Annotated in this window: 52 protein-coding genes (2 of these 52 cut by a window edge); 34 read left to right on the plus strand and 18 right to left on the minus strand. The window is 59.9% G+C overall.

Annotated elements, in window-relative coordinates; translation table 11 throughout:
- The 6 genes from C4J84_RS04245 to C4J84_RS04270 all read right to left on the minus strand — a co-directional run.
- Nucleotides 1-289: the 5' end (the start) of an OprD family outer membrane porin gene (locus C4J84_RS04245; protein WP_124434960.1), read on the minus strand. Its footprint begins 1106 nt before the window's first position; the window shows 289 of its 1395 coding nt (coding positions 1-289); it begins with the start codon at nt 287-289; its stop codon lies off the left edge, out of view.
- Between the two features lie 171 nt (nt 290-460).
- Nucleotides 461-2065: an ABC transporter substrate-binding protein gene (locus C4J84_RS04250; protein ID WP_124434961.1), complete on the minus strand. Its 1605-nt coding sequence runs from the start codon at nt 2063-2065 to the stop codon at nt 461-463.
- A 303-nt stretch (nt 2066-2368) separates the two neighbouring features.
- Nucleotides 2369-3997, minus strand: coding sequence for an ABC transporter substrate-binding protein (locus C4J84_RS04255; RefSeq protein ID WP_124365814.1), 1629 nt, complete (start codon nt 3995-3997; stop codon nt 2369-2371).
- Nucleotides 3998-4255: 258 nt separating this feature from the next.
- Complete coding sequence (locus tag C4J84_RS04260) at nt 4256-5857, minus strand: ABC transporter substrate-binding protein (RefSeq protein ID WP_124434962.1); 1602 nt, start codon at nt 5855-5857, stop codon at nt 4256-4258.
- Nucleotides 5858-6076: 219 nt separating this feature from the next.
- Nucleotides 6077-8473: a hypothetical protein gene (locus C4J84_RS04265; RefSeq protein WP_124434963.1), complete on the minus strand. Its 2397-nt coding sequence runs from the start codon at nt 8471-8473 to the stop codon at nt 6077-6079.
- Between the two features lie 348 nt (nt 8474-8821).
- Nucleotides 8822-9532, minus strand: coding sequence for an SIMPL domain-containing protein (locus C4J84_RS04270; protein WP_124428676.1), 711 nt, complete (start codon nt 9530-9532; stop codon nt 8822-8824).
- A 204-nt stretch (nt 9533-9736) separates the two neighbouring features.
- Between C4J84_RS04270 and C4J84_RS04275 the strand changes: the two genes are divergently transcribed.
- The 3 genes from C4J84_RS04275 (at nt 9737) to C4J84_RS04285 (ending at nt 13376) form a co-directional block, all read left to right on the plus strand.
- The gene (locus tag C4J84_RS04275) at nt 9737-10999 is read left to right on the plus strand and encodes an ATP-binding protein (protein ID WP_124434964.1); all 1263 of its coding nucleotides are present in this window, start codon (nt 9737-9739) and stop codon (nt 10997-10999) included.
- The gene (locus tag C4J84_RS04280; RefSeq protein ID WP_010565532.1) at nt 10992-11552 is read left to right on the plus strand and encodes a response regulator transcription factor; all 561 of its coding nucleotides are present in this window, start codon (nt 10992-10994) and stop codon (nt 11550-11552) included. Before C4J84_RS04275 ends, C4J84_RS04280 begins: the two co-directional genes overlap by 8 nt.
- A gap of 99 nt (nt 11553-11651) precedes the next feature.
- Complete coding sequence (locus C4J84_RS04285; RefSeq protein WP_124434965.1) at nt 11652-13376, plus strand: ABC transporter ATP-binding protein/permease; 1725 nt, start codon at nt 11652-11654, stop codon at nt 13374-13376.
- A gap of 193 nt (nt 13377-13569) precedes the next feature.
- Here C4J84_RS04285 and C4J84_RS04290 read toward each other — a convergent pair whose 3' ends face one another.
- A complete protein-coding gene (locus tag C4J84_RS04290) occupies nt 13570-14007 on the minus strand; it encodes a YhcB family protein (protein WP_124434966.1) in 438 nt (145 codons plus the stop codon).
- Between the two features lie 146 nt (nt 14008-14153).
- On the opposite strand from C4J84_RS04290, the gene C4J84_RS04295 reads away from it, so the two are divergent.
- The 3 genes from C4J84_RS04295 to zapE all read left to right on the plus strand — a co-directional run bounded on the left by C4J84_RS04295 (nt 14154) and on the right by zapE (nt 17337).
- Nucleotides 14154-14783 carry an alpha/beta hydrolase gene (locus C4J84_RS04295; protein ID WP_124361281.1) on the plus strand — a complete coding sequence of 210 codons (630 nt, stop codon included), beginning with the start codon at nt 14154-14156 and terminating at the stop codon, nt 14781-14783.
- A gap of 24 nt (nt 14784-14807) precedes the next feature.
- Nucleotides 14808-16163 carry a tryptophan--tRNA ligase gene (locus C4J84_RS04300; RefSeq protein ID WP_124434967.1) on the plus strand — a complete coding sequence of 452 codons (1356 nt, stop codon included), beginning with the start codon at nt 14808-14810 and terminating at the stop codon, nt 16161-16163.
- Between the two features lie 79 nt (nt 16164-16242).
- The gene (gene zapE, locus C4J84_RS04305; protein WP_124434968.1) at nt 16243-17337 is read left to right on the plus strand and encodes a cell division protein ZapE; all 1095 of its coding nucleotides are present in this window, start codon (nt 16243-16245) and stop codon (nt 17335-17337) included.
- Nucleotides 17338-17466: 129 nt separating this feature from the next.
- On the opposite strand, the gene C4J84_RS04310 is transcribed toward zapE, so the two are convergent.
- Entirely contained in the window at nt 17467-18387 is a 921-nt protein-coding gene (locus tag C4J84_RS04310) for a GlxA family transcriptional regulator (protein ID WP_177412769.1), read from the minus strand.
- Between the two features lie 220 nt (nt 18388-18607).
- Here C4J84_RS04310 and C4J84_RS04315 point away from each other — a divergent pair, with 220 nt between their 5' ends.
- Nucleotides 18608-19744, plus strand: coding sequence for an acyl-CoA dehydrogenase family protein (locus C4J84_RS04315; protein WP_124434969.1), 1137 nt, complete (start codon nt 18608-18610; stop codon nt 19742-19744).
- Nucleotides 19745-19860: 116 nt separating this feature from the next.
- On the opposite strand, the gene C4J84_RS04320 is transcribed toward C4J84_RS04315, so the two are convergent.
- Entirely contained in the window at nt 19861-20901 is a 1041-nt protein-coding gene (locus tag C4J84_RS04320) for an NADP(H)-dependent aldo-keto reductase (protein ID WP_124365822.1), read from the minus strand.
- A gap of 250 nt (nt 20902-21151) precedes the next feature.
- Between C4J84_RS04320 and rplM the strand changes: the two genes are divergently transcribed.
- The 8 genes from rplM (at nt 21152) to C4J84_RS04360 (ending at nt 26947) form a co-directional block, all read left to right on the plus strand.
- Entirely contained in the window at nt 21152-21580 is a 429-nt protein-coding gene (gene rplM / locus C4J84_RS04325) for a 50S ribosomal protein L13 (protein ID WP_003171742.1), read from the plus strand.
- Between the two features lie 14 nt (nt 21581-21594).
- The gene (gene rpsI, locus C4J84_RS04330) at nt 21595-21987 is read left to right on the plus strand and encodes a 30S ribosomal protein S9 (RefSeq protein ID WP_003216038.1); all 393 of its coding nucleotides are present in this window, start codon (nt 21595-21597) and stop codon (nt 21985-21987) included.
- Between the two features lie 266 nt (nt 21988-22253).
- Nucleotides 22254-22847 (plus strand): ubiquinol-cytochrome c reductase iron-sulfur subunit, encoded by a 594-nt coding sequence (gene petA, locus C4J84_RS04335; RefSeq protein WP_034118089.1) that lies wholly within the window; start codon nt 22254-22256, stop codon nt 22845-22847.
- Nucleotides 22847-24058 carry a cytochrome bc complex cytochrome b subunit gene (locus C4J84_RS04340; RefSeq protein WP_003171746.1) on the plus strand — a complete coding sequence of 404 codons (1212 nt, stop codon included), beginning with the start codon at nt 22847-22849 and terminating at the stop codon, nt 24056-24058. The genes petA and C4J84_RS04340 overlap by 1 nt, the downstream gene beginning before the upstream one ends.
- Nucleotides 24058-24837, plus strand: a complete 780-nt coding sequence (locus C4J84_RS04345; protein ID WP_124369650.1) for a cytochrome c1 — start codon at nt 24058-24060, stop codon at nt 24835-24837. Before C4J84_RS04340 ends, C4J84_RS04345 begins: the two co-directional genes overlap by 1 nt.
- Before the next feature lie 147 nt (nt 24838-24984).
- Nucleotides 24985-25602, plus strand: a complete 618-nt coding sequence (locus C4J84_RS04350; RefSeq protein WP_124361287.1) for a glutathione S-transferase N-terminal domain-containing protein — start codon at nt 24985-24987, stop codon at nt 25600-25602.
- 17 nt (nt 25603-25619) lie between these two features.
- The gene (locus C4J84_RS04355) at nt 25620-26039 is read left to right on the plus strand and encodes a ClpXP protease specificity-enhancing factor (protein WP_124403078.1); all 420 of its coding nucleotides are present in this window, start codon (nt 25620-25622) and stop codon (nt 26037-26039) included.
- Between the two features lie 158 nt (nt 26040-26197).
- Nucleotides 26198-26947 (plus strand): FadR/GntR family transcriptional regulator, encoded by a 750-nt coding sequence (locus C4J84_RS04360; protein WP_124434970.1) that lies wholly within the window; start codon nt 26198-26200, stop codon nt 26945-26947.
- A 10-nt stretch (nt 26948-26957) separates the two neighbouring features.
- Here C4J84_RS04360 and C4J84_RS04365 read toward each other — a convergent pair whose 3' ends face one another.
- On the minus strand, nt 26958-27146 hold the full coding sequence (locus C4J84_RS04365; RefSeq protein ID WP_124369651.1) for a hypothetical protein: 189 nt from the start codon (nt 27144-27146) through the stop codon (nt 26958-26960).
- Between the two features lie 580 nt (nt 27147-27726).
- On the opposite strand from C4J84_RS04365, the gene kdgD reads away from it, so the two are divergent.
- The 5 genes from kdgD (at nt 27727) to C4J84_RS04390 (ending at nt 34384) form a co-directional block, all read left to right on the plus strand.
- A complete protein-coding gene (kdgD, locus tag C4J84_RS04370; RefSeq protein WP_057724545.1) occupies nt 27727-28638 on the plus strand; it encodes a 5-dehydro-4-deoxyglucarate dehydratase in 912 nt (303 codons plus the stop codon).
- 54 nt (nt 28639-28692) lie between these two features.
- The gene (locus C4J84_RS04375; protein ID WP_124369652.1) at nt 28693-30138 is read left to right on the plus strand and encodes an aldehyde dehydrogenase family protein; all 1446 of its coding nucleotides are present in this window, start codon (nt 28693-28695) and stop codon (nt 30136-30138) included.
- Nucleotides 30139-30322: 184 nt separating this feature from the next.
- On the plus strand, nt 30323-31687 hold the full coding sequence (locus C4J84_RS04380; protein ID WP_124403081.1) for an MFS transporter: 1365 nt from the start codon (nt 30323-30325) through the stop codon (nt 31685-31687).
- Nucleotides 31688-31697: 10 nt separating this feature from the next.
- Nucleotides 31698-33251, plus strand: coding sequence for a galactarate dehydratase (gene garD / locus C4J84_RS04385; protein ID WP_124434971.1), 1554 nt, complete (start codon nt 31698-31700; stop codon nt 33249-33251).
- Between the two features lie 191 nt (nt 33252-33442).
- The gene (locus tag C4J84_RS04390; protein WP_124369654.1) at nt 33443-34384 is read left to right on the plus strand and encodes an AEC family transporter; all 942 of its coding nucleotides are present in this window, start codon (nt 33443-33445) and stop codon (nt 34382-34384) included.
- Between the two features lie 16 nt (nt 34385-34400).
- On the opposite strand, the gene C4J84_RS04395 is transcribed toward C4J84_RS04390, so the two are convergent.
- The 5 genes from C4J84_RS04395 to gatC all read right to left on the minus strand — a co-directional run bounded on the left by C4J84_RS04395 (nt 34401) and on the right by gatC (nt 39247).
- The gene (locus C4J84_RS04395; protein ID WP_164487792.1) at nt 34401-35456 is read right to left on the minus strand and encodes a calcium/sodium antiporter; all 1056 of its coding nucleotides are present in this window, start codon (nt 35454-35456) and stop codon (nt 34401-34403) included.
- 50 nt (nt 35457-35506) lie between these two features.
- On the minus strand, nt 35507-35878 hold the full coding sequence (locus C4J84_RS04400; protein ID WP_124369655.1) for a septal ring lytic transglycosylase RlpA family protein: 372 nt from the start codon (nt 35876-35878) through the stop codon (nt 35507-35509).
- 157 nt (nt 35879-36035) lie between these two features.
- On the minus strand, nt 36036-37481 hold the full coding sequence (gene gatB / locus C4J84_RS04405) for an Asp-tRNA(Asn)/Glu-tRNA(Gln) amidotransferase subunit GatB (RefSeq protein ID WP_124369656.1): 1446 nt from the start codon (nt 37479-37481) through the stop codon (nt 36036-36038).
- A 10-nt stretch (nt 37482-37491) separates the two neighbouring features.
- The gene (gene gatA / locus C4J84_RS04410) at nt 37492-38943 is read right to left on the minus strand and encodes an Asp-tRNA(Asn)/Glu-tRNA(Gln) amidotransferase subunit GatA (RefSeq protein WP_124369657.1); all 1452 of its coding nucleotides are present in this window, start codon (nt 38941-38943) and stop codon (nt 37492-37494) included.
- Nucleotides 38944-38959: 16 nt separating this feature from the next.
- Complete coding sequence (gene gatC, locus C4J84_RS04415) at nt 38960-39247, minus strand: Asp-tRNA(Asn)/Glu-tRNA(Gln) amidotransferase subunit GatC (protein ID WP_005784804.1); 288 nt, start codon at nt 39245-39247, stop codon at nt 38960-38962.
- Nucleotides 39248-39457: 210 nt separating this feature from the next.
- Here gatC and mreB point away from each other — a divergent pair, with 210 nt between their 5' ends.
- The 8 genes from mreB to tldD all read left to right on the plus strand — a co-directional run bounded on the left by mreB (nt 39458) and on the right by tldD (nt 50641).
- Nucleotides 39458-40495, plus strand: coding sequence for a rod shape-determining protein MreB (mreB, locus tag C4J84_RS04420; RefSeq protein WP_002555108.1), 1038 nt, complete (start codon nt 39458-39460; stop codon nt 40493-40495).
- Nucleotides 40496-40634: 139 nt separating this feature from the next.
- Complete coding sequence (mreC, locus tag C4J84_RS04425) at nt 40635-41729, plus strand: rod shape-determining protein MreC (RefSeq protein ID WP_124434972.1); 1095 nt, start codon at nt 40635-40637, stop codon at nt 41727-41729.
- On the plus strand, nt 41729-42217 hold the full coding sequence (gene mreD, locus C4J84_RS04430) for a rod shape-determining protein MreD (RefSeq protein ID WP_124361299.1): 489 nt from the start codon (nt 41729-41731) through the stop codon (nt 42215-42217). The genes mreC and mreD overlap by 1 nt, the downstream gene beginning before the upstream one ends.
- A 50-nt stretch (nt 42218-42267) precedes the next feature.
- Nucleotides 42268-42864 carry a nucleoside triphosphate pyrophosphatase gene (locus C4J84_RS04435; RefSeq protein WP_124406285.1) on the plus strand — a complete coding sequence of 199 codons (597 nt, stop codon included), beginning with the start codon at nt 42268-42270 and terminating at the stop codon, nt 42862-42864.
- Nucleotides 42865-42935: 71 nt separating this feature from the next.
- Nucleotides 42936-44393: a ribonuclease G gene (rng, locus tag C4J84_RS04440; RefSeq protein ID WP_124434973.1), complete on the plus strand. Its 1458-nt coding sequence runs from the start codon at nt 42936-42938 to the stop codon at nt 44391-44393.
- Nucleotides 44394-44469: 76 nt separating this feature from the next.
- Entirely contained in the window at nt 44470-48285 is a 3816-nt protein-coding gene (locus C4J84_RS04445; RefSeq protein ID WP_124434974.1) for a YhdP family protein, read from the plus strand.
- A 48-nt stretch (nt 48286-48333) separates the two neighbouring features.
- On the plus strand, nt 48334-49182 hold the full coding sequence (locus tag C4J84_RS04450; protein WP_124369661.1) for a carbon-nitrogen hydrolase family protein: 849 nt from the start codon (nt 48334-48336) through the stop codon (nt 49180-49182).
- 16 nt (nt 49183-49198) lie between these two features.
- Entirely contained in the window at nt 49199-50641 is a 1443-nt protein-coding gene (tldD, locus tag C4J84_RS04455) for a metalloprotease TldD (protein WP_124361304.1), read from the plus strand.
- A 45-nt stretch (nt 50642-50686) separates the two neighbouring features.
- On the opposite strand, the gene yjgA is transcribed toward tldD, so the two are convergent.
- The gene (gene yjgA, locus C4J84_RS04460) at nt 50687-51208 is read right to left on the minus strand and encodes a ribosome biogenesis factor YjgA (protein WP_124361305.1); all 522 of its coding nucleotides are present in this window, start codon (nt 51206-51208) and stop codon (nt 50687-50689) included.
- A gap of 108 nt (nt 51209-51316) precedes the next feature.
- Between yjgA and pmbA the strand changes: the two genes are divergently transcribed.
- From pmbA to C4J84_RS04490, 6 genes are all read left to right on the plus strand, one after another.
- Nucleotides 51317-52663, plus strand: a complete 1347-nt coding sequence (pmbA, locus tag C4J84_RS04465; protein ID WP_124434975.1) for a metalloprotease PmbA — start codon at nt 51317-51319, stop codon at nt 52661-52663.
- A gap of 147 nt (nt 52664-52810) precedes the next feature.
- The gene (locus C4J84_RS04470; protein WP_124403089.1) at nt 52811-53206 is read left to right on the plus strand and encodes a FagA protein; all 396 of its coding nucleotides are present in this window, start codon (nt 52811-52813) and stop codon (nt 53204-53206) included.
- Nucleotides 53199-54575 (plus strand): lyase family protein, encoded by a 1377-nt coding sequence (locus C4J84_RS04475; RefSeq protein WP_124434976.1) that lies wholly within the window; start codon nt 53199-53201, stop codon nt 54573-54575. The genes C4J84_RS04470 and C4J84_RS04475 overlap by 8 nt, the downstream gene beginning before the upstream one ends.
- Before the next feature lie 27 nt (nt 54576-54602).
- Nucleotides 54603-55031, plus strand: a complete 429-nt coding sequence (locus tag C4J84_RS04480; protein WP_124434977.1) for a hypothetical protein — start codon at nt 54603-54605, stop codon at nt 55029-55031.
- Nucleotide 55032: 1 nt separating this feature from the next.
- Nucleotides 55033-55644 carry a superoxide dismutase gene (locus tag C4J84_RS04485; protein ID WP_124369664.1) on the plus strand — a complete coding sequence of 204 codons (612 nt, stop codon included), beginning with the start codon at nt 55033-55035 and terminating at the stop codon, nt 55642-55644.
- A 32-nt stretch (nt 55645-55676) separates the two neighbouring features.
- Entirely contained in the window at nt 55677-56576 is a 900-nt protein-coding gene (locus C4J84_RS04490) for a ZIP family metal transporter (protein ID WP_124434978.1), read from the plus strand.
- A gap of 25 nt (nt 56577-56601) precedes the next feature.
- Here the strand turns inward: C4J84_RS04490 and C4J84_RS04495 are convergent, their stop codons facing one another.
- Nucleotides 56602-56874, minus strand: coding sequence for an HPr family phosphocarrier protein (locus tag C4J84_RS04495; RefSeq protein WP_124365841.1), 273 nt, complete (start codon nt 56872-56874; stop codon nt 56602-56604).
- A 16-nt stretch (nt 56875-56890) separates the two neighbouring features.
- Nucleotides 56891-57671, minus strand: partial view of an RNase adapter RapZ gene (gene rapZ, locus C4J84_RS04500; RefSeq protein ID WP_124361313.1) — the 3' portion only. The gene runs 77 nt beyond the window's last position; the window shows 781 of its 858 coding nt (coding positions 78-858); its start codon lies beyond the right edge, outside the window; it ends in the stop codon at nt 56891-56893.

Consider the following 57671-nt stretch of genomic DNA (forward strand, 5'->3'; position numbering starts at 1 on the left):
TGGCGTTGAGGATGGTGCCCTGTACCCAGTTGGTACGGTTACGGTCGGTCAGGGTCTGACCATGCTTCTGGTAAGCGAAGGTGCCCCCACGGTATTTGCTTTCATGGGAGTACCAGTTACGCGTGGTACCGCCCAGGCTGAAATCTTCGATAAAGCCTTTGGCTTCGCTTTGCGCGCTGGTGCCGGCCAGGGTGGTAGGAACGAAGTCCTGGCTCTGCGTTTCAGCGTAGGCGGTGGCCGTGATACTGCTGATGGCCAAGGCCAGAAGCGCTTTGCTGCTCAGTTTCATGGGTGAAGCTCCTTTGGTTCTCTTTTTTATGCCGGTCTTTTTAGGTGAACCGGCTATTGGGTGTGTAACTCGTTCAAGCTATTGCAAACGTTTGGCGTAGGAAAAATCCCAACAAAAGGCTGCACGTTTGCCGAAGGGCCGCTTGGCCCTTCGCCATCCGGTTATTTTTTCTTATGGGGTGATACTGACGCCCGAGAACACGTTGCGGCCGAAGGGGCTCACCTTGAAGCCTTCGACTTTGGCGCTCAACGGCTGGTTGACCGTCGAGTGGGCGACTGGCGTAATCGGCACCTGCTGCTTGAGCAGTTGCTGCGCCTGTTTGTACAGAACAGTCCTTTGTTCGCGGTCGGTCACGACCTTGGCTTGCTTGATCAGCTTGTCGTACGCCGGGTCACACCACATGGAGTAGTTGTTCCCGCCGATGGCGTCGCAGCTGTAGAGGGTACCCAGCCAGTTGTCCGGGTCACCGTTGTCACCGGTCCAGCCGATCAGGCTGACATCGTGCTCGCCGTTCTTGGTGCGCTTGATGTATTCGCCCCATTCGTAGCTGACGATTTTCACTTTCAGGCCGATCTTGGCCCAATCGTTCTGCAGCATTTCCGCCATCAGCTTGGCGTTGGGGTTGTACGGACGTTGCACCGGCATCGCCCACAGGGTGATCTCAGTGCCTTCCTTCACGCCGGCGGCCTTGAGCAGTTCCTTGGCTTTTTCCGGGTTGTAGGCGGCGTCCTTGATGCTGTCGTCGTAGGACCACTGGGTCGGCGGCATGGCGTTGACCGCCAGTTGCCCGGCGCCCTGGTACACCGCGTTGAGGATGCTCTGCTTGTTCACCGCCATGTCCAGCGCCTGGCGCACTTCGAGCTGGTCGAAGGGTTTGTGGCGCACGTTGTAGGCGATGTAGCCAAGGTTGAAGCCGGGCTTGGTCAGCAGTTGCAGGCTCGGGTCGGCCTTGAGCGCGTCGACGTCAGCGGGACGCGGGTGCAGGGTGACCTGGCATTCGCCGGCCTTGAGCTTCTGCACACGCACCGAGGCGTCGGTATTGATGGCGAAGATCAACTGGTCGAGCTTGACCTTGCTGGGGTCCCAATACTGTTTGTTGGCCACATAGCGAATCTGCGAGTCTTTCTGATAACGCTGGAACACGAACGGGCCAGTGCCGATGGGCTTCTGGTTGATATCGCTGGGTTTGCCTTCCTTGAGCAATTGCTCGGCATACTCGGCCGAGAGGATTGCGGCGAAGCTCATGGCGATGTTTTGCACGAACGCGGCATCCACCGTATTCAGGGTGATCACCACGGTGTGCGGGTCGGTTTTTTCAACCTTGGCAATGTTCTTGTTCAGGCTCATGCCGTTGAAGTACGGAAACTCGGTAGGGTAGGCCTTGCGGAACGGGTGGTCGGGGTCAAGCATGCGGTTGAACGTGAACAGCACGTCGTCGGCATTGAAGTCGCGCGTCGGCTTGAACTCCTTGTTGCTGTGGAACTTCACCCCTTCGCGCAGATGAAAGGTGTAGGTCAGCCCGTCTTCGGAAATATCCCACTTGGTTGCCAGCCCAGGCACTACATCAGTCGCACCTTTTTCGAACTCGACCAGGCGGTTGTATAACGGCTCAGCGGCATCGTTGTCGGTGGCGGTGGTGTATTGCGCCGTGTCAAAGCCCGCCGGGCTGCCCTCGGAGCAGAACACCAGGCTCTTCTTTTCGGCGGCCTGAGCCGTGGTGGCCACAGCCAGCAGGCTGGCGGCAAACATTGCGGATAGAACGGTGGTATGGCGCATGACGATTCCAATCCTTGTGTGTAGTTATCAACAGCGAGCAATCCCTCAGGCCTGTAGCCAAGGGGACATCACTGGTCCCACATGCGGTAAGTGCCTTTCCCAAATTGGTACCTCTGTAGTCCTACGACGTTATGGGTCGCGGACTTCACAGTAAATGCGCCAAATCGGATTGACCCTGTAGGCAACGGAGGCACGAAGCGCAGTTCATTGCTGTAAGGCGGCAACGCTTGCGGGTGTGGTCTGTTTCCTACGGGCCTGGCAGATGTAATAACGGCGACGTTATGAGCGTCGCCGTATCGATCCTTACTTGCCGCTTACGCTGACGCCATAGAAGGAGTTCAAGCCAAACGGGCTGATCTTGAAGTCCTGCACGGTGTTGCGCATGGGTTGATACACCGTCGAGTGCGCGATAGGTGTGTAAGGCAGTTCACGTTTAAGCAGTTGTTGCGCCTGTTTGTACAGTTCGGTGCGCTTGGCAACGTCTGTGGTCGCCTTGGCCTGGCTGATCAGGGCGTCGTAGTCTTTGTTGACGAATTTGGAGAAGTTGTTGCCGTTCAATGCCGGGGATGAAAACAGCGTGCCCAGCCAGTTGTCCGGGTCACCATTGTCACCGCTCCAGCCAATGATCATGGCCTGGTTCTCACCACCTTTGGAACGCTTGATGTACTCGCCCCACTCGTAGCTGACGATGTTGACCTTCAGGCCGATCTGTTTCCAGTCGCTCTGCAGCATCTCGGCCATCAGCTTGGCGTTCGGGTTGTACGGACGCTGTACTGGCATGGCCCACAGGGTGATCTCGGTGCCTTCCTTGATGCCGGCTTCCTTGAGCAGTTCCCTGGCTTTTGCCGGGTCGTACTTGGCATCCTTGATAGTGGTGTCATACGACCACTGGGTTGGCGGCATGGCGTTGACGGCCAGTTGGCCAGCGCCCTGGTACACGGAGTCGATGATCTGCTGCTTGTTCACCGCCATGTCCAGCGCCTGGCGAACCCGCAGGTCAGCCAATGGGTTCGGCGTGGTCTGGCCTTTAAGCACAGGCATCACGTTGTAGGCGATGTAACCCAGGTTGAAACCGGCCTGGTGCGGCATCTTCATGTCCTTGTCCGCTTCCAGTGGCTTGATGTCCGCCGGGCGAGGATAGGCCGTGATCTGGCACTCGTTCTTCTTCAGTTTCTGGATGCGAACCGATGGGTCCGTGGAGATTGCGAAGATCAGGTTGTCGATCTTGACGTCTTCAGGCTTCCAGTATTCCTTGTTGCCGGTGAAGCGAATATTGGAGTCTTTCTGGTAGCTCTTGAACACGAACGGGCCAGTGCCGATTGGCTTCTGGTTGATGTCGCTGGCCTTGCCTTCCTTCAACAGCTGGGCGGCGTATTCGGCCGACTGGATCGAGGCGAAGCTCATCGCCAGGTTCTGGATGAAGGCGGCGTCCACGGTGCCAAGGGTGAACTTGACGGTGTGGTCATCGACTTTTTCGATGTTCTTGATGTTCTTGTCCATCTCCATGTCGGAGAAGTACGGGAACTCAGTGGGGTAGGCTTTGCGGAACGGGTCGTCCTTGTTGATCATGCGGTTGAACGTGAAGAGCACGTCATCGGCATTGAATTCACGCGTCGGCTTGAAATACGGGGTGGTGTGGAACTTGACGCCTTCCCGAAGGTGGAAGGTATACGTCAGGCCGTCCGGGGACACGTCCCAGCTGGTAGCAAGGCCAGGAATCACGGCGGTGCCGCCACGTTCGAACTGGCTCAGGCGGTTGAACATGGTTTCGGCCGAGGCATCGAAGTCTGTTCCGGTGGTGTACTGGCCTGGGTCAAAACCGGCCGGGCTCCCTTCGGAGCAGAACACCAGGTTAGTTGCCGCTTGGGCAAACGGGGCTGCGGCCATAAGGCCAGCGCTCACTAAGAACGGAAGGACTGCGTGTTTAAGCATGTTGGCCTCATGATTTGTTGTCATTTTTGGTGGTGAGGGCGACCTCGTGAGTCGGCCTGCGGATACTTATGCAGGCGCCATACCCATTGCAAGATGTTGAACGGTTGCAAGCGCCAAACAGTGGGACGGGCGTACAAGAATGTCGCATTTATGAAAGTTTCGACATAAATGCATCTATTTGGCGGGTTTTTTCGGTGCGCCGCGCGCACCGAAAAGGCCCAACCGACGTGTCTAGTGCACTCGGTTGGGGCGTTGTTGTTACTTATCTAGACTCACGCCATAGAAGGGTGTCAGCCCAAAGGGGCTGATCTTGAAATCGCGAACTTCCTTGCGCAGCGGCTGGAAAACTGTCGAGTTCGCAATAGGCGTTATAGGTACTTGTTCCTTAAGGATTTGTTGAGCCTGCTGATACCACTTGATGCGCTGCTCGCGGTCGTTGCTGACCTTGGCCTGCTGCACCAGCTTGTCATAGGCCGGGTTACACCATTTGGCGTAATTGCTGCCCTTGACCGCGGCACAACTGTAGAGCACGCCGAGCCAGTTATCCGGGTCGCCGTTATCGCCGGTCCAGCCGTAGATCATGGCGTCATGCTCGCCATTTTTGGCGCGCTTGATGTATTCGCCCCACTCATAGCTGACGATGTTGGCCTTGATGCCGACCTTGGCCCAATCCTGCTGGATCATTTGTGCCGACATGCGCGCGTTCGGGTTGGAAGCGCGTTGCACGGTCATTGCCCACAGGTTGATGGTGGTACCTGGTGCAACCCCTGCTTCTTTTAGTAGCGCCCGGGCCTTGGCCGGGTCGTAGGGGGCGTCCTTGATCGTCGGGTCATAAGACCACTGCGCGGGAGGGAGAGCGTTCTGCGCCAATTGCCCGGCGCTTTGGTAAACGGCCTTGATGATGGCCGGTTTGTCGATGGCCATATCCAGCGCCTGGCGCACCTTGAGTTGGTCCAGCGGCGGGTGGGTGACGTTGTACGCCAGGAAACCCAAATTGAAGCCGGCCTGCTGCTGCACGCGCAGGTTTGGGTCCTGCTTGATCACCTCGATGTCGGACGGGCGCGGGTAGCCGCTGACCTGACATTCACCCGCCTTGAGTTTCTGCACGCGCGCGGCGGCGTCAGGGGTGATGGCGAATACCAGGTTGTCGAGCTTCACGTCCTCGGGTTTCCAGTACTGCTTATTGGCAACGTAGCGGATCTGCGAGTCTTTCTGATAGCGCTTGAACACGAACGGGCCGGTGCCGACCGGTTTCTGATTGATGTCCTCGGCCTTGCCCTGTTCCAAGAGCTGGGCGGCATATTCGGCCGATTGCACCGAAGCGAAACTCATCGCCAGGTTCTGTACGAACGATGCATCAACGTTGTTCAGGTTGAAGCGCACGGTGTGTTCGTCGAGTTTGTCGAGGCTCTTGATCGTGGTGTTCAAGCCCATGTCGGTGAAGTAGGGCGACTCGGAGGGGTAGGCCTTGCGAAACGGGCTCTCGGCATCCAGCAGGCGGTTGAAGGTAAACACCACGTCATCGGCGTTGAAGTCGCGGGTGGGGGTGAAGAAATCGGTGGTATGGAACTTGACGCCGTCGCGCAGGTGGAAGGTATAGGTGAGACCGTCTTCGGAGACCTCCCAACGGGTGGCGAGGCCGGGCTCGACTTCGGTACCGCCGCGCTTGAACTGGGTAAGGCGGTTGAACACGGTTTCGGCGGAGGCGTCGAACTCGGTGCCGCTGGTGTATTGGCTGGGGTCGAAGCCGGCGGGGCTGGCTTCGGAGCAGTAGACCAGGGTGGTGGCCGCCTGGGCCAGTGGCGTGAAGGCCAGAATGCCGGCGGCGAGAAGTAGCGGTTTGAAGATGATTCTTTCCATGATGCCCCCTGAAATGACAGACATAAAGCGCTGCCCGAACTCAAACGAAGATAACCGAGGTTGTCGTCAGTGTGGGAGTGACGATAGGTTAAATTGCCGTCTGCACGGTTCAGGCAGCGCACATGTTTTGGTCAGGGCGCTTAGGATCAGCTTATAAAAAAATGCACGGAGAGCGAAAGTTTGACGATGTAAGGGTGTACATGGAAAGAGGCACGACCCTCATCGTGATGCGCTACGTTGGTCGAAGCGAACGGGGTTGTATTCAAAGGTCCACCACTTCCAGGGGTTCCAGTATGGGTTTTTCTTCAAGGTTCTGAAGTGCTTCATTACATCTTCATTAACATCGCGTTCGGCGAGAAGTCTGATGTCATTTCTGAGGCTGTCCGTCATCGTGATGTTTTTTTGTTTGGCTTGGTGTACATAGTGGTTTTCAATTCTGTCGGTGAAGCGCTTTATTGCTTCCGGCGTCACGCCCACCGTTACCGTGCCTTTATAACCTTTTACGGGGCGATCTATGAGTCGCTGGAACTCGGCGGCAAAGGAGGCGGTACCGCCATCTGCAGAGCCGCATGATAGAAGGCGAATGTTTCCATAGTCTTGTGGGTTTATGCCTTGAAAACGTAAGGTGTCGAGTAAATCCTGTGGGGTATTAAGTTCCCCGTCATATATAACTTTAGCGATACCTGTGGTGGGATCGGATAGGCCATGCACCAGTATGTTCAAACGAGTGTCCTTGCCCAGCTTGGTGCTATCTACAAAGGTGTAGAGTTGCTCATCGATTTCCTTGAGTTGGCTTATTTTTCCATCCAGCGTGCTGAAATTGTTTTTATCGGAGAATAATTCATCAATGCTTGGCGAGTCCTGGCGTGAAATCAGTTGTCTGAGGGTGGCGATTTTTTCGTCGGTCAAGTGGGGTGTGGACAGGGTGTCGTTGTCTGGCGACGGCGTTAGCCCCGCATCGACGGGGTCTGCCTGATTTGAAGCTTTGCTCACCCGCACTAATTCCAACTGATGTGTTTGCTCATCGGACTGCCACCTGTAATGCGCGCCATTAGAGAAGTTCACCGGCGGTGCTTCTGCCCCGTGCACTCCAATGGGTGCAAGTTCGTGCGCCAGTTGCAGGCCGGATATGACTGCCGCGGCATTGCCGCCAACCCGATCCTCTGCGGTCTGGCCATAGAGGCCATCGTGCACGCCGAAAACGATATTGCCTGCATTGCCAACGATGGGTAAGTAACCAAAGGTGTTGCCCCAAAACTCTTTTGCCTCTTTCCAGTGTTGCTGAGAGGCGCCAAATACCTCGGTTTGGTCTGCCCACAATGCATTTTTCGCATTCATCGCCTGATAGTGAGGGGCAATGCCGTTTTTGAGGTCACCGAATTTCAGGTAGTAATCGCTGTCGCGCGATTGTGCGTAATTGAATAATTCTCGGACCGGCACGGCCTTATCCGAGAGGGGCCCCTTTCTCCCCGGAAACGTGGAATGCTTGTCTAGAATCAAAGCGGTGAGTACGTAGCCGGCGCTTACCCAGTGAGCGTCGTGACCGCCTTGCCTATCGCGGGCGTTGAAACGGTTGAGTAATTGGGCATGGTTATGTTTAGCCCAGTTGGCGAAGTTGTCATCTCCGTCTATTTCACTGACGGTGCCGTTCTTCAAATCGATCATCAGGCCTTTGTTGGGGCGGTGATCGTAATCACCGTGGTAATTGATGTAGGGAATAAAGGCATACCCGGCCAATGGATAGCCGTATAGGTTCGGAATGACGGCGTTCCCATGGTTTTCCAGTGTGCGAGTAATGGCAGCCTGAGCGGCAGGGGTCAAACGTTCATAACTGTGTTTGTCGTCACGTAGACTTTGCAATGTTCCCTGCAACACATAGGCGTCTGCTTCGCCCGAGCGTTTTGCAAGTGCTCCCGAAGCGTCGCGCAGGGGGACGGCGACATCATGTTCCCAATGATCTTGCAAATGGCTGCCCAGCACTTCCAGTTCGTCGATTTTATTTTTGTCTTGCGCACTGATTTGCATACCCTGGAAGTTCAGCGGGCCACCCCTTGGAACCTTGTCATGGGCAAATGCTCCGGCTGCAATTTCCCAGGCAAAGTAGGTGTGTACGTCCCTATTGGTTTCCTCCTGGGGTTTGCCCATTCCTACATAGGAGTAGAAGGTGACCGTGACTTTCTCGTGGGGGTCGTAGCCAGCTGCCAACAACCCACCGCTGAAGTAACCAGCAGGTTCGAGGAACGGGCGAGTGTGCTGGAACTTGGTATTGCGCTCACCCTCGCTGTCGCTTTCGATGTGCTTGATTTGCGTGGCGACACGATCGGCGTAGGCTTGGATACGCTGCTCGCGTTCGTGCTGCGTATAGTTCGCCGTTGGCGGAATAGCGTTGACTGAACCGTAGATGACGGTCTTGGAAGTATCAAGCTCATGCTCGGGTGTCGGTGCTGGAACTGCATACAGTCCGAGCGAATTCTTAGGAGGGGGTGAGTCTACCCTTTCTTCCAGTGCCCTTTTTTGCGCTGTGTGGGAGTCATCTATCCCCCGTCGCTGACGATTGTTCGTGGGCGGTGTGGGGAAGGGGGTAGGCGTGGGAACGAGAGACGCCGCTATATTCATGATCAACTCACATTAATGATTGGATTAATAATCGCCGTTGACCGAAAAACAAAAGAATCGATCTGCGCAATGTTCTGTGGTTGGGATGTGTGTTAGTTGGATGGTTGTTCGATGCTCTGTTTCAAGGTAGTCGTGGACGCTACAGTGGGTGGGTAATGAGGGGGCTTAAGTTCCGAGCTTATATCGAGGGTTTTTAACGAGAAGTCTCTAGGGTGTAACGGGGGAGTTGGAGGAAAGTAACTGTAGTCTAAAGCCTTTGAGTTTGTCGTAACGGTTCTGGTGTTCCGTAGGCGGCAATAAAAAAGGCGTAACCCTTAAAGGATTACGCCCTGTTGGTATGTCGAAAACTTATTGCAAAACTTCAATGACACCGTCTGCGCTCATGTTGACTTGACTGGTGCCGGCCTCCACTTCAGGCGTGGGTGCTGAATCGGCCATGGCCGCTTTCATCATCATGCCACCGCGCGCGTAAGGCATCGGATAGCCGTTGGTGTTGAAGTTCAGGTTGACGATCTTGTAACCCTTGCCGCCCAGCGCATCGGTGGCCAGTTGCGCGCGGGCCTTGAATGCGGCAACCGCGTCCTTGAGCAGTGCGTCTTCGCTGGCCTTGCGCGTGTTGTCAGCGATGGCGAAGTCCATGTTGTCCATTTTCAGGGTGTTCAACAGCTCGCCGGTGAGCTTGGACAGCGCCGGGAAGTCCGCGCTTTCCAGGCGCAGTTCGGCGCGTTCGCGCCAGCCGGTGATTTTCTGGTTCTTGCTGTCGTAGATCGGGTAGCTGTTGCGGCTGCCCTGGCGCAGGGTCACGGCCTTGACTTCGCGAGCCTGGCCCAGCGCCTGGTTCATGGTGGTGGTGATTTCAGCGGCAAGCTTGGCCGGGTCGGCGTTTTGCGCTTCGGTGTAGAGGGTGACGATCATCTTGTCGCGTGCCACTTCCTGGCTGACTTCGGCGCGCAGCGAGATCTGGTTGTAATGCAGTTCATCGGCGGCCATGGCCGGCAGGCTGGCCAGGGCGCTGGCGCCGAGGGTGAGAACAGCTGCACTGCGAGTGAAACGAGACATGAAAGCTCCTTGAGATTGTCGTGTTCGGTATGACTGTAGACGGTAGCATCGGGTTCTTCGGGTTTACACATTCCCTACATCTTGTAGCAGCCCCGACGAGCGGTCATCTGCGCGCCTGCGTCAAAGAGCCACACGCGCCGTGCCAGGCGGTCTGCTTCGTTTATACTCGTGCCGATCCGCCTGCAGCGCTCATCGGGAGAGCTCATGCTCGCCGCCGTAAAACTGACTTCCGCCACCCGCCAGAACCTCTGGCGCCTGACGTTCATTCGCACCCTGGTCTTGGCCGCACAGGCGGGTTCCGTCGGGCTCGCCTATTGGTTCGACCTGTTGCCGCTGCCCTGGCTGCAACTGGCGGTGACCCTCGGGTTCTCCACCGTGCTGTGTGCGTTTACCGCCATCCGGTTGCGCACCACGTGGCCGGTCACGGAGTTGGAATATGCCCTGCAATTGGCGTGCGACCTGTTTATCCACAGTGTGTTGCTGTATTTCTCCGGCGGTTCCACCAACCCGTTCGTGTCTTATTACCTGGTGCCACTGACCATTGCCGCCGTGACGTTGCCGTGGCGCTATTCGGTGGTGCTGTCGGGTATCGCGTTGACGCTGTACACCTTGCTGCTGGCGCAGTTCTATCCTTTGCAGACGTTTCCCATCGCCCGGGAAAACCTGCAGATCTACGGGATGTGGCTGAGCTTTGCGCTGTCCGCCGCAGTGATCACCTTTTTTGCCGCGCGCATGGCCGAAGAGTTGCGCCGCCAGGAAGAACTGCGCGCAATTCGCCGTGAAGAAGGCCTGCGCGACCAGCAATTGCTGGCCGTCGCCACTCAGGCCGCAGGTGCTGCCCATGAGTTGGGCACGCCGCTGGCGACCATGAGCGTGCTGCTCAAGGAGATGACCCAGGACCATCACGACCCGGCGTTGCAGGATGACCTCAGCGTGCTGCAGGAACAGGTCAAGCAGTGCAAATTGACCCTGCAGCAACTGGTACGCGCCGCCGAAGCCAATCGACGCCTGGCGGTAGACATGCAGGATGTCACCCAGTGGCTCGACGAAGCGCTGAATCGTTGGCACCTGATGCGTCCCGAAGCCAGTTACCGTTTCAGCCTGTTGGGCCAGGGCAGCGTACCGCGCATGGCGCCGCCGCCTGACCTCACCCAGGCCTTGCTCAACCTGCTGAACAATGCGGCCGACGCCTGCCCCGAAGGCCTGGGCGTGCAGTTGGACTGGGACGCGGAAAACGTCACCATCAGCATTCGTGACCACGGCGCGGGCGTGCCGCTGGCCATTGCCGAGCAGATCGGCAAACCGTTCTTTACCACCAAGGGCAAAGGCTTCGGCCTCGGCCTGTTTTTGAGCAAGGCCAGCGTGACCCGCGCGGGCGGCTCAGTGAAGCTCTATAGTCATGAGGAAGGTGGCACGCTCACCGAGCTGCGCCTGCCCCGTGTCGCACGAGGAGATATCGATGAGTGACGAGATCCAAGTCGAAGGCGAAGAACTGCCGCATCTGTTGCTGGTAGATGATGACGCCACCTTTACCCGCGTGATGGCCCGCGCCATGAGCCGTCGCGGTTTTCGCGTCAGCACTGCGGGCTCAGCCGAAGAGGGCCTGGCCATCGCCCAGGCCGACCTGCCGGACTACGCCGCGCTCGACCTGAAAATGGACGGCGACTCGGGCCTGGTGCTGTTGCCCAAGCTGCTCGAACTCGACCCGGAAATGCGCGTGGTGATCCTCACCGGTTATTCCAGCATCGCCACCGCCGTCGAAGCGATCAAGCGTGGCGCGTGCAACTACCTGTGCAAGCCGGCGGATGCCGATGACGTGCTCGCCGCGCTGCTTTCCGAGCACGCTGACCTCGACACCCTGGTGCCGGAAAACCCCATGTCGGTCGACCGCCTGCAGTGGGAACACATCCAGCGCGTACTGACCGAGCATGAAGGCAACATCTCCGCCACTGCTCGCGCCCTGGGCATGCACCGGCGTACGTTGCAGCGCAAACTGCAGAAGCGCCCGGTACGGCGCTGAACGAAGACTGAACAATCTGCCTCAGGCTGCACGGAGCCGTGAACCGATCGCCTATGATCGGTTCAAACGCCTGTCATAATTTCCTACCGAGCCTGAACGATGAATCAGAACGCTGAATACTCCGCGGTCAATGATGCGGTGCGTGGGCAATTCTTCCGCCGAACCTGGGCGATGATCACGCCGTATTGGCGCAGTGAAGAGAAGGGCCGGGCCTGGTTGCTGCTGGCTGCCGTGATTGGTTTGTCGCTGTTCAGCGTGGCGATCTCGGTGTGGATCAACCACTGGTACAAGGATTTCTACAACGCCCTGGAAAAGAAGGACACGGCCGCCTTCTGGCAATTGATCGGTTACTTCGGCGGCATCGCGGCCGTGGCGATCCTCGGCGCGGTGTATCGCTTGTACCTGACCCAGATGCTCACCATTCGCTGGCGTGCCTGGCTGACCGAAAAGCACTTCGCGCGCTGGCTTGCCCACAAGAACTACTACCAGCTGGAGCAGGGCGGCTACACCGACAACCCGGACCAGCGGATTTCCGAAGACCTCAATACCTTTACCACCAGCACCTTGAGCCTGGGCCTGGGACTGCTGCGCAACGTGGTCAGCCTGGTGTCGTTCTCGATCATCCTGTGGGGCGTGTCGGGCAGCATCGAAGTGTTCGGCATCACCATTCCCGGCTACATGTTCTGGTGTGCGCTGCTGTATGCCGCCGTGGGCAGTTGGCTGACGCACCTGATCGGGCGACGCTTGATCGGCTTGAACAACCAGCAACAGCGCTTCGAAGCGGACCTGCGTTTCTCCATGGTGCGGGTGCGTGAAAATGCTGAAAGCATCGCCCTCTACAACGGCGAGCCGAATGAAAAGCAGCGCCTGAGCTCGCGCTTCGGCAAGGTCTGGCACAACTTCTGGGACATCATGAAAGTGTCCAAGCGCCTGACCTTCTTCACCGCCGGCTACAGCCAGATAGCCATTATCTTCCCGTTTATCGTCGCCGCGCCGCGCTACTTCACCGGCAAGATCGAACTGGGCGAGCTGATGCAAATCAACTCGGCGTTTGGCAATGTGCAGGAAAACTTCAGTTGGTTCATCAACGCCTACTCGGAACTGGCGGCGTGGCGTGCCACCAGCGACCGTCTGCTGAGTTTCCAGCAGGCCATGAGCGACAACGAGGAGCGCGCCCCGGCCATCGATGTGCGCCCTGAAGGCGAACACCTGGTGATCAAGAATCTGGGCATGGACCTGGCCGATGGTCGTCACTTGCTTACCGACGCCGACATGATCGTGGAGCCGGGTCAGCGCGTGATGCTCAGTGGGCGTTCCGGCAGCGGTAAAAGTACGCTGCTGCGCGCAATGGGCCATTTGTGGCCAGCAGGGCATGGCAGCATTCGCCTGCCGGCGACGCGTTATCTGTTTTTGCCGCAGAAGCCTTATTTACCGATTGGCACGTTGAAGGCAGTGTTGAGTTATCCACAAGAGGACAGCGCCTACCCTGCGCAACGTTATGCACAGGTACTGGAAACCTGCCGCCTGCCGCATCTGGTCAGCCGTCTGGATGAAGCCAACCACTGGCAGCGCATGCTCTCGCCGGGCGAGCAGCAGCGCCTGGCCTTCGCCCGCGCCTTGTTGTTCGCGCCGCAATGGCTGTACATGGACGAAGCCACCTCGGCCATGGACGAAGAGGATGAAGCGACGCTGTATCAGGCGTTGATCGATGAACTGCCGGGGTTGAGCATCGTCAGCGTTGGTCATCGCAGCAGCCTCAAGCGCTTCCATGGACGGCATGTGCGGATCGAGGGTGGGCGGTTGCAGGAACAGCAGCCAGCCTAAGGTCATGTGGGGTCAAGTGTGGGAGGGGGCTTGCTCCCGATTGCGGTGTGTCAGTCACCTACTTTGAGTCTGACACGCCGCCATCGGGAGCAAGCCCCCTCCCACATTGGATCTTCACTGAGCAACAGAAACGGCCCAATAAAAAGCCCGGCTGATCATCGATCAGCCGGGCTTTGTGTTGCTGGAAGCTAACTTACTTCTTCAAGCCGTATTGTTCATCCAACATGCCTGGGGCGTCCGGCGTTTTTGGCGCGTAGTCCCGTGGCGGTTCCTGGTTTTCCCGGGGCGGGGTCAGGCGTTCCCGTGGGGTCTGCGGTGCATCGGAATGCAACGCGGCCAGCAGGCGCTGGCGGGTGATGTCGTCGAGGGCCAGGCGGTTAGCGCCATCGGCGAGATGATCCTGTACTTCCTGGTAGCTCTGGGTGAGCTTCTTGACCAGGGTCGCGGTGCTGTTGAAGTGGGTAACAACCTCGTTCTGATAACTGTCAAAACGTTCCTGAATGTCATCCAGCTGACGCTGCGTGCGGTTAGGCGCGGCATTCGGCAGCAGGCGAGCAACCAGGAATCCAATGGCGACACCGGCAACCAGGGCAAGAGTCGGCAACAACCAAACTAAGAGCGAGTGTTCCACGAGTCCTTCCTCTATAAACGGCTTTGCTTTACGTTAACGGCTCAAACCTGCGCTGTATACCGCGATTAAGCTCGCAATGATGCCATGCACAGACTTTTAGCTAGACGAGTCGACCCCTTGAGAGGTCACGGAGTTCATCCTTGCTCATGCGTGAAACCCCCGTTTTGATCGATGGCCCGGTGGGCCAATTGGAAGCCCTGTACCTGGATCACCCCGCCCCACGCGGCCTGGCGCTGATCTGCCACCCTAACCCGGTGCAGGGCGGGACCATGCTCAATAAAGTTGTCTCGACCCTGCAACGTACCGCCCGTGATGCCGGCTTGATTACGTTGCGTTTCAATTATCGTGGCGTCGGCGCGAGTGCCGGTAGCCACGACATGGCCAGCGGCGAAGTTGACGATGCCGAAGCGGCCGCCACGTGGCTGCGGGAAAAACACCCTGATCTGCCGCTCACCCTGCTGGGCTTTTCCTTCGGTGGCTATGTGGCCGCCAGCCTCGGCGGGCGCCTGGAAGCCAAGGGCGAGAAGCTGGCGCACCTGTTCATGGTGGCTGCCGCAGTGATGCGCCTGCGTGACACGGATGTGCTGCCACATGATTGTCCGTTGACGCTAATCCAGCCGGAAACCGACGAAGTGGTCGACCCGCAAGTCGTCTACGACTGGTCTGGCGCCCTGAAACGCCCCCATGAGCTGCTGAAAGTGGCAGAATGCGGACACTTTTTTCACGGCAAGCTCACCGATCTGAAGGATCTGGTGCTGCCGCGCCTCTCGAATTGATAGCAGTCTGATAAGCGATTACCCATGACGACGCGTACCCGTATCCTCACCGGCATCACCACCACCGGCACGCCGCACCTGGGCAACTACGCCGGTGCGATCCGCCCGGCGATCCTTGCCAGCCAGGACGCCAATGCCGATTCCTTCTACTTCCTGGCCGACTACCACGCCCTGATCAAATGCGATGACCCGCAGCGCATCCAGCGTTCGCGTATGGAAATCGCCGCGACCTGGCTGGCCGGTGGCCTGGATGTGAACCGGGTGACGTTCTATCGCCAGTCCGACATCCCCGAGATTCCCGAGCTGACCTGGCTGCTGACCTGCGTGGCCGCCAAGGGCCTGCTCAACCGCGCCCATGCCTACAAGGCCTCGGTGGACAAGAACGTAGAGAGCGGCGAAGACCCGGATGCGGGCATCACCATGGGCCTGTACAGCTATCCGGTGCTGATGGCAGCGGACATCCTGATGTTCAACGCGCACAAGGTGCCAGTGGGCCGTGACCAGATCCAGCACGTGGAAATGGCCCGTGATATCGGCCAGCGTTTCAACCATCTGTTCGGCAACGGTAAAGAATTCTTCACCATGCCCGAGGCGTTGATCGAAGAAAGCGTTGCCACCTTGCCGGGCCTGGATGGCCGCAAGATGTCCAAGAGCTATGACAACACCATCCCGTTGTTCACCAGCGCCAAGGACATGAAGGAGGCGATCTCGCGGATCGTCACCGACTCGCGCGCGCCCGGCGAGGCGAAGGACCCGGACACGTCCCACCTGTTCACCCTGTACCAGGCATTTGCGAGCAAGGCCCAGGAGCAAGAGCTGCGCAGTGAACTGCTGCAAGGCCTGGGCTGGGGTGAGGCGAAGAATCGTCTGTTCCAGTTGCTGGATGGGCAATTGGGTGAAGCGCGCGAGCGTTACCACCAACTGATGTCGCGCCCGTCAGACATGGAAGATCTGCTGCTGGTCGGTGCCAAGAAGGCCCGTGCCGTGGCGGCACCGTTCCTCGCCGAGCTGCGCGAAGCGGTGGGCTTGCGTTCGTTCGTCAACCAGACTGCGGCGCCGGTTGTCACCAAGAAAAAGCCGGCGAAGGCCGCGCGCTTCGTGAGCTTTCGTGAAGACGACGGCAGCTTCCGCTTCCGCCTGTTGGCCGCCGACGGCGAGCAACTGCTGCTGTCGCGCACCTTCGCCGATGGCAAGGCGGCGGGCGCGGTGACCAAACAATTGCAAAGCGGCGGTACCTTGGACATACGCACCCAAGCCCTGGGCTTCAGCGTATGGCTGGGCGACGCGGCCGTGGCCGACAGCGCCGAGTTCGCCGACAGCGCGTCCCGTGACGCCGCCATCGCCGCCTTGCGCGTCGCGCTGACACCCTCCGAGGATTAACCCGACCAAGGGTTGATTGCCATTATCCAGGGCCGTCGTTACAGTGACGGCCCGTTTTTGTTGCCTTGCTAACGAAATTATGACGCCCCTAGAACGATATCAAGCTGATCTGAAACGCCCTGACTTCTTCCATGACGCGGCTCAGGAAAATGCGGTGCGTCATTTGCAGCGCCTGTACGAAGACCTGGTTGCGGCTTCGCAAAGCAAGCAGGGCATGCTCAGCAAGCTGTTTGGCAAGAAAGACCGCACGCCGGTCAAGGGCCTGTACTTCTGGGGTGGCGTCGGCCGGGGCAAGACTTACCTGGTGGACACCTTCTTCGAAGCGCTGCCGTTCAAGGAAAAGGTCCGCACCCACTTCCACCGCTTCATGAAGCGCGTGCACGAAGAGATGAAGACCCTGCCGGGGGAGAAGAACCCGCTGACGATCATCGCCAAGCGTTTCTCCGACGAAGCGCGGGTGATTTGCTTCGATGAGTTCTTCGTCTCCGACATCACCGATGCCATGATCCTCGGCACCTTGATGGAAGAGCTGTTCAAGAACGGCGCGACCCTGGTCGCCACCTCGAACATCGTGCCCGATGGTCTCTACAAGGATGGCCTGCAGCGCGCACGCTTCCTGCCGGCCATTGCGTTGATCAAGCAGCACACCGATATCGTCAACGTCGACAGCGGCGTCGACTATCGTTTGCGTCACCTCGAGCAAGCGGAGCTGTTCCACTTCCCGCTCAATGAGGCGGCCCACGACAGCCTGAAGAAAAGCTTCCGCGCGTTGACGCCGGAATGCACCCAGGCCGTGGAAAACGATAAGTTGATGATCGAAAACCGCGAAATCATCGCCTTGCGTACCTGCGATGACGTGGCCTGGTTCGAATTCCGCCAACTGTGCGACGGCCCGCGCAGCCAGAACGACTACATCGAATTGGGCAAGATCTTCCATGCGGTGATCTTGAGCGGTGTGGAACAGATGGGCGTGACCACCGACGACATCGCGCGGCGTTTTATCAACATGGTCGACGAGTTCTATGACCGTAACGTCAAGCTGATCATCTCGGCGGAAGTCGAGCTCAAGGACCTCTACACGGGCGGTCGCTTGAACTTCGAATTCCAACGCACCTTGAGTCGTTTGCTGGAAATGCAGTCCCACGAATTCCTTTCGCGCGGACACAAACCGTAAGGCCGATGTAGATCAAAGTGTGGGAGGGGGCTTGCCCTCGATTGCGGTGGATCAGTCAGTGCATCTGTTACTGACAGACCGCTATCGGGGGCAAGCCCCCTCCCACATTTGTCCTGTATGAACCCCTGCTTACGCAGCCTGCTGGAACTGCTGGCGATACTGATTCGGCGACAACTCCGTGTGCTGTCTGAACAACCGCGCAAAGAAACTCGCATCGTCATAACCCACCTCATAGCTGATGGTCTTGATGCTCTTGCGGCTGCCCGACAGCAGACCCTTGGCCGTCTCGATGCGCAGGCGTTGCAGATAATGCAGCGGCTTGTCGCCGGTGGCGGTCTGGAAGCGTCGCATGAAGTTGCGGATGCTCATGCCGTGCTCCCGGGCGACGTCTTCAAAGCGGAACTTGTCGGCGAAGTGTTCTTCGAGCCAATGCTGGATCTGCAGGATGATCACATCCTGGTGCAGCTTCTGCCCGCCAAAACCGATACGCCCTGGCGAGTAGCTGCGCTGCACTTCATACAGGATGTCGCGGGCCACGGCCTGGGCGATGTTGGCGCCGCAGAAGCGTTCGATCAAATAAATGTAGAGGTCGCAGGCGGAGGTGGTGCCGCCGGCGCAATACAGGTTATCGGCGTCGGTCAGGTGCTTGTCCTGGTTGAGTTGCACCTTGGGGAAGCGTTCGCTGAAGGCGGTGAAGAAGCGCCAGTAGGTGGTCGCCTCCTTGCCATCGAGCAGGCCGGCTTCGGCCAGCCAGAACACACCGGTGGCTTCTCCGCACAGCACGGCGCCGCGGGCGTGCTGTTCGCGCAGCCAGGGCAGTACCTGTGGATAGCGGGTGCACAAGGCCTCGAAGTCGTCCCAGAAGGCGGGCAGCACGATGATGTCGGCATCTTCCAGGCCGCCGTCCACCGGCATGATCACATTGCTGAAGCTGCGTACCGATTGCCCGTCGGGGCTGACCAGGCGCGTCTCGAATGCGGGCGTCAGGCCCAGGCCCTGTTGCTTGCCATATCGCAGGCTGGCGAGATGGAAGAAATCCTTGGCTTGCATGAGGGTTGAAGCGAAGACCCGATCGACGGCCAGGATGCTGACGCGCCGCAAGGGCGTGGAGATTTGGTTAGACATGATTTCATTTATTCTTATAGGGGAAAGTGGTCACCAGACGGCTGGATCGTCTTATTTTTTGTCGCATGTGTCCAGTGTCCCGTGACGCATTCGCGGCATAGGCTCTGTGAGCCCGTCCTTGTCCGACAATCCTCACAGGTGAGCCATGATTCCCAGAACCTTATTTAGCCCGGAGCACGAACTCTTCCGCGAAAGCGTGCGTACCTTCCTCGAAAAAGACGCCGCGCCATTCCATGGGCAGTGGGAGAAACAGGGTTACATCGACCGCAACCTCTGGAACAAGGCGGGGGAGGCGGGGATGCTGTGTTCGCACGTACCGGAAGCATACGGCGGGCTGGGCGCGGATTTCCTTTACAGCGCGGTCGTGATCGAAGAGATCAGCCGCCTGGGCCTGACCGGCATTGGCTTTTCCCTGCATTCGGACATTGTTGCGCCGTACATCCTGCATTACGGCAGCGAAGCGCTGAAACATAAATATTTGCCCAAGCTGATCTCCGGCGAAATGGTCACGGCCATCGCCATGACCGAGCCTGGGGCCGGTTCCGACCTGCAAGGGGTCAAGACCACGGCGGTGCTGGACGGCGATGACTATGTGATTAATGGCTCCAAGACGTTCATCACCAACGGCTACCTGGCCGAGCTGGTAATCGTGGTGGCCAAGACCGACCCCAAGGCCGGCGCCAAGGGCACCAGCCTGTTCCTGGTCGAGGCCGACACGCCGGGCTTCGATAAGGGCAAGCGCCTGGAGAAGGTCGGCATGAAGGCCCAGGACACCTCGGAGTTGTTCTTTCAGGATGTACGCGTGCCCAGGGAAAACCTGCTGGGCCAGGCCGGCATGGGCTTCGCATATTTGATGCAGGAGTTGCCCCAGGAGCGGCTGACGGTGGCGATTGGTGCGCTGTCGTCAGCCGAAGCGGCGTTGCAGTGGACGCTGGATTACACCCGCGAGCGCAAGGCGTTTGGCAAGGCGATAGCCGATTTTCAAAACACCCGCTTCAAGCTGGCAGAGATGGCCACTGAGATTCAGATCGGCCGTGTGTTCGTGGACAAATGCCTGGCGCTGCACCTGGAAGGCAAGCTGGATGTGCCCACGGCGGCGATGGCCAAGTATTGGGCCACGGACCTGCAATGCAAGGTGCTCGATGAGTGCGTGCAACTGCACGGCGGCTACGGCTTCATGTGGGAATACCCGATTGCGCGGGCGTGGGCGGACGCGCGGGTGCAGCGGATTTATGCGGGGACCAATGAGATCATGAAGGAGATTATTGCGCGGGCGCTGTGATGCTCGTTCCCACGCTCCGCGTGGGAATGCCTCAGATGACGCTCCGCGTCATGGCTCTTGCAGCGGACGCGGAGCGTCCAAGCCGGCATTCCCACGCAGAGCGTGGGAACGATCAATCACGGCGCCGGATTCGGATGATCCTTCTGGATCGCCTCAATCCCTTCCAGCACCTCTTTGGACAGCTTCAGGTCAGCACTGGCAATGTTGCTGTCCAGCTGCTCCAGGCTCGTGGCCCCGATAATATTGCTGGTCACAAACGGCTGTTGCGTCACAAACGCCAACGCCATTTGCGCCGGGTCCAACCCATGCTCCCGCGCCAGTGCCACATAACGGCTGCACGCCGCTTCCGACTGTGGGTTGAAATAACGACTGAAACGGCTGTACTCCGTCAGACGCGCCTTGGCCGGGCGCGCACCGCCTTCGTACTTGCCGCTGAGCATGCCGAACGCCAGTGGCGAGTAGGCCAGCAAACCGCATTGTTCGCGGATGGCAATTTCAGCCAGGCCCACTTCAAAGCTGCGGTTGAGCAGGTTGTAGGGGTTCTGGATCGACACCGCGCGGGTCCAGCCACGGGCTTCGGCCAGGGCCAGGAATTTCATGGTGCCCCACGGGGTTTCGTTGGACAGGCCAATGTGGCGGATCTTGCCGGCCTTGACCTGCTCATCCAGCGCTTCAAGGGTTTCCTCCAGTGGGGTGAGGTCGTCTTCGTCCTTGTGTTTGTAGCTCAACTGGCCAAAGAAATTGGTACTGCGCTCCGGCCAGTGCAACTGATAGAGGTCGATCCAGTCGGTCTGCAGGCGCTTGAGACTGGCGTCGAGGGCGTCGACGATATGCTTGCGGTTGTGGCGCAGGTAGCCATCGCGGATATAGTCGATGGTGTTGCCGGGGCCCGCGATCTTGCTGGCGAGGATCCAGTCGGCGCGATCGCCACGGCTCTTGAAGTAATTACCGATATAACGCTCGGTGGTGGCGTAGGTCTCGGCCTTGGGCGGTACCGGGTACATTTCTGCCGTGTCGAGGAAGTTGATGCCCGCGGCCTTGGCCCGTTCGATCTGTGCGAAGGCCTCTGGCTCGCTGTTCTGCTCGCCCCAGGTCATGGTGCCCAAGGCAATCGCGCTCACGTTCAGATCGGTCCGGCCCAGCTGTCGATAATCCATCGGGTACTCCTTCAGGGGAAAACATTCATAAAAGCAGGTTGAATTTTTTTTCGCAATCTGCATAATTGCCCACCTCTTTCTGCAGTGGAAGTGATGCGCCGTCTGCCGAAGAATCTTGCCGTTGAACGGACGCGCTGACCCGAGCCCCCGATAGCGTCTGTATCCGGCTGCCTTTGACCTTGTCAAAGTACGCACTATTCAGTAAGATCCGCCGTCTAATTTACAGGGCGGCCCCTGAGGCTATTAAAGAATGACAACTTTTACTGCAAAACCGGAAACAGTTCAGCGCGACTGGTTTGTCGTCGACGCCGCTGGTCAGACCCTGGGTCGTCTGGCCACTGAAGTCGCCAGCCGTCTGCGTGGCAAGCACAAGCCTGAATACACCCCGCACGTTGATACCGGTGACTACATTGTCATCATCAACGCTGAGCAGGTACGTGTTACCGGCAACAAAGCGCAAGACAAAATGTACTACCGTCACTCCGGTTTCCCAGGCGGTATCAAGTCTTCCAACTTTGAAGGCCTGATCTCCAAGAAGCCTGAAGCCCCGATCGAAATCGCGGTCAAAGGCATGCTGCCTAAGGGCCCACTGGGTCGCGATATGTTTCGCAAGCTGAAAGTCTATGCGGGCGCTGTACACCCTCATGCTGCTCAGCAGCCCCAAGAACTGAAGTTTTAACGGAATAGTTCATTATGTCGGCGACTCAAAATTACGGCACTGGCCGTCGCAAAACCGCAACCGCACGCGTTTTCCTGCGTCCGGGCACTGGTAACATCTCGATCAACAACCGCACTCTGGAAAATTTCTTCGGCCGCGAAACTGCCCGCATGGTAGTTCGTCAGCCGCTGGAACTGACCGAGACTGTTGAAAAGTTCGACATCTACGTCACCGTTATCGGTGGCGGTGTAAGTGGTCAAGCTGGCGCAATCCGCCACGGTATCACTCGCGCTCTGATGCAGTACGACGAAACCCTGCGTGGCGCTCTGCGCAAAGCTGGCTTCGTTACTCGCGATGCTCGTGAAGTTGAACGTAAGAAAGTCGGTCTGCGTAAAGCGCGTAAGCGTCCGCAGTACTCGAAGCGTTAATTCGCTTTACGTTCCACAAAAACGCCCAGCCTCCTCACGGAGCTGGGCGTTTTTTATTGCCTGCGATTTATGCACATTTTTCGCCGTGACAACTTGCCACATCCACAGACCCCCTATACTACAAGGCCTGGGGGTGGTGGCCTGGGCAATTCCCTTGTCATCCGTGGGGCTTTTCATTACCATCCGTCAAAATTTTTATAAGTAAAGATTCAACACTTAGTAGACGCCTGATTTAACAGGCCAAAAAGCTGATGGGAGAGGACTGAATGAGCAATGACGGCGTGAATGCAGGCCGGCGTCGCTTCTTGGTAGCAGCCACATCCGTGGTGGGTGCTGCAGGAGCGGTGGGGGCTGCGGTCCCGTTCGTGGGGTCATGGTTTCCCAGTGCCAAGGCGAAAGCCGCAGGTGCACCGGTGAAGGTGAATGTCAGCAAGATCGAGCCAGGGCAGCAGATGATTGCTGAATGGCGCGGCCAGCCGGTATTCATTGTTCGTCGTACCGAGGAAATCCTGGGGAATCTGAAAAAGATCGAAGGCCAGTTGTCTGACCCTAAATCCGAGAATTCCGACCAGCCCGCCTACGCCAAGAACGAAGTGCGTTCGATCAAGCCAGAGATCCTGTTGCTGGTAGGTCTGTGTACCCACCTGGGTTGCTCACCCACCTTCCGCCCGGAAGTCGCTCCTGTCGACTTGGGCAAGGACTGGGTCGGCGGTTATTTCTGCCCGTGTCACGGTTCTCATTACGACCTTGCCGGCCGTGTCTACAAGTCTCAGCCCGCGCCCCTGAACCTGCCGGTTCCTCCGCACACCTACGAAACTGACGACCTCATTGTCATTGGCCTCGATAAGGAGAACGCGTGATGAGCAAGTTCATGGATTGGGTGGATGCGCGTTTCCCCGCCACCAAAATGTGGGAAGACCATCTCAGCAAATATTACGCGCCAAAAAACTTCAACTTCTTCTACTTCTTCGGCTCCCTGGCACTGCTGGTGCTGGTCAACCAGATCGTCACCGGTGTGTGGTTGACGATGAGCTACACGCCGTCTGCGGAAGAGGCGTTCGCCTCCGTCGAATACATCATGCGTGACGTCGAGTACGGCTCGATCCTGCGCCTGCTGCACTCCACCGGCGCGTCGGCGTTCTTCATCGTCGTCTACCTGCATATGTTCCGTGGCTTGCTCTACGGCTCGTACCAGAAGCCGCGCGAGCTGGTGTGGGTGTTCGGCATGCTGATCTACCTGGCGCTGATGGCCGAAGCTTTCATGGGCTATCTGCTGCCGTGGGGCCAGATGTCGTACTGGGGTGCCCAGGTGATCATCTCGCTGTTCGGGGCGATCCCGGTGATCGGCAACGACCTGACCCAGTGGATTCGTGGTGACTACCTGATCTCCGGCATTACCCTGAACCGCTTCTTTGCCTTGCACGTTGTCGCCTTGCCGATCGTGATCCTGGGCCTGGTGGTGCTGCACATCCTGGCGCTGCATGAAGTGGGCTCCAACAACCCGGATGGCGTGGATATCAAGAAGCATAAGGACGAGAACGGCATCCCGCTCGATGGCATTCCATTCCACCCTTATTACACCGTGAAAGACATTGTCGGCGTGGTCGTGTTCCTCTTCGTCTTCTGCTCGATCGTGTTCTTTTTCCCGGAGATGGGTGGTTATTTCCTCGAGAAGCCTAACTTCGAACAAGCCAACGCGTTCAAGACGCCCGAGCACATTGCCCCGGTCTGGTACTTCACGCCGTTCTACGCAATCCTGCGTGCGATCCCCGACAAACTCATGGGCGTGATCGCCATGGGCGCGGCGATCGCGGTGCTGTTCGTGCTGCCGTGGCTGGATCGCAGCCCGGTCAAGTCCATGCGCTACAAGGGCTGGCTGAGCAAGATCTGGCTGTGGGTGTTCTGCATTGCATTCGTGATCCTGGGCGTGCTGGGCGTATTGGCGCCGACCCCTGAGCGCACGTTGCTGTCGCAGGTCTGCACCTTCCTGTACTTCGCCTACTTCATTCTGATGCCGTTCTACACCCGGCTCGAGAAGACCAAACCGGTTCCGGAAAGGGTGACTGGCTGATGAAAAAATTATTTGCTGCATTAGTGCTTGCGGCCCTGCCGCTCCTGTCTTTGGCTGCCGAGCATGGCGCGGAACTGGAAAAAGTCGACATCGACGTCGCCGATAAAGCCGCTTTGCAAGATGGTGCACGTACCTTTGCCAACTACTGCATGGGCTGCCACAGCGCCAAGTTCCAGCGCTACGAGCGGGTTGCCGATGACTTGGGCATTCCCCATGAGTTGATGCTGGAGAAACTGGTGTTCACCGGGGCCAAGGTCGGCGACCACATGAACATCGGCATGAAACCGGCAGACGCCAAGGCTTGGTTCGGCGCAGCACCGCCCGACCTGACCCTGGTGGCGCGCGTGCGTGGCACCGACTGGCTCTATGGCTACCTCAAATCCTTCTACGAAGACCCCGCCCGGCCTTGGGGCGTGAACAACAAAGTGTTCCCGAACGTCGGCATGCCTAACGTTCTGGTCGGCCTGCAGGGGCGCCAAGTGGTAGGATGCAAGCAAGTCCAGGTCGTTGAAGACGGCAAGAAGCAATATGATCCGTTGACCGGCACGCCGCTGACCCATGAAGCGTGCGATCAACTGACCATCGTGCCCAAGACCGGTACGCTGAATGAAGAGCAGTTCGACGAGAAGGTCAAGAACCTGGTGACCTTCCTGGCCTACTCGGCCAACCCGGTCAAACTGCAGCACCAGCGCATCGGTACCTACGTCTTGCTGTACCTGGCTTTCTTCTTCGTATTCGCCTATCTGCTCAAGCGCGAGTACTGGAAGGATGTGCATTGATCCAACCGTAAGCAATTGCTGTTAATCTTGCGCGCCCAGCGGCATCTCTGAACACGTAGCGTCGGTTGTTCCGGACGTTACAGAGATGCTCCCTGGGCGCGCTCGTTTTTGAGCTTTCGATAATTTCAACAAGCGAGGAGGACCGCCATGGGCGTGACCAACCGGTTGGCCTGTTACTCCGACCCCGCCGACCACTATTCCCACCGAGTACGCATCGTGCTCGCAGAGAAGGGTGTCAGCGCCGAGATCATCAGTGTGGAAGCGGGCCGTCAGCCGCCGAAACTGATCGAAGTGAACCCTTACGGCAGCTTGCCCACCCTGGTCGATCGTGACCTGGCGTTGTGGGAGTCAACCGTGGTGATGGAATACTTGGATGAGCGTTACCCGCATCCGCCTTTGCTGCCGGTGTACCCGGTGGCGCGTGCCAACAGCCGCCTGCTGATCCATCGGATCCAGCGTGACTGGTGCCGGCTGGTGGATGTGATTCTGGATTCACGCAGCAAAGAGCCGGCCCGTGTCGTGGCGCGCAAGGAATTGCGCGAAAGCCTGACCGGCGTTTCGCCGCTGTTCGCCGACAAGCCTTTTTTCCTCAGTGAGGAACAAAGCTTGGTGGATTGCTGCCTATTACCCATACTCTGGCGCTTGCCGATTATGGGCATTGAACTGCCGCGGCCTGCCAAGCCGCTGCTTGATTACATGGAGCGCCAGTTTGCGCGTGAGGCTTTCCAGGCGAGTCTGTCTGGTGTCGAACGCGATATGCGCTAAGGCTTAAGGAGCCGCTGATGAACTCCAGTCGACCCTACCTGGTCCGCGCGCTCTATGAGTGGATTGTGGACAACGATTGCACCCCGCACATGCTGGTCAATTCCGAATTTCCTGCGGTGCAGGTTCCGCAGGGTTTTGCCAGTGACGGACAGATTGTATTGAACGTATCGCCCAGTGCCGTGCGCCACCTGCACATGGACAACGAAGCGGTCAGCTTCGAAGGGCGTTTCGGCGGCGTGCCGCATACGCTGTTTGTGCCGATTGGCGCCATCCTCGGGATTTATGCCCGTGAGAATGGCCAAGGCATGGTGTTCGATCTGGAGTCGCCTTTCGAGGATGACGAAACGATCGAAAGCGAAGGCGGCGATGATGTGCCGCCACCCGATAACGAGCCACCGCGCCCTACGGGCCGGCCGAGCTTGAAAGTGGTGAAGTAAGCGGCTGCTGCCTTCGGGCGAGCCTGAAAAATGCCTCGGCGGTTGCCGGGGCATTTTTTTGCCTGCCGCGCAGAAGTGAAAGTCTCGACAGGAACGGTGATCGTACAACCGCCATGGGCTATGATGCGTCTTCAGTTCGCCGAGAAAGATGATCCATCATGGAAAACGCCAACGCCGCCCCACGTCTGCCCCGCAAGCGCCGCAGCCTTGCCCAGGAATTGGTCACGGTGTTGTCCGAACAAATCCGCGACGGCCAGCTCAAGCGTGGCGACAAGCTGCCCACTGAGTCGGCGATCATGGAGGCCCATGGTGTGAGTCGTACCGTGGTGCGCGAGGCCATCTCGCGCTTGCAGGCGGCGGGGCAGGTGGAGACGCGTCACGGTATCGGTACGTTTGTATTGGACACGCCAAGCCCGAGCGGTTTCCGGATCGATCCGGCCACCGTGGTGACGTTGCGCGATGTGTTGGCGATTCTGGAGTTGCGGATCAGCCTGGAAGTGGAATCGGCAGGCCTGGCTGCCTTGCGCCGCAGTGACGAGCAGCTGGCGGCGATGCGTGCGGCCCTCGATGCCTTGAATGAAAGCGCGGCCCATGCGGGTGATGCGGTGGCGTCAGACTTTGCGTTCCACCTGGAAATAGCGCTGTCCACCGGCAACCGTTATTTCACCGACATCATGACCCACCTGGGCACCAGCATCATTCCGCGTACCCGCCTGAATTCGGCGCGTCTGGCCCATGATGACCAGCAGCATTACATGGGGCGCTTGAGTCGCGAGCATGAAGAGATTTATGAGGCTATCGCGCGCCAGGATTCGGATGCGGCGCGTGCGGCCATGCGCTTGCATTTGACGAATAGTCGGGAGCGGCTGCGCCATGCCCATGAAGAGGCAGAGGCGCAGCGTGGGTGAGCTGACGTGTTCAGGCTAGATCGAATTCTATTCCTGTAACGCTGCCATCAGCGTCATAAACGAACGTCTTTTTCAGTACTTCCCAAACCTGCCCATCCAGATTCAGAAAATCACCTTTGTTCGGTAATTCCTCAATACTAATGTTCGCAGTGCTATTTTTCTTGGTGCCTTTGAATTTGACCGGGATTTTAGTTGTCATGATCAAGCCTCATTGAGCAGGAACAAAATAGGGTAGTGCCCGCACGTTGCCTATGCTCCCTGCAAGTGCGTGTGGGCTTGACCACGTTAGGGGGCCTGAGGGTGGGGAGGGTACTGTCAGAATTCACAGTTCTGACGAGCGGTATCAAGCACGGCCATGGTCCTGCCCAGCCACGGAAGAGGCGTGCCGGTTTTGTCATCCTTGAGTAACTCGTGCGTACTCCATCGCCCCCCATCACCTGTCCCGCTTGTCGTTCAGATCATTCACATCCTTGCGGCGCAATTCATGGCGTACGCCATTTCCAATGCCTGGTCGGTACCGGTTTGATGAGCGGCCACCGCCTGTTGCAAGGGCGCGCTATGTCGTAAGACATCGTTCTAGTTGGCTGTGTGCATATACAGTCAGGCCGAGAGTTAAGGACAAACCCGTAGATCAAGAAGTCTGCTTCATCGGCAAGCTTGAGGTGGACACTGACGATTTGCAGTTGACGAATCTTTTTATAGTTGTACGATGACGTACGACATCACCAAAACCAACAATAACCTTTCGACAGAAAGTCTTTACCCAGGGTGTTCGAATAATGAATCCACAAGAACTGAAGTCCATCCTCTCCCACGGTCTGCTGTCTTTTCCGGTGACCGATTTCAACGCCCAGGGTGACTTTCACCAGGCGGGCTATATCAAGCGTCTGGAATGGCTTGCCCCATACGGCGCCACCGCGCTGTTCGCTGCGGGCGGCACCGGTGAGTTTTTCTCCCTGGCCGCCAGCGAATATTCCCAAGTGGTGAAGACCGCTGTTGATACCTGCGCCACCAGCGTGCCGATTCTTGCCGGTGTCGGGGGCGCGACCCGTCAGGCCATCGAATACGCTCAAGAGGCCGAGCGCCTGGGTGCCAAGGGCTTGCTGCTGCTGCCGCACTACCTGACTGAAGCCAGCCAGGACGGGGTTGCCGCCCACGTTGAAGCGGTGTGCAAATCGGTCAAGATCGGCGTGGTGGTGTACAACCGCAATGTCTGCCGCTTGACCGCGCCGCTGCTCGAGCGCCTCGCCGAGCGTTGCCCGAACCTGATCGGCTACAAGGATGGCCTGGGTGACATCGAGTTGATGGTGTCGATCCGCCGTCGTCTCGGCGACCGTTTCAGCTACCTCGGCGGTCTGCCGACCGCAGAGGTTTACGCCGCTGCCTACAAGGCCCTGGGCGTGCCGGTGTACTCCTCGGCGGTGTTCAACTTCATCCCGAAAACCGCGATGGATTTCTACCACGCGATCGCCAAGGATGATCACGCCACTGTCTCCCGGATCATCGACGATTTCTTCCTGCCCTACCTGGACATCCGTAACCGCAAGGCCGGTTACGCCGTGAGCATCGTCAAGGCAGGTGCGAAAATCGCCGGCTATGACGCCGGCCCGGTGCGCACCCCGCTGACCGACCTGCTGCCGGAAGAATACGAAGCCCTGGCCGCGCTGATCGACAAGCAAGGCGCGCAATAACTTATCAACAAGGCCGCTGAGCAATCAGCGGCCTTTTGCGTCAGGAGAAGATTCGTGTCCCAAGCAAAACGTTTCGAGAACTACATCAACGGTGAATGGGTTACCGGCACCGACTACTGCACCAATATCAACCCGTCGGACCTTTCCGATGTGATTGGCGAATACGCCAAGGCCGACGTCGCCCAAGTCAACGCCGCTATCGAGGCCGCCCGCGCCGCATTTCCGGCCTGGTCCACCTCCGGCATCCAGGCGCGCCATGATGCGCTGGACAAAGTCGGCAGCGAAATCCTCGCCCGCCGTGAAGAGCTTGGCACCCTGCTGGCCCGGGAAGAGGGCAAGACCCTGCCCGAAGCCATCGGTGAGGTGACCCGCGCCGGTAACATCTTCAAATTCTTCGCCGGTGAATGCCTGCGCCTGTCCGGCGACTACGTGCCGTCGGTGCGCCCGGGCGTCAATGTAGAAGTTACCCGTGAAGCCCTCGGCGTGGTCGGCTTGATCACCCCATGGAACTTCCCGATCGCCATCCCGGCCTGGAAAATCGCCCCGGCCCTGGCCTATGGCAACTGTGTGGTGATCAAGCCGGCCGAACTGGTGCCCGGCTGTGCCTGGGCCCTGGCCGACATCATTTCCCGCGCCGGTTTCCCTGCCGGGGTGTTCAACCTGGTGATGGGCAGCGGCCGCGTTGTGGGCGATGTGTTGGTCAACAGCCCGAAAGTCGACGGCATCAGCTTCACCGGTTCGGTGGGCGTGGGCCGTCAGATCGCCGTCAGTTGCGTGTCGCGCCAGGCCAAGGTGCAGTTGGAAATGGGCGGCAAGAACCCGCAGATCATTCTCGACGACGCCGACCTCAAGCAGGCAGTCGAGCTGTCGGTGCAGAGCGCGTTCTACTCCACCGGCCAGCGTTGCACTGCATCCAGCCGCCTGATCGTCACCGCCGGCATCCACGACCAGTTTGTCGCGGCCATGGCCGAGCGCATGAAGTCGATCAAAGTCGGCCACGCACTCAACAGCGGTACCGACATCGGCCCGGTGGTCTCCCAGGCCCAGTTGGACCAGGACATGAAGTACATCGACATCGGCCAGAGCGAAGGTGCGCGGCTGGTCAGCGGTGGCGGTCTGGTGACCTGCGATACCGAAGGCTACTACCTGGCGCCGACGCTGTTTGCCGACAGCGAAGCCGCCATGCGCATCAGCCGTGAAGAAATCTTCGGCCCGGTCGCCAACGTGGTGCGCGTGGCCGACTACGAGGCGGCGTTGGCCATGGCCAACGACACCGAGTTCGGTTTGTCGGCGGGCATTGCCACTACGTCGTTGAAGTACGCCAACCACTTCAAGCGTCATTCCCAGGCCGGCATGGTCATGGTCAATTTGCCCACCGCCGGCGTGGACTACCACGTTCCGTTCGGTGGCCGTAAGGGTTCGTCCTACGGTTCGCGTGAGCAAGGTCGCTATGCGCAAGAGTTCTACACCGTGGTGAAAACCAGCTACATCGGTTCGTAATACGCAACACAGACTCGCATCCCTGTAGGAGCGAGCTTGCTCGCGAAAAACTCAAGGGCACCGCGTGCATCCTGAATGCCCGCGTATTCGTTGACGCTTTTCGCGAGCAAGCTCGCTCCTACAGGGGGCGGCACACACCAAGACAATTACCCGCAAAAAAAATAATTAGTGGGAGTACTTCTACATGCAAGCGACCAAGCCGACCCACGTCCGCTATTTGATCCTGCTCATGCTGTTCCTGGTGACCACGATCAACTACGCCGACCGTGCAACTATTGCCATCGCCGGTTCCAGCCTGCAAAAAGACCTCGGCATCGACGCGGTCACCCTCGGTTACATCTTCTCTGCATTCGGTTGGGCCTATGTCGCCGGGCAAATTCCCGGCGGTTGGCTGCTCGACCGGTTCGGCTCGAAAAAAGTCTATGCCCTGAGCATCTTCACCTGGTCACTGTTCACCGTGCTGCAAGGCTATGTCGGTGAGTTCGGTATCTCCACGGCCGTGGTTGCGCTGTTCATGCTGCGCTTCATGGTGGGCCTGGCCGAAGCGCCATCCTTCCCGGGTAACGCACGGATTGTGGCGGCCTGGTTCCCCACGGCCGAACGCGGTACGGCCTCGGCGATCTTCAACTCGGCGCAGTACTTCGCCACGGTGTTGTTTGCACCGCTGATGGGCTGGATCGTCTACCGCTTCGGCTGGCAGCACGTGTTTATCGTGATGGGCGTGATTGGCATCGTGTTCTCGCTGATCTGGCTGAAAGTTATCCACAGCCCGCGCCAGCACCCGATGATCAACACAGCCGAGCTCGATTACATCGCGGCCAACGGCGCGATGGTCGATATGGACCAAGACAAGGGCAAGGGTAAGAAAACTGACGGACCGAAGTGGGATTATATCCGCCAGTTGCTGACCAACCGCATGATGCTTGGCGTGTACCTGGGCCAATATTGCATTAACGGCATCACTTACTTCTTCCTGACCTGGTTCCCCGTGTATCTGGTGCAAGACCGTGGCATGACCATCCTCAAGGCGGGTTTCATCGCCTCGCTGCCGGCCATCTGCGGGTTTATCGGCGGCGTGCTGGGCGGGGTGATTTCCGACTACCTGCTGCGCAAGGGCCATTCCCTGACCTTCGCTCGCAAGGCGCCGATCATTGCCGGCCTGCTGGTGTCCAGCAGCATCATTGCGTGTAACTACGTCGACGTTGAATGGATGGTGGTGGGCTTCATGGCGCTGGCCTTCTTCGGCAAGGGCGTTGGCGCACTGGGCTGGGCGGTGGTGTCCGACACCTCGCCGAAACAAATCGCCGGCCTCAGTGGCGGCTTGTTCAACACCTTCGGTAACCTGGCGTCGATCACCACGCCGATTGTCATCGGCTACATCATCGCCACCACCGGTTCGTTCAAGTGGGCGCTGGTGTTCGTCGGCGCCAACGCGCTGGTGGCGGTGTTCAGCTACCTGGTCATCGTCGGCCCGATCAAGCGTGTAGTACTCAAAGAGCCGCCAGCCAAGGGCCCTGAGTTGACCAACCTAACCGAAGCGCATTCCTGAGGTTCGTGTGATGCAGTTGATTGAACATGCCGACTCGCCGCGCTCGATTCGTTTGCACGAGCGCGACAATGTAGTGATCGTGGTGAACGACCAGGGCGTCCCGGCCGGCACCGAATTCCCGGACGGCCTGGTCACTGTGGAGTTCATCCCGAAGAGCCACAAGGTAACCCTGGAAGACATTCCCGAAGGCGGCCAGATCATTCGCTATGGCCAGACCATTGGCTACGCGCTGGCGCCGATCCCGCGTGGCAGCTGGGTGCAGGAAGACCAGTTGCGCATGCCCACCGCGCCGCCGCTGGACAGCCTGCCGTTGTCCACCGAGGTGCCTGAAACCCAGGCGCCGCTGGAAGGCTTTACCTTCGAGGGCTACCGCAACGCCGACGGCACCGTGGGCACGCGCAATATCCTCGGTATCACCACCACGGTGCAGTGCGTGACCGGCGTGCTGGACCATGCCGTCAAGCGCATCAAGGATGAATTGCTGCCCAAGTACCCGCACGTCGATGACGTCGTGGCGCTGACCCATAGCTACGGCTGCGGTGTGGCGATCACGGCCACGGACGCCTACATCCCGATCCGTACCGTGCGCAACCTGGCGCGCAACCCGAACCTGGGCGGCGAAGCCCTGGTGATCAGCCTGGGCTGCGAGAAATTGCAGGCCGGGCAAGTGATGCACGACAACGACAGCTCCGTCGACCTGAGCGAGCCTTGGCTGTACCGGTTGCAGGATTCCAGCCACGGTTTTACCGAGATGATCGAGCAGATCATGGCGCTGGCCGAGGTGCGCTTGAAAAAGCTCGACCAGCGCCGCCGCGAAACGGTGCCCGCGTCCGAGCTGATCCTGGGCATGCAATGCGGCGGCAGTGATGCTTTTTCCGGCATCACCGCCAATCCGGCGCTGGGGTATGCGTCAGACCTGTTGTTGCGTGCCGGGGCCACGGTGATGTTTTCCGAAGTGACGGAAGTCCGTGACGCTATTTACCTGCTGACGTCTCGGGCTCAGAGCAAGGAAGTCGCCCAGGAGCTGGTCAGGGAAATGGACTGGTACGACCGTTACCTGGCTAAGGGCGAGGCGGATCGCAGCGCCAATACCACGCCGGGCAACAAGAAGGGCGGGCTGTCGAATATCGTCGAGAAGTCGTTGGGCTCCATCGTCAAATCCGGCAGCAGCGCGATCAACGGCGTGCTCGGCCCTGGCGAACGCGTCAAGGGCAAGGGCCTGATTTTTTGCGCAACCCCGGCCAGTGACTTTGTCTGCGGCACCTTGCAACTGGCGGCGGGCATGAACCTGCACGTGTTCACCACCGGGCGTGGCACACCTTACGGCCTGGCGATGGCGCCGGTGGTCAAGGTGTCGACACGCACCGAGCTGGCCCAGCGCTGGCCGGACCTGATCGATATCGACGCCGGGCGTATCGCCACCGGGCGCGCGAGCATCGAAGAGCTGGGCTGGGAGCTGTTTCACTTCTACCTGGATGTGGCCAGCGGCAAGAAACAGACGTGGGCGGAGCGGCACAAGCTGCATAACGACATCACATTGTTCAACCCGGCGCCAATAACCTGAGACCGGGCCGCCTGCTATCGGGGGCAAGCCCCTCCCACACTCGACCGCATTCCTACAGGATAAATGCGGTCAAAATGTGGGAGGGGCGGTGCGACGATTCGACTTGCCTCCGATAGCGGTCTACCAGGCACCATCGAGCTGTATGGCTTATCATTAGCCAACTAACGACGCTCACCAAGGTTCTCCCCTGCATGCTGGCAATCTTCCTCACCACGCTCACCATCACCGCGCCGGTGTTCGCCATGCTCTTCCTCGGTGTGCTGCTCAAGCGCATCCGCTGGATCAACGACAACTTTATCCATACCGCCTCGTCCCTGGTGTTCAACGTCACCATGCCGGCGCTGTTGTTTCTCGGCATCCTGCATGCCGACCTGCATTCAGCGCTCAAGCCGGGTTTGCTGATCTACTTTGCCGTGGCCACGCTGGTGAGCTTTGCCATGGCGTGGGGCTGGGCGATTATGCGCTGCAAGCGCGAAGACCGGGGCATCTACACCCAGGGCGCGTTTCGTGGCAATAACGGGGTAATCGGCCTGGCGCTGGCTGCCAGCATGTACGGCGACTACGGTATCTCCCTCGGAGCGATCCTCGCGGCACTGGTGATCCTGTTCTACAACACCCTGTCGACCATTGTGCTGGCGGTGTACAGCCCGGTGATCAAGTCCGACCCATGGAGCATCTTCAAGAGTGTGGTGGCCAACCCGCTGATCATCAGCGTGTTCGTCGCGGCGCCGTTCGCCTATTTCCAGCTCGGCCTGCCCGGCTGGCTGGAAAGATCCCTGCAGTACCTGGCCAACACCACCTTGCCGTTGGCGCTGATTTGCATCGGCGGCACCCTGTCCCTGGCGGCGCTGCGCAAGAGCGGCAAGATGGCATTGAGCGCGAGCCTGATGAAGATGGTCTGGCTGCCGGTGATCGCCACAGGGGGCGCGTGGCTGCTGGGGTTCCGGGGGCCGGAGCTGGGGATTTTGTTCCTGTACTTTGGCGCGCCGACGGCGGCCGCAAGCTTCGTGATGGCCAGGGCCGCCGAAGGCAATCATGAACTGGCGGCAGCGATTATCGTGATCACCACGCTGATGGCCGCGGTGACCACCAATATCGGGATCTTCGTGTTGCAGGCCGGTGGCTGGATCTAAGCTCTTTTCTGAGCGGCTATTGCGATTCCCTCTTGTGTTGGCGGTGCCAGGCGCGCAGCGACGTGAACAACAGCCCCATCCCTAACGCCGGCAAGACGTAAAACAGCATCAAGTGTTCAAGCTTGGTGGCCAGGGGCATGCCGGTGGTAAACGCCATGACATGCAGGCCATACGCCAGGTACAGCCCCAGTAACACCAGGCCTTCTGCCCGCGTGACGCGGTAGCCGGTATAGAACACCGGCAGGCACAGGACGATGGCGCCGAGCATGACCGGCAGGTCGAAGTCCAGCGCGTTGGGCGAGACCGACAGCGGCGCAGGCGCCACCAGGGCGGTAAAGCCCAGCACGCCCAGCAGGTTGAACAGGTTGCTGCCGATCACATTGCCCACGGCAATCTCGCGCTCGCCACGCAGGGCGGCAATCAACGAGGTGGCGAGGCAGGGCAATGAGGTACCGACGCCGATCAGCGTCAGGCCGATGACGCGCTCCGACAAGCCCAAATCGCCCGCCACCTCCACGGCCGCACCCAGCAGCAAATGCCCGGCCAGCACCAGCACCAGCAACCCGCCGAGCATCAACAGCACGCTGCTCAGCCAGGGTGCCTTGGTCATGCTGGCCAGCGTGCGTGGACGACGCGAGTGGCGCGTCTGGTAGTGCAGCACGCCGAGGTAGGCCAGCAGCGCAACCAGCAGCACCAGGCCGTCGAACGGCGTCAGAGCCTCGTTGGCAGCCAGGACGAACACCAGCAGGCCGGCGACGATCATCACCGGAATATCCAGACGCACCAAATGGCGCGACACCCGTAACGGAATGATCAGCGCGGACAGGCCCAGGGTGACGAGGATATTGAAGATGCTGCTGCCGATTACGCTGCCCACGGCAATGTCGGTGTTGCCGGCCAGGGTGGCCTGCAGACTGACGGCCATCTGTGGCGCACTGCTGCCGAAGGCCACGATGCTCAGGCCGATGATCAACGGCCGCACCTTGAGGCTGGCGGCCAGGCGCACTGCGGCCCGCACCAGGATTTCAGCGCCGACGATCAACAGCAGCAAACCGCTGACCAGTTCGAGCAGGCTCCAGGGTGAGAGGGCGTTCAATCCAAAAATGCTCAAGGCTGCCTCGATCAGTTGTTCAGGGCTTGCAGGCGAACCCGCGCGGTGCCGCTGCCGAGCATACGCAGTTGCTCGGCAGCCTTGCGTGAAAGGTCGATCAGGCGTCCACGGGTGTGGGGGCCGCGATCATTGATACGCACCACCACAGACCGGTTGTTGTCGAGGTTGGTCACCTTGACCTGGGTACCGAAGGGCAAGCGCCGGTGGGCGGCGGTCAGGCCGTTCTGGTTGAACACTTCACCGCTGGCGGTGCGTTTGCCATGGTGCTTGGCGCCGTAATAGGAGGCGGTGCCGGTTTCATCGTAGCCGTTGGGGTCGATGAGGCCGTTGGCGCAACCGGTCAGCAGGGAAAAGACAGCCAGGAGGCCGAGTAGACGCTTCATTCCAGGTATTCCCGTATCAAATGTGGGAGGGGGCTTGCTCCCGATAGCGGTGGGCCAGTCACTGATGTGTTGACTGAATCACCGCTATCGGGAGCAAGCCCCCTCCCACAGGAGGTCCGAGTCGAGCATGAACACTCACTCGGCTCCTTCACCGCTATCAGCCCTCAAGCTTGCTTTTGAGCAATTCGTTGACCTGTTGCGGGTTGGCTTTGCCTTTGGATGCTTTCATCGCCTGGCCAACAAAGAAGCCGAACATCTTGCCGCGCTTGGCTTCGTCAGCCGCGCGATATTGTTCGACCTGCTCGGCGTTCGCCGCGAGCATTTCATCGAGCACGGCCGAAATGGCGCCGCTGTCGGTGACTTGCTTGAGGCCACGCTTCTCGATGATGTCATCGGCACTGCCTTCACCGGCGGCCATCGCTTCGAACACGGTCTTGGCGATTTTGCCGGAGATGGTGTTGTCCTTGATGCGCAGCAGCATGCCGCCCAGTTGTTCGGCGCTCACCGGTGCTGCGTCAATTTCCAGGCCCTGTTTGTTCAACAGGCTGCCCAGTTCGACCATCACCCAGTTGGCCGCCAGCTTGGCGTCGCCGGCAATGCTCACGACCTTTTCGAAGTAGTTGGCTTGCTCGCGGCTGGACGCCAAGACGCTGGCATCGTAGACCGACAGACCGAACTGCGCCTGGAAACGTTCGCGTTTTTGCTGTGGCAGTTCCGGCAGGGTGGCGCGGATATCGTTGAGGAACGAGTCCTCCAGCACCACCGGCAGCAGGTCCGGATCGGGGAAGTAACGGTAGTCGTTGGCTTCCTCCTTGCTGCGCATGGCGCGGGTTTCGTCTTTGTTCGGGTCGTACAGGCGCGTTTGCTGGATCACCTTGCCGCCGTCCTCGATCAGTTCGATCTGGCGACGCACTTCGCTGTTGATCGCCTTCTCGATGAAGCGGAACGAGTTGACGTTCTTGATCTCGCAGCGGGTGCCGAACTCGACCTGGCCCTTGGGGCGGATCGACACGTTGCAGTCGCAACGCAGCGAGCCTTCGGCCATGTTGCCGTCGCAGATGCCCAGGTAGCGCACCAGCGCGTGGATCGTCTTGACGTAGGCCACGGCTTCCTTGGCGCTGCGCATGTCCGGCTCGGAGACGATCTCCAGCAACGGCGTGCCGGCACGGTTCAGGTCGATACCGGTGGCGCCGGGGAATTCTTCGTGCAGGCTCTTGCCGGCGTCTTCTTCAAGGTGCGCACGGGTCACGCCGACACGCTTGATGGTGCCGTCTTCCAGCGGGATGTCCAGGTAGCCCTTACCGACGATCGGCAGTTCCATCTGGCTGATCTGGTAGCCCTTGGGCAGGTCCGGGTAGAAGTAGTTCTTGCGCGCGAACACGTTGTGCTGGCCGATCTGGGCGTCAATCGCCAGGCCGAACATCACCGCCATGCGCACCGCTTCCTGGTTCAGCACCGGCAGCACGCCGGGCATGCCCAGGTCGACCAAGCTGGCCTGGGTGTTGGGCTCTGCGCCGAACGTGGTGGCGCTACCGGAGAAAATCTTCGATTGGGTGGCGAGCTGGGTATGAATCTCCAGCCCGATCACAACTTCCCATTGCATAGTGTTCTCCTCAGAAGCCGGTAGGGGTGCGAGTGTGCCAGTCGGTGTTCAACTGATACTGGTGCGCCACATTGAGCAGGCGGCCTTCCTGGAAATACGGGGCGAGCAATTGCACGCCGACCGGCAGGCCATCGACGAAACCGGCGGGCATGGACAAGCCCGGCAAGCCCGCGAGGTTGGCGGTGATGGTGTAGAGGTCTTCCAGGTACTCGGCGATCGGGTCGCCGGTCTTGGCGCCGATCTTCCAGGCCGGGTTCGGCGTGGTTGGGCCGAGGATCACGTCGACTTCTTCAAAGGCGGCCATGAAGTCGTTCTTGATCAGGCGGCGGATCTTCTGCGCCTTGAGGTAGTACGCGTCGTAGTAGCCGGCCGACAGGGCGTAGGCGCCGACCATGATCCGGCGCTGTACTTCCACGCCAAAGCCTTCGCCACGGGAGCGCTTGTACAGGTCGGTGAGGTCTTTCGGGTTTTCGCAGCGATAGCCGAAGCGCACACCGTCGAAACGCGACAGGTTGGAGGACGCTTCAGCCGGGGCGATCACGTAGTAGGCAGGAATCGCGTGCTGGTTGTTCGGCAGGCTTATCTCCTTGATCACGGCGCCGAGCTTTTCCAGCTCCTTGATGCTGTTGTGCACCAAGTCGGCGATACGTGGGTCGAGACCGGCGCTGAAGTATTCCTTGGGCACGCCGATGCGCAGGCCCTTGAGCGACGTGTTCAGGCTGGCGCTGTAGTCCGGCACCGGCTCATCGATGCTGGTGGAATCCTGTTTATCGAAGCCGGCCATACCTTGTAACAATATCGCGCAGTCTTCAGCCGTGCGGGCCAGAGGGCCGCCCTGATCGAGACTCGACGCGTAGGCGATCATGCCCCAGCGGGATACGCGACCGTACGTCGGCTTCAAACCGGTGAGGTTGGTGAAGGCTGCCGGTTGGCGGATCGAGCCACCGGTGTCGGTGGCCGTGGCGGCCGGCAGGAAGCGCGCGGCAACGGCGGCGGCCGACCCACCGGACGAACCGCCGGGTACGTGGTCCAGGTTCCACGGGTTTTTCACCGCGCCGTAGTAGCTCGACTCGTTGGCCGAACCCATGGCGAATTCGTCCATGTTGGTCTTGCCCAGGGTCACGGCCCCGGCGGCGGCCAGCTTGGACACCACGGTGGCGTCGTAGGGCGCCTTGAAGTTGTCGAGCATCTTCGAGCCGCAACTGGTGCGAATGCCCTGGGTGCAGAACAGGTCTTTGTGGGCGATCGGAGCGCCCAGCAGCGCGCCGTTCTCACCGTTGGCGCGACGCACGTCGGCGGCCTTGGCCTGGCTCAGGGCCAGCTCTTCGGTGAGGCTGATGAAGCTGTTGACCTTGGGGTCCAGCGCGGCGATGCGCGCCAGCAGGGTCTTGGTCAGCTCTTCGGAAGAAAACGTTTTGTCGGCGAGACCGCGGGCGATCTCGGCCAGAGTCATGTGATGCATGAAAGGCTCTTTCCCTTTAGTCGATGACTTTCGGAACCAGGTACAGGCCGTTTTCGACCGCTGGCGCGATGGACTGGTAGGCCTCGCGGTTATTGCGCTCGGTCACGACGTCTGCGCGCAGGCGCTGACTGGCTTCCAGCGGGTGAGCCAGGGGCTCGATGCCGTCGGTGTCGACGGCCTGCATTTGGTCAACCAGCCCGAGAATGCTGTTCAGGGCTGCGGTGGTCTGTGGAAGATCGGCGTCATTGAGGCCAAGCGAGGCCAGATGCGCGATTTTTTCCACGTCGGAGCGTTCAAGCGCCATGGGATTCTCCAGTGGAAAACAGAACGGAAGGCGTCCGTGTGTTAGATTGTCGGAACACTACCGCATTTCTACGGTCATAAGGCCGCGATTGTGGGGGTTGGTGCACAGAAAGTCGGCCAATTTAGCACATTGGCGCCTTGCCCAAAATCCCTGTCGTTGTTAGAGTTTGCCGCACTTTTTTACCCACGCGTTGCCTAGGGTCCCTTTCCCATGTTCAAGAAACTGCGTGGCATGTTTTCCAGCGATCTTTCCATTGACCTGGGCACTGCCAACACCCTTATTTACGTGCGCGAGCGCGGTATCGTCCTGAATGAGCCATCGGTTGTGGCCATTCGGACCCATGGTAATCAGAAAAGTGTCGTTGCCGTTGGCACCGAGGCCAAGCGCATGCTCGGCCGAACACCAGGCAATATTGCTGCCATTCGTCCGATGAAAGACGGCGTGATCGCCGACTTCAGTGTCTGCGAGAAGATGCTGCAGTACTTCATCAACAAGGTTCACGAAAACAGTTTCCTGCAGCCCAGCCCTCGTGTGCTGATCTGCGTCCCGTGCAAATCCACCCAGGTGGAGCGTCGTGCCATCCGTGAATCGGCCCTTGGTGCCGGTGCCCGCGAAGTGTTCCTGATCGAAGAGCCGATGGCCGCCGCAATCGGCGCCGGCCTGCCGGTTGAAGAAGCCCGCGGTTCGATGGTGGTGGATATCGGTGGTGGTACCACCGAGATCGCCCTGATTTCCCTGAATGGTGTGGTGTATGCCGAATCCGTGCGTGTCGGCGGCGACCGCTTCGACGAAGCGATCATCACGTATGTGCGTCGTAACTACGGCAGCCTGATCGGCGAATCCACCGCCGAGCGCATCAAGCAGGAAATCGGCACCGCTTACCCGGGCGGCGAAGTTCGCGAGGTTGATGTTCGCGGCCGCAACCTGGCCGAAGGCGTGCCACGTGCCTTCACCCTGAACTCCAATGAAGTGCTGGAGGCTCTGCAAGAGTCCCTGGCCACCATCGTTCAGGCGGTGAAGAGCGCCTTGGAGCAGTCGCCGCCGGAGCTGGCTTCCGATATCGCCGAGCGTGGCCTGGTACTGACCGGTGGTGGCGCCTTGCTGCGCGACCTCGACAAGTTGCTGGCCCAGGAAACCGGCCTGCCGGTGATCGTCGCCGAGGACCCGCTGACCTGCGTGGCGCGTGGCGGTGGTCGTGCACTGGAAATGATGGATAAACACACCATGGACCTGCTCTCCAGCGAATAAGCTTGCCTGGATGGTTCATGCTCGGCCGGCAGGCAGCACTTTGCAGTGCTGCCTGCTGGCGTTTATCTTCTTCAATCTGCATCCAGGCCGGTTTGATGCCGTATGAATAAAGAGAACATTTGCCTGGGAGGAGCGGCCTATTAAACCGCTCTTCGCCAAAGGCCCCTCATTGGGCGTGCGCTTGTTGGTGCTGACCGTGCTTTCGGTCGCGCTGATGGTGGTCGACGCCCGTTTTGCGCTGCTCAAGCCTGTGCGTAGCCAGATGTCGCTGGTGTTGATGCAGACTTACTGGATCACCGACCTGCCGCAACGTCTCTACCAGGGCGTGGCCAGCCAATTCGGCAGCCGCACCGAGCTGATTGCCGAGAACGAAAAACTCAAGACCGAAAACCTGCTGTTGCAGGGCCGCATGCAAAAGCTCGCGGCCCTTACCGAGCAGAACGTGCGGCTGCGCGAGTTGCTCAACTCTTCGGCATTGGTCAACGAAAAGGTCGAAGTGGCCGAGTTGATCGGCATGGACCCCAACCCCTTTACCCATCGCATCATCATCAACAAGGGTGAGCGCGACGGCGTGGTCCTCGGCCAGCCGGTGCTCGATGCCCGTGGCCTGATGGGCCAGGTGGTTGAATTGATGCCCTACACCTCGCGCGTCTTGCTGCTGACCGACACCACCCACAGCATTCCGGTGCAGGTCAATCGCAACGGTTTGCGCGCGATTGCCAGCGGCACCGGTAACCCGGAACGCCTGGAGTTGCGGCACGTGGCCGATACCGCTGACATCAAGGAAGGCGACCTGCTGGTCAGCTCCGGCCTGGGTCAGCGCTTCCCGGCGGGCTACCCGGTGGCGACGGTCAAGGAGGTCATCCACGATTCCGGCCAGCCGTTTGCCATTGTGCGTGCCGTACCGACCGCCGCGCTGAACCGCAGCCGCTATCTGCTGCTGGTGTTCAGCGACAACCGCACCCCGGAAGAACGCGCCAATGACGCCGCGCAGGCCCAGGAAGCGGAAGACAAGCAGAACGGCACCGCGCCTGTGACTCCCGCCACCGTGCCGAAACCGGCGTTCGTGGGGCCACCGGCGCCTGCGGTCGTACCCGCAACCGCAGCCCCCGCCGCCACACCGGCCAAGCCCGCTGCACACAGCGCACGTCCGGCGAAACCGGCGGCGACCACCGCGCCTGCCGCCAGGCCTGCGACAACCGCCCCGGCCACCACGCGGCAGAGGGAGCAATAATGGCCAGTACTCATTCGCGCAATGGCTGGATTGTCTGGCTGACCTTCGCCATCGGCCTGTTGCTCAGCGTTTCACCGCTGCCACAATTCATGGAAATCCTGCGCCCGCTGTGGCTGGCGCTGCTGCTGGCATTCTGGTCGTTGAACCTGCCGCACAAGGTAGGCATGGTCACGGCGATGTGCCTGGGCTTGGCGGAAGATGTGCTCTATGGCACCTTGCTCGGCCAGAATGCGTTGATCCTCACCCTGATCACCTTCCTGGTGCTGTCGTTGCAGCAGCGCTTGCGCATGTTCCCGATGTGGCAGCAGTGCCTGGTGATCCTGGTGATCTTCGGCCTGGCGCAGTTGGTTCAGCTCTGGCTCAGCGCCCTGACCGGCAATCGCCAGCCTACTCTCGCGCTGGTATTGCCGGCCCTGGTCAGTGCACTGCTGTGGCCTTGGGTCAGCTTCGGCCTGCGCGGGCTACGTCGTCGCTACAAAATCAATTGACGGATTGCGAGGCTCTGCCTGGTTACCGAACCCTACAGGGAGAGTCTGCAATGAATGTGCTTTATCTGGCCTCGGGCTCCCCGCGGCGACGTGAGTTGTTGACCCAGATCGGTGTGCCTTTCACCGTGGTCAGCGCCGCCATCGATGAAACGCCTCTTATTGACGAAACCCCCGTCGCCTATGTCGAGCGCCTGGCTCGAAGCAAGGCAGCGGCGGGTCTGGCTGCGCTCGAGCACAGCGCAGGCATCTGCGTGTTGGGTGCCGATACCGCTGTGATCGTGGATGGCAAGATTCTTGGCAAGCCGGTGGATCAGGCCGATGCCTTGGCAATGTTGATGGCCTTGGCGGGGCGCGAGCATGAAGTCCTCACGGCCATCGCCGTTACCGACGGCCAGCGCTGTGAAACCCGCTGTGTAAGCAGTCGCGTGGGGTTTCGTGAGATTTCTGTCCAGGAGGCTACGACCTACTGGCACAGTGGCGAACCCCAGGACAAAGCCGGCGGCTATGCTATCCAGGGGCTGGGCTCGGTGTTCGTGAGCGGACTCAATGGCAGCTATTCCGCCGTAGTCGGCCTGCCGGTGTGCGAAACCGCGCAACTGCTCGGCCAATTCGGCATACCCTGTTGGCAAAACCTTACCGCGCGCTGAACGCCTCTACTTGCGCGCCAAGCCATAAGCGATCGGTCACTATTGTGAAAACGCCTGAACGAGACCCAGCCATGAGTGAAGAGATTCTGATCAATATCACGCCGATGGAATCGCGCGTGGCGGTGGTAGAGAACGGTGTTCTGCAAGAAGTGCATGTGGAGCGCACCCAGAAGCGCGGGATCGTCGGCAACATCTATAAAGGCAAGGTGGTGCGCGTATTGCCGGGCATGCAGGCGGCGTTCGTCGACATCGGCCTGGACCGCGCCGCCTTCATTCATGCTTCGGAAATCTCCCTGCGTGAAGGCCCGGCGGTGGAAAGCATCAGCGCTCTGGTGCACGAAGGGCAGAGCCTGGTGGTGCAGGTCACCAAGGACCCCATCGGTTCCAAGGGCGCCCGGCTGACTACCCAACTGTCGATTCCGTCGCGGTACCTGGTGTATATGCCGCGCACGGCCCATGTCGGTATTTCCCTCAAGATCGAGGATGAGGCCGAACGCGAGCGCCTGAAGAAGGTGGTCAGCGACTGTGTAGCCGCCGAGGGCATCAAGGAAGCTGGTGGTTTTATCCTGCGCACCGCCGCCGAGGGCGCGGGCGCCGATGAAATCCTGATGGATATCCGCTACCTGCGGCGTCTGTGGGACCAGATCGCGGCGCAGATTCAGACCATTGGCGCGCCAAGCGTCATCTATGAAGACCTCGGCCTGGCGTTGCGTACCTTGCGCGATCTGGTCAGCCCGAAAATTGAGAAAATTCGCATCGACTCGCGGGAAACCTTCCAGCGCACCACGCAATTTGTCGCCGAGCTGATGCCGGAAATTGCCGACCGCCTCGAGCATTATCCGGGCGAGCGACCGATCTTCGACCTGTATGGCGTCGAAGACGAAATCCAGAAAGCCCTGGAGCGCAAGGTCCCGCTCAAGTCCGGTGGCTACCTGGTGGTGGACCCGGCAGAAGCCATGACCACCATTGACGTCAACACGGGCGCGTTCGTGGGGCACCGCAACCTCGAAGAGACCATCTTCAAGACCAACCTTGAAGCTGCCACGGCGATTGCGCGCCAACTGCGCCTGCGTAACCTGGGCGGCATCATCATCATCGACTTCATCGACATGGAAGACGCAGAGCACCAGCGCCAGGTACTGCGCACCCTCGAAAAACAGATGGAACGCGATCACGCCAAGACCAACATCATCGGCATCACTGAGCTGGGCCTGGTGCAGATGACCCGCAAGCGCACCCGCGAGAGCCTTGAGCAAGTGCTGTGCGAACCCTGCAGCAGTTGCCAGGGCCGGGGCAAATTGAAGACCCCGGAAACGGTCTGCTACGAAATTTTCCGTGAAATCCTACGGGAGGCACGCGCCTATCAGGCCGAAGGTTATAGAGTGCTCGCCAACCAGAAAGTGGTCGATCGCCTGCTGGACGAAGAGTCGGGCAACGTCGCCGAACTGGAGGGGTTTATTGGGCGCACTATTCGTTTTCAGGTCGAAACCATGTATTCCCAGGAACAATACGACGTGGTGCTGCTCTGATCCCCATTCGTTTTTCTTTTCCGAGACCGACAGGCAATGATCTGTCGTCCGATTACCGCTTTGAGGGTCGCCTGACATGGAGCGTCTGATACGCTTTTTTGCCGCTTTGACCCGCTGGGGGCTGGGCCTGTGTGCCTTGCTGCTGGTATTGGCGGCGGTGTACGTAAGCCTGGGGCGCGAATTGACCCCCCTGGTGGCCGAATACCGCGCTGAAGTCCAGGCCAAGGCCCAGGCTGCGGTGCAGATGCCGGTGCATATCGGTAGCCTCGAAGGCCGCTGGAGCGGGTTTGCGCCGATAGTGCTGGCCCACGACGTGATGGTCGGCGAGGGCAGCAGTGCGTTGCGCCTGGACCAGGTCGAGGTGGTGCCCGACCTCTGGGCCAGCCTGACGGCCCGTGAAGTCCGCATCGCCCATCTGCAAGTCAGCGGCGTGCAGTTGAGCGTCAAGGAAGACCAGGACGGTCGCTGGACGCTGCAGGGCTTGCCGTTACAGGACAGCCCGTCACTGGACCCGCAACAACTGCTCACCCGTATGCAAATGGTCAAGCGCGTCTCGGTGCTCGACAGCCAGGTGACCTTGCAACCGTTCGACCGGGCGCCGGTGACCGTGACGTATGTGGGCCTGAGCCTGCACACCGGCATGGCCCGGCAACGCCTGGACGCGCGCCTGACGCTACCCGACGGCCAACCGCTCGCCCTGAGCCTGCGCAGCCGCATACGCGCCAGCCAATGGAAAGACGCCGAGGTCGAGGCCTACCTGAGCCTGCCTCAAAGCGACTGGGCCAAGTGGATTCCGAGCCGGCTGACCCAACAATGGAAGCTCACCCAGCTCAAGGCTGGCGGTGAGTTCTGGCTCAACTGGGCCAACGGCACCGTGCAAAGCGCGGTGGTGCGCCTCAATTCGCCGCAGGTAAAGGGCAGCTATGCCGAGCGTCAGCCGGTGCATATCGAAAACCTGGCCCTGACCGCGTATGTGCAACGCAGCGACAGCGGCCTCAAGGTGCTGTTGGATTCGCTGGCGATGAACATCGGCGAAACCCGCTGGGAATCGCGCATGCAACTGCAGCAGAGCCTGGCCACCGATGACGCCCAGGAAGTGTGGAAGCTTCAGGCCGATCGGGTCGACCTGACCCCCATTACGCCATTGCTCAATGCCCTGGCGCCGCTGCCGGAAGGGTTCGCCAAGGCCGTTGAGCACCTGAAAGCCACCGGCCTGTTGCGCAATGTGCTGGTGGACTTCCGCCCCCAGGACACCACCGATCAAAAAGTCAGTTTTGCCGCCAACCTCGAGCGTGTCGGTTTTGACGCGTACTTCGGCGCGCCGGCTGCGCGCAATGTGTCCGGCAGCATCAGCGGCGACCTCGGCCATGGCGAATTGCGCATGGACAGCAAGGATTTCTCCCTGCACCTATTCCCGATCTTCGCCAAGCCATGGCAATACATCCAGGCCAATGCGCGCCTGACCTGGACGCTGGACAAGCAGGGCTTCACCCTGGTCGCGCCGTATATCAAGGTGCTGGGGGAAGAAGGCAAGGTCGCGGCGGATTTCCTGATTCGCCTGCATTTCGACCATAGCCAGGAGGACTACATGGACCTGCGGGTCGGCATGGTCGATGGCGATGGTCGTTTTACCCCCAAGTATCTACCGGCAGTGTTGAGCCCGGCGCTGGATGAATGGTTGCGCACGGCGATCCTCAAAGGCGCGGTAGACGAAGGTTTTTTCCAGTACCAGGGCTCCTTGAGCCACAACGCGGTGCCGGCTTCGCGCAATATCAGCCTGTTCTTCAAGGTGCATGATGCCGAGCTGGCCTTCCAACCGGGTTGGCCCCATGTGAACAAGGTCAATGGTGAGGTATTCGTCGAGGAAAGCGGCGTGCGTATCCTGGCCAGCAAGGGCCAACTGCTCGATACCCAGGTCAAGGACGTCTACGTCAATATCCCCCACGCGCCGGCCGGCAAGGACAGCCACCTGCTGCTCACCGGCGGATTTTCCGGTGGTTTGGGCGACGGTTTGAAAATCCTCCAGGAAGCCCCCATCGGCACCGCATCCACCTTTGCGGGCTGGAAGGGCGAGGGCAGCCTGCAAGGCAGTCTGGACCTGGACGTGCCCCTGGCCAAGGGCACCGAGCCTAAGATCGTGGTCGACTTCAAGACCGACAAGGCGCGCCTGCAATTGGCGGAGCCCACCCTGGACCTGACCCAGCTCAAGGGTGACTTCCGTTTCGACAGCGCCAAGGGCCTGAGCGGGCAGAATATTTCGGCCCAGGCGTTCGACCGTCCGATTACCGCGCAGATTTTTGCCGAGGGCACACCCGGCAATATCAACACCCGCGTTACCGCCAAGGGGCAGGTGACGGTCAAGCGGCTCACCGACTGGTTGAAAATCAGCCAGCCGCTGCCGGTCTCCGGCGATATTCCGTACCAGTTGCAGGTGATCCTGGACGGCGCGGACAGCCAGTTGATGGTCAACTCCAACCTCAAGGGCGTCGCCGTGGACCTGCCGGCGCCGTTTGGCATGCCGGCGAGCCAGGGCCGTGACAGCACGTTCCGCATGACCTTGCAGGGCGCCGAACGGCGTTACTGGTTTGACTACGGTGAGCTGGCGAACTTCACGTTTGCGGCGCCGCCGGACAACTTCAATGAGGGCCGCGGCGAATTGTTCCTTGGCGATGGCGACGCGGTGTTGCCTGGCGCGAAGGGCCTGCGCATTCGCGGGGTGCTCTCCGAACTGGACATCGACCCGTGGAAACAACTCGCCAACCGTTACGCCGGTAACGATCCGGGCGGCAATGCCAAGCAGCTGCTCAGTGGCGCTGATTTCAAGGTAGGCAAGCTGACCGGTTTCGGTACTCGGTTCGACCAGGTCAAACTGCAGCTGGATCGCAAGCCCGTGGCCTGGGGCCTGCAGTTCGACAGCCAGCAGGCCAAGGGCACGGTCAACCTGCCGGACGCGAAGGGCGCACCTATCGCAATCAACCTGAAGTACGTGAAGCTGCCTGCGGTCGACCCGACCGTACAGGCGGACGAGAACGCGCCGGACCCGTTGGCCGATATCGATCCCAAGGATATTCCGGCATTGGATATCGCCATCGATCAACTGTTCCAGGGCCCGGACCTGGTGGGCGCGTGGTCGCTGAAAGTCCGGCCGACCGCCAAGGGCCTGGCCTTCAACAGCCTGGACCTGGGCCTCAAGGGCATGCAACTCAATGGCGCCGGTGGTTGGGAAGGCGCGCCGGGGGCCAGCACCAGTTGGTACAAAGGGCGATTGGACGGCAAGAACATTGCCGACGTGCTCAAAGGCTGGGGCTTTGCGCCCACGGTAACCAGCGAGGACTTCCACCTGGACGTGGATGGCCGCTGGCCCGGTTCGCCCGCCTGGGTTGGGCCCAAGCGGTTCTCCGGTAGCCTGGACGCAGCGTTCCGTAAAGGCCAGTTCGTGGAAGTGGAAGGTGGCGCCCAGGCACTTCGGGTGTTCGGCCTGCTTAACTTCAACTCCATCGGCCGTCGTTTGCGCCTGGATTTTTCCGACTTGCTCGGCAAGGGCCTGAGCTATGACCGGGTCAAGGGCTTGCTCGCGGCCAGTAACGGCGTGTTCGTGACCCGTGAGCCCATCACCATGACCGGGCCATCCACCAACCTTGAGCTGAACGGCACCCTGGATCTGGTGGCGGATCGCGTCGATGCCAAGTTGCTGGTGACGCTGCCGGTCACCAACAACCTGCCCATCGCGGCGTTGATTGTCGGCGCGCCGGCCATTGGCGGCGCATTGTTTCTGATCGACAAGCTGATCGGCGACCGGGTATCGCGCTTCGCCAGCGTGCAGTACACCGTGCAAGGCCCGTGGAAAGACCCGAAAATCACCTTCGACAAGCCATTTGAAAAGCCAAACTGAGAGGCTGTGGAGTAGCATGGCCCCATGCCCTTTACGGAGTGTCGGCCCATGTCCTTTGCGGTAATTCAAATGGTCAGCCAGAGTGACGTGCTGGCGAACCTGGCCCAGGCTCGCCGCCTGCTGGAACGTGCAGCGGCGGATGGCGCCAGGCTTGCGGTACTGCCGGAGAACTTCGCCGCCATGGGCCGCCGTGACATGGCTGACATTGGTCGGGCCGAGGCCTTGGGTGAAGGCCCGATCCTGCCATGGTTGAAACAGGCCGCCCGCGACCTCACCTTATGGATAGTGGCCGGCACACTACCGTTGCCACCCAAGGACCAACCGAACGCCAAGCCCAACGCCTGTTCGCTGCTGATCGACGATCGCGGTGAAATCGTCGCTCGCTACGACAAGCTGCATTTGTTCGATGTGGATGTGGCGGATGCCCGGGGTCGTTATCGCGAATCTGACGACTATGCTTTCGGAAGCGATGTGGTGGTGGCGGATACACCGGTGGGGCGCTTGGGGCTGACGGTGTGCTACGACCTGCGCTTCCCGGAGTTGTACAGTGAGTTGCGCGCGGCGGGGGCTGAGTTGATCAGCGCGCCCTCGGCGTTTACGGCGGTGACCGGCGCTGCGCATTGGGATGTGCTGATTCGTGCACGGGCCATCGAAACCCAGTGTTACCTGCTGGCGGCTGCCCAGGGCGGTGTGCACCCGGGACCACGGGAAACCCACGGGCATGCGGCAATTGTCGACCCCTGGGGGCGGGTGTTGGCCCAACAGGATCAAGGCGAAGCGGTGTTGGTGACCGAACGCGACAGCAATGAACAGGCGTCGATACGGGCGCGCATGCCGGTGGTCAATCACCGGCGCTTTTTCTCGCAGGGCGCACAGCGACCTGCTTCAGAACGATGAATTTAAGGCCAAACCTATGAGCGAGTTGTTGTCCTCAGTCAGTGAACATCTCCTGGCACCCGGTGGCGTGACCATCGAAAGTCTGCAAACCGTGCTGGGCGATCTGGCCGGACCCGGGATCGACGCGGCCGACCTGTATTTCCAGGGGCAGATTTCCGAGTCCTGGGCGTTGGAAGACGGCATCGTCAAGGAAGGCAGTTTCAACCTTGACCAGGGTGTCGGCGTTCGCGCGCAATCCGGAGAAAAAACCGGTTTTGCCTACAGCAACGCCATTACGTTGGAGGCCCTGGGCCTGGCTGCGCGTGCGGCCCGTTCGATTTCCCGCGCAGGGCAGAATGGCACGGTGCAGGCATTCAGCACCCAGGACGTGGCGCAGTTGTACGCGCCGGACAATCCGCTGGAAGTGATCAGCCGCGCGGAGAAGGTCGAGCTGCTCAAGCGTGTGGACGCGGCGACCCGCGCCCTGGACCCGCGCATCCAGCAGGTCACCGTGAGCATGGCCGGCGTGTGGGAGCGCATCCTCGTCGCGTCTACCGACGGCGGGCTGGCGGCAGATGTGCGGCCACTGGTGCGTTTCAACGTGAGTGTGATCGTCGAGCAGAACGGCCGCCGCGAGCGCGGCGGCCATGGCGGTGGCGGGCGCACCGACTACCGTTATTTCCTCGCCGAAGACCGCGCCATGGGCTACGCCCGTGAAGCGCTGCGCCAGGCGCTGGTCAACCTGGAAGCGATTCCGGCGCCGGCCGGTACCTTGCCGGTGGTGCTGGGTTCGGGTTGGTCCGGTGTGCTGCTGCACGAAGCCGTGGGCCATGGGCTGGAAGGCGACTTCAACCGCAAGGGCAGTTCCGCCTACAGCGGGCGCATGGGCGAGATGGTTGCGTCCAAGCTGTGCACCATTGTCGATGATGGCACCTTGGCCGGTCGCCGGGGTTCGTTGAGTGTGGATGACGAGGGCACGCCCACGGAGTGCACCACCCTGATCGAAAACGGCGTACTCAAGGGCTATATGCAAGACAAGCTCAACGCCCGCCTGATGGGCGTGGCGCGCACCGGCAACGGTCGCCGCGAATCCTATGCCCACCTGCCCATGCCACGCATGACCAACACCTACATGCTCGGTGGCCAAAGCGATCCGGCAGAAATCATTGCTTCGGTGAAGCGCGGCATCTACTGCGCCAACCTCGGCGGCGGGCAGGTGGATATCACCAGCGGCAAGTTCGTGTTTTCCACCAGCGAGGCGTACTTGATCGAAGACGGCAAGATTACCGCGCCGGTCAAGGGAGCCACATTGATTGGTAATGGGCCGGAGGCGATGAGCAAGGTGTCGATGGTCGGTAACGACCTGTCGCTGGACAGCGGCGTGGGCACGTGCGGAAAGGATGGGCAGTCGGTGCCGGTGGGCGTGGGCCAGCCAACCTTGAAAATCGATGCGATCACCGTGGGTGGCACGGGCTCGTAAGCCCGCAAGCTTCGGGTGGCGAAGGTCGCCACCCGGGGAAGAGGATCAACGCAGGCCGCGTTGAGTCTCGTCCAGCTCACGGATGTATTTGAAGATTTTACGGCTGGTGGCCGGCGCCTTGTTATGCGCCATTTCATGTTGGGCTTGACGGATCAGGGAGCGCAATTGCTGGCGGTCCGCTTCCGGATAGTCCAATACGAATTTCTCCAGCACGGCGTCATCGCCCTCGATCAGACGGTCACGCCAACGCTCCAGGTTATGGAAGCGTTCGTTGTACTGGCGAGTGGAGGCATCGGTTTGATCGAGCAAGGCCAGAATGGCGTCAGTATCCTGATCGCGCATCAGCTTGCCGATAAACATGATGTGCCGTTTGCGCGCGATATTCGCGGTGTGCTTAGGCGCATCGGCCAAGGCCCGACGCATTTCGTCGGTCAGTGGCAGTTTTGCAATCAAGTCCTTTTTGAGCGTTGTAAGGCGCTCGCCAAGGTCAACCAGAGCATGCAGCTCACGTTTGACCTGGGTTTTGCTTTTCTCCCCATCGAGGGAGTCGTCGTAAGAATCAACCATGGTGGCAGTCCGCAAAGAAACGCCGCCATGATAACCAGTCGGGGGCCGCTTGTCCGGCCCGGTCGCTCGATGGCCTTAACCGAGAGCAGAATTTGAGTGGAGAAAACCATGAGTGCAGCCCAAAGCGTCGGTCCGCAAGCGTTACCGGCACTGCAGGAACAAGTCGAGCAGATCCTTGCCGAAGCCAAGCGCCAGGGGGCCAGCGCCTGTGAGGTAGCGGTGTCGCTGGAGCAGGGACTGTCGACTTCGGTGCGTCAGCGGGAAGTGGAGACCGTAGAATTCAATCGCGACCAAGGGTTTGGGATTACCTTGTATGTGGGCCAGCGCAAAGGTTCGGCCAGTACCTCGGCCAGTGGCCCGGAGGCGATCCGCGAGACCGTTGCCGCCGCGTTGGCAATCGCCAAGCACACCTCTGAGGATGAAAGTTCAGGCTTGGCCGACAAAGCGCTGATGGCCAAGGACCTGCAGGATTTCGACCTGTTCCACGCCTGGGATATCACGCCTGAGCAAGCCATCGAACAGGCGCTGACCTGCGAAGCCGCGGCGTTCGACGCCGATGCGCGTATCAAGAACGCCGACGGCACCACGCTGAGTACGCATCAGGGCTGCCGTGTCTACGGTAACAGCCATGGTTTTATCGGTGGCTATGCGTCCACGCGTCACAGTCTGAGTTGCGTCATGATCGCCGAAGCCGGCGGCCAGATGCAGCGTGATTACTGGTATGACGTGAACCGCCAAGGCGAGTTGCTGGCCGACCCGGTCAGCATTGGCCAGCGTGCGGCGCAGCGTGCAGCCAGTCGTTTGGGCGCACGCCCGGTGCCCACGTGCGAAGTGCCGGTACTGTTTTCCGCTGAATTGGCCGGTGGTTTGTTCGGTAGTTTTCTTGGGGCGATTTCCGGCGGCAACCTGTATCGCAAATCTTCATTCCTCGAAGGCGCGATCGGCCAGAAGCTGTTCCCGGAGTGGCTGACCATTGATGAGCGCCCGCACCTGATGCGCGCCATGGGCAGCGCCTCGTTCGACGGCGACGGCCTGGCCACGTATGCCAAGCCGTTCGTTGAGAAGGGCGAGTTGGTGTCTTATATATTGGGCACCTACGCTGGACGCAAGCTTGGCCTGCCAAGTACCGCCAACTCCGGCGGCGTTCACAACCTGTTCGTGACCCATGGCGATGAAGACCAGGCGGCGCTGTTGCGTCGCATGGGGCGCGGCCTGCTGGTGACCGAATTGATGGGCCAAGGGCTGAACATGGTGACGGGTGACTATTCCCGTGGCGCGGCGGGGTTCTGGGTGGAAAACGGTGAGATTCAGTTCGCCGTCCAGGAAGTGACGATCGCCGGCAACATGCGCGATATGTTCAAGCAGATCGTGGCCGTGGGTAACGACCTGGAGTTGCGCAGCAATATCCGCACGGGCTCGGTGTTGATCGAGCGGATGACAGTCGCCGGTAGCTGACCTGCGAGGTTTCACCAAAAAAGGCGCGCCATATCGATGATGGCGCGCCTTTTTTTGTGCCGCTGGCAGACAGGATTAACCTGCTGTTCTTGTTTTGATTCTTAATATCATTTAATAATGAATATCATTACTGAATGAGTGTGGATCATGAGTTCTGTCTTGCATGAGGACCCGTACCTGGAAAGTTGGCGGTGGATGAGTCGTCAGATTCGCTGCGGGCTCGACCCCAATGAGCCTCGCCTGATCGAACATTACCTCAATGAGGGGCGCTATCTGGCGTGTTGCACCGCGACCCACCCGTGGACGATCGCCGAAACGTCATTTCGATTGCTCATCGACACCGCCAACGATATCGCACTGCCCTGGCATTGGCGCTCCTCGTGTCTGGACCAGGCCTGGCGCCCCCTGCGTGACCTGGAAAAACTCTCTCACTGTGCCTGCCGCCTCAAGCGCTGGCAGGCCTTCGCCTGGCAATTGGCGACATGCCAATTGCTGCCATCCCTCTCTCACGCCGACTTGGTGCAAGGATCTGATGATGAGTAACACCCGTATCGAACGCGACAGCATGGGCGAACTGCAAGTCCCCGCGGAGGCCTTGTACGGTGCGCAAACCCAGCGCGCGGTGAACAACTTTCCGATCAGCCATCAGCGTATGCCCGCGCAGTTCATTCGCGCGCTTATCCTGGCCAAGGCCGCTGCCGCCAGGGCCAACGTCGACCTCAAGCAAATCAACGAAGGGCAGGGCAAGGCCATTGTCGATGCCGCCCAAGGTTTATTGGAAGGCGACTACATGCAGCACTTTCCGGTGGATATCTTCCAGACCGGCTCCGGCACCAGCTCCAACATGAATGCCAACGAAGTGATTGCGACCCTGGCCAGCCGGTTGCTGGGCGAGGTGGTAAACCCCAATGACCACGTCAACTGCGGACAAAGCAGCAACGACATCATCCCGACCACCATTCATGTCAGCGCCGCGCTGGTGCTGCACGAGCAAACACTGCCGGCCTTGCTGCACCTGGTGCAGGTGATCGAGCACAAGGCCGAAGCAGTCCACCCTTTTATCAAGACCGGTCGTACTCACTTGATGGATGCCATGCCGGTGCGCATGAGCCAAGTGCTCAATGGCTGGGCGCAGCAGCTCAAGGCCAATGTCGGCCACCTGCAAGACCTGCTGCCGGCGCTGCAGGCGTTGGCCCAGGGCGGCACGGCGGTAGGCACCGGCATCAACGCACACCCGGAGTTTGCCGCACGCTTCAGCCAGCACCTGAGCCAGCTGACCCAGGTGACGTTCACGCCGGGCAAGAACCTGTTTGCGTTGATTGGTTCCCAGGACACCGCCGTCGCCGTCTCCGGCCAGTTGAAAGCCACCGCTGTATCGCTGATGAAGATCGCCAATGACCTGCGCTGGATGAACTCCGGCCCGTTGGCCGGCCTCGGCGAAATCGAGCTGGAAGGTCTGCAGCCGGGGTCGTCGATCATGCCGGGCAAGGTCAATCCGGTAATCCCGGAAGCCACGGCCATGGTGGCTGCCCAGGTGATTGGCAACGACACGGTGATCACCGTCGCCGGCCAATCCGGCAACTTCGAGCTGAACGTGATGCTGCCGATCGTCGCCCAGAACCTGCTCAGTAGCCTGGAGTTGCTGGCCAACGCCAGCCGTTTGCTGGCGGACAAGGCTATTGCCAGCTTCAAGGTCAACGAAGCCAAACTCAAGGAGGCGTTGTCGCGCAACCCGATTCTGGTCACCGCCCTCAATCCGATCATTGGTTACCAAAAGGCCGCTGAAATCGCCAAGCAGGCTTATCAGCAGGGTCGTCCGGTGATCGATGTCGCCCTCGAACACACCGACTTGCCGCGCAGCCAACTGGAAGTCCTGCTGGACCCGGAAAAGCTTACGGCGGGCGGCGTGTAATCACCGACCCTGTTTTGGAGGCTCACCATGGAGCACTGGAAACGCACGATCGAACGGGCCAATCGCTGTTTTATGGCGGGCGAGCTGGTAGACGCCCGCGAGGCCTACTTGCAAGCCCTGGCCCTCGCCCAGGTGTTGTTCGAACGCTGGGCGGATGCCGACGAAGCCGTGGCGGCTTGCGTCATTTCCCATCACAACCTGGCAGACCTGCACCTGCGCCTGAACCAGCCTGAAGAAAGCGCGGAATACCTCTGCGCCATTCACCAGCGTCTACTGCAGGCCATGCAGGACGCGCGGCTCAGTTCGCAGTTGCGCGAGGCGGTGTTGCGCCAGAGCAGCAAAACCTACGTCGAACTGTTGAATTTCATCAGCGATCACGGCGAGTACCCGCGCACCCATCGCTTGCTGGGCAGCGCCGCTTCGCAGCCGACCCCCTCTCACTATGGAGCACATTGATATGACCTACACCCTGCCGGCTTTGCCTTACGCCTACGACGCCCTCGAACCCCATATCGATGCGCAAACCATGGAAATTCACTACACCAAGCATCACCAGACCTACATCAATAACCTTAATGCTGCGGTCGAGGGCACCGAGTTCGCAGGCTGGCCGGTGGAGAAGCTGGTTTCCAGCGTTGAAAAATTACCGGAGCAATTACGCGCTGCCGTGGTCAATCAAGGAGGCGGGCATGCCAACCATTCGCTGTTCTGGGCGGTCATGTCGCCCACAGGTGGCGGAAAACCTGAGGGGGAACTGGGCAAGGCGATCGACGAGCAACTGGGTGGCTTCGACAGTTTCAAGGAGGCCTTTACCAAAGCGGCGTTGACCCGTTTCGGCAGCGGCTGGGCCTGGTTGAGCGTCACCCCGCAAAAGACCTTGGTGGTGGAAAGCAGCGGCAACCAGGACAGCCCGCTGATGAGCGGCAACACGCCGATCCTCGGTTTGGACGTTTGGGAGCACGCTTATTACCTGCTGTATCAAAACCGACGACCGGAGTACATCAATGCATTCTATAGCGTCATCAATTGGCCGGAGGTTGCCGCGCGCTACCAGGCCGCTTTGGCCTGATATTCACCCTATAACAAGATCTAAGGCCGACTATGGGTACTGAAACACTGGCGATTAGCAGCGTGCGATTATTTCGCTACGCGTTAGGCTCCCTGCTTGTATTAGTCGGTACGGCCTTACTGGTGGCCCATGGGCTGGCCTGGCTCGACCTTGAACCGCGCATCTTGCGCGCTTTGCAGGGCGGGGCGATCTGCGCACTCGGCACCGCCCTGGGCGCGGTGCCGGTGCTGGTGCTGGTGATCCGCAGAATGCCAGCGGCGCTGAGCGATACCTTGCTGGGGTTTGGGGCGGGGGTCATGCTGGCGGCGACTGCCTTTTCGCTGGTTGTGCCGGGCATTGCCGCCGCTGAGAGCCTGGGATTGTCGCCCTGGGGCGCGGCTGGCTTGATCAGCTTCGGCATTATGCTGGGTGCATTCGGGCTCTATCTCGTGGACCGCAAGGTCTCCGGCGCCAGCCCGGAAATGCTGGTGGGCACGCCGGATAAGCCGGTTATCCCACCGCGCATCTGGCTCTTCGTGTTTGCCATCATTGCCCACAACATCCCGGAAGGCATGGCCGTGGGGGTCTCTGCGGGTGGCGGCATGGCAGATGCAGACAGCCTCGCCATGGGCATTGCTCTGCAGGACGTACCGGAAGGCCTGGTGATCGCGCTGGTATTGGCTGGGGCGGGAATGTCGCGGATCAAGGCGTTCCTGATCGGCGCTGCGTCAGGTTTGGTCGAACCGGTCTTTGCAGTGCTGTGCGCGTGGTTGGTGAGCCTTGCCGAAGTGCTGTTGCCCCTGGGGCTGGCGCTGGCTGCTGGCGCGATGCTGCTGGTGGTGACCCATGAGGTCATCCCCGAGTCACGCCGAAACGGTCACGATAAGCTCGCCAGCCTGGGGTTGTGCATCGGGTTTTGCTTGATGATGGTGATGGATACGGCGTTAGGGTAAAGCTTACTCTGATGGAGGGAAGAGCTTATTCGCCTTCATCAAAGTAGTTATTGATCAACGCCACCAATGCTTCCATCGCTTCGTGCTCCTGCTCACCCTCGGTTTTCAGGTGGATTTTGGTACCTTTGCCTGCGGCAAGCATCATCATCGCCATGATGCTTTTACCGTCGACCATCGATTCTGGCGTGCGCCCGGCGCGTATCTGGCAGGGGAACTGCCCGGCAACGCCGACAAACTTGGCTGAGGCTCGGGCGTGCAAACCCAGCTTGTTGATGATTTCAATTTCCCGAGCCGGCATCGCAGTGGTGTTCCTTTCAGCTAAGGTCGCGGTGGCGAACCTGGACATTCTTGAGGGTTTGTTGCAGCACCTGGCCGAGCCGTTCCGTCAGGTAGACGGAGCGGTGGTGGCCACCGGTGCAGCCAATGGCAATGGTGACATAGGCGCGATTGCTCGCGGCAAAGCGCGGTAACCATTTGAGCAGGTAGGTGGAGATGTCCTGGAACATCTCTTCCACATCCGCTTGTGCCGCCAGATAGTCGATCACGGGCTGATCGAGCCCGGATTGATCGCGCAACTCCGGCTTCCAATAAGGATTGGGCAGGCAGCGCACGTCGAACACCAGGTCTGCATCCACCGGCATGCCACGTTTGAAGCCAAACGATTCGACCAGAAACGCTGTGCCGGGCTCCGGCTGGTTCAGCAATCGCAGTTTGATCGCATCGCGCAGCTGGTACAGGTTCAAGTTGGTGGTGTTGATCTTGAGGTCGGCCAGATCGATGATCGGCCCCAGCAGCTTGGTCTCGTCCTGGATGGCTTCCGCCAGGGAGCGGTTGGCGCTGCTGAGCGGATGGCGTCGACGGGTTTCGGAGAAACGCTTGAGCAGGGTTTCTTCGTCGGCATCCAGGTACAGCACGTCGCAATGAATATGCTTGGCGCGCACTTCCTCAAGCAGTTCGGGGAAGCGCGACAGATGGCTGGGCAGGTTGCGGGCGTCGATCGACACGGCGACCAGCGGTTGCGCCAGTTCGGTGTGGATCAGGGCGCGCTCGGCCAATTCCGGCAGCAGGCCGGCGGGCAGGTTGTCGATGCAATAG

Source organism: Pseudomonas sp. R11-23-07, from assembly GCF_003852295.1.
Classification (GTDB): Bacteria; Pseudomonadota; Gammaproteobacteria; order Pseudomonadales; family Pseudomonadaceae; genus Aquipseudomonas.

Bases quoted from the DNA above. Each gene is read 5' to 3' on its own strand.
- C4J84_RS04250 (WP_124434961.1), bottom strand. From the start codon at position 2,065: ATGCGCCATACCACCGTTCTATCCGCAATGTTTGCCGCCAGCCTGCTG.
- C4J84_RS04255 (WP_124365814.1), bottom strand. From the start codon at position 3,997: ATGCTTAAACACGCAGTCCTTCCGTTCTTAGTGAGCGCTGGCCTTATG.
- C4J84_RS04260 (WP_124434962.1), bottom strand. From the start codon at position 5,857: ATGGAAAGAATCATCTTCAAACCGCTACTTCTCGCCGCCGGCATTCTG.
- C4J84_RS04265 (WP_124434963.1), bottom strand. From the start codon at position 8,473: ATGAATATAGCGGCGTCTCTCGTTCCCACGCCTACCCCCTTCCCCACA.
- C4J84_RS04270 (WP_124428676.1), bottom strand. From the start codon at position 9,532: ATGTCTCGTTTCACTCGCAGTGCAGCTGTTCTCACCCTCGGCGCCAGC.
- C4J84_RS04275 (WP_124434964.1), top strand. From the start codon at position 9,737: ATGCTCGCCGCCGTAAAACTGACTTCCGCCACCCGCCAGAACCTCTGG.
- C4J84_RS04280 (WP_010565532.1), top strand. From the start codon at position 10,992: ATGAGTGACGAGATCCAAGTCGAAGGCGAAGAACTGCCGCATCTGTTG.
- C4J84_RS04285 (WP_124434965.1), top strand. From the start codon at position 11,652: ATGAATCAGAACGCTGAATACTCCGCGGTCAATGATGCGGTGCGTGGG.
- C4J84_RS04295 (WP_124361281.1), top strand. From the start codon at position 14,154: ATGCGTGAAACCCCCGTTTTGATCGATGGCCCGGTGGGCCAATTGGAA.
- C4J84_RS04300 (WP_124434967.1), top strand. From the start codon at position 14,808: ATGACGACGCGTACCCGTATCCTCACCGGCATCACCACCACCGGCACG.
- zapE (WP_124434968.1), top strand. From the start codon at position 16,243: ATGACGCCCCTAGAACGATATCAAGCTGATCTGAAACGCCCTGACTTC.
- C4J84_RS04310 (WP_177412769.1), bottom strand. From the start codon at position 18,387: ATGCAAGCCAAGGATTTCTTCCATCTCGCCAGCCTGCGATATGGCAAG.
- C4J84_RS04315 (WP_124434969.1), top strand. From the start codon at position 18,608: ATGATTCCCAGAACCTTATTTAGCCCGGAGCACGAACTCTTCCGCGAA.
- C4J84_RS04320 (WP_124365822.1), bottom strand. From the start codon at position 20,901: ATGGATTATCGACAGCTGGGCCGGACCGATCTGAACGTGAGCGCGATT.
- rplM (WP_003171742.1), top strand. From the start codon at position 21,152: ATGACAACTTTTACTGCAAAACCGGAAACAGTTCAGCGCGACTGGTTT.
- rpsI (WP_003216038.1), top strand. From the start codon at position 21,595: ATGTCGGCGACTCAAAATTACGGCACTGGCCGTCGCAAAACCGCAACC.
- petA (WP_034118089.1), top strand. From the start codon at position 22,254: ATGAGCAATGACGGCGTGAATGCAGGCCGGCGTCGCTTCTTGGTAGCA.
- C4J84_RS04340 (WP_003171746.1), top strand. From the start codon at position 22,847: ATGAGCAAGTTCATGGATTGGGTGGATGCGCGTTTCCCCGCCACCAAA.
- C4J84_RS04345 (WP_124369650.1), top strand. From the start codon at position 24,058: ATGAAAAAATTATTTGCTGCATTAGTGCTTGCGGCCCTGCCGCTCCTG.
- C4J84_RS04350 (WP_124361287.1), top strand. From the start codon at position 24,985: ATGGGCGTGACCAACCGGTTGGCCTGTTACTCCGACCCCGCCGACCAC.
- C4J84_RS04355 (WP_124403078.1), top strand. From the start codon at position 25,620: ATGAACTCCAGTCGACCCTACCTGGTCCGCGCGCTCTATGAGTGGATT.
- C4J84_RS04360 (WP_124434970.1), top strand. From the start codon at position 26,198: ATGGAAAACGCCAACGCCGCCCCACGTCTGCCCCGCAAGCGCCGCAGC.
- C4J84_RS04365 (WP_124369651.1), bottom strand. From the start codon at position 27,146: ATGACAACTAAAATCCCGGTCAAATTCAAAGGCACCAAGAAAAATAGC.
- kdgD (WP_057724545.1), top strand. From the start codon at position 27,727: ATGAATCCACAAGAACTGAAGTCCATCCTCTCCCACGGTCTGCTGTCT.
- C4J84_RS04380 (WP_124403081.1), top strand. From the start codon at position 30,323: ATGCAAGCGACCAAGCCGACCCACGTCCGCTATTTGATCCTGCTCATG.
- garD (WP_124434971.1), top strand. From the start codon at position 31,698: ATGCAGTTGATTGAACATGCCGACTCGCCGCGCTCGATTCGTTTGCAC.
- C4J84_RS04390 (WP_124369654.1), top strand. From the start codon at position 33,443: ATGCTGGCAATCTTCCTCACCACGCTCACCATCACCGCGCCGGTGTTC.
- C4J84_RS04400 (WP_124369655.1), bottom strand. From the start codon at position 35,878: ATGAAGCGTCTACTCGGCCTCCTGGCTGTCTTTTCCCTGCTGACCGGT.
- gatB (WP_124369656.1), bottom strand. From the start codon at position 37,481: ATGCAATGGGAAGTTGTGATCGGGCTGGAGATTCATACCCAGCTCGCC.
- gatA (WP_124369657.1), bottom strand. From the start codon at position 38,943: ATGCATCACATGACTCTGGCCGAGATCGCCCGCGGTCTCGCCGACAAA.
- gatC (WP_005784804.1), bottom strand. From the start codon at position 39,247: ATGGCGCTTGAACGCTCCGACGTGGAAAAAATCGCGCATCTGGCCTCG.
- mreB (WP_002555108.1), top strand. From the start codon at position 39,458: ATGTTCAAGAAACTGCGTGGCATGTTTTCCAGCGATCTTTCCATTGAC.
- mreD (WP_124361299.1), top strand. From the start codon at position 41,729: ATGGCCAGTACTCATTCGCGCAATGGCTGGATTGTCTGGCTGACCTTC.
- C4J84_RS04435 (WP_124406285.1), top strand. From the start codon at position 42,268: ATGAATGTGCTTTATCTGGCCTCGGGCTCCCCGCGGCGACGTGAGTTG.
- rng (WP_124434973.1), top strand. From the start codon at position 42,936: ATGAGTGAAGAGATTCTGATCAATATCACGCCGATGGAATCGCGCGTG.
- C4J84_RS04445 (WP_124434974.1), top strand. From the start codon at position 44,470: ATGGAGCGTCTGATACGCTTTTTTGCCGCTTTGACCCGCTGGGGGCTG.
- C4J84_RS04450 (WP_124369661.1), top strand. From the start codon at position 48,334: ATGTCCTTTGCGGTAATTCAAATGGTCAGCCAGAGTGACGTGCTGGCG.
- tldD (WP_124361304.1), top strand. From the start codon at position 49,199: ATGAGCGAGTTGTTGTCCTCAGTCAGTGAACATCTCCTGGCACCCGGT.
- yjgA (WP_124361305.1), bottom strand. From the start codon at position 51,208: ATGGTTGATTCTTACGACGACTCCCTCGATGGGGAGAAAAGCAAAACC.
- pmbA (WP_124434975.1), top strand. From the start codon at position 51,317: ATGAGTGCAGCCCAAAGCGTCGGTCCGCAAGCGTTACCGGCACTGCAG.
- C4J84_RS04470 (WP_124403089.1), top strand. From the start codon at position 52,811: ATGAGTTCTGTCTTGCATGAGGACCCGTACCTGGAAAGTTGGCGGTGG.
- C4J84_RS04475 (WP_124434976.1), top strand. From the start codon at position 53,199: ATGAGTAACACCCGTATCGAACGCGACAGCATGGGCGAACTGCAAGTC.
- C4J84_RS04480 (WP_124434977.1), top strand. From the start codon at position 54,603: ATGGAGCACTGGAAACGCACGATCGAACGGGCCAATCGCTGTTTTATG.
- C4J84_RS04485 (WP_124369664.1), top strand. From the start codon at position 55,033: ATGACCTACACCCTGCCGGCTTTGCCTTACGCCTACGACGCCCTCGAA.
- C4J84_RS04490 (WP_124434978.1), top strand. From the start codon at position 55,677: ATGGGTACTGAAACACTGGCGATTAGCAGCGTGCGATTATTTCGCTAC.
- C4J84_RS04495 (WP_124365841.1), bottom strand. From the start codon at position 56,874: ATGCCGGCTCGGGAAATTGAAATCATCAACAAGCTGGGTTTGCACGCC.